Source organism: Alcaligenes aquatilis, assembly GCF_003076515.1.
Lineage (GTDB): Bacteria > Pseudomonadota > Gammaproteobacteria > Burkholderiales > Burkholderiaceae_B > Alcaligenes > Alcaligenes aquatilis.
Genome location: NZ_CP022390.1, coordinates 2,873,369 through 2,931,039, shown reverse-complemented (window position 1 = coordinate 2,931,039; position 57,671 = coordinate 2,873,369). Strand labels below are relative to the sequence as shown.

Genomic DNA, 57,671 nt, shown 5'->3' with positions numbered 1-57,671 from the left:
GCCGATGGTGCCCACAAAGGATACAGCCAGCGCGGCCAGCAAGCTGATGCGCAGCAGGGACACCAGACGCAGGCGCGAGACGTTGATACCAAAGCTGGTGGCGCGGTCTTCACCCAGACGCAAAGCGGTCAGCTTCCAGGTATCACGCAGGGACAGCGGCAGGATCAGCGCAAACACCGCCAGCATGATACCGACCTTGCCCCAGGACGAGCGTGACAGGCTACCCATGGTCCAGAACACCAGCCCCTGCAGGGCCTCGGCGCTGGCCACAAATTGCACCAGCGAGACCAACGCGTTAAAGGAGAACACCAGTGCAATGCCAAACAGCACCAGGTTGGCGGTGCTCATGGCGCCCCAGCGGGCCACTGCATCGAGCAAAAAGGCGGACAGCAAGGCAAAAATAAAGGCGTTGGCGGCAATGGTCCAGGCTTGCGGAATGCCAGGAATCGACAAGTCCAGCACAATGGCCAAGGACGCGCCAAAGGCCGCCGCCGAGGAAATCCCCAAGGTAAAGGGGCTGGCCAGCGGGTTATTCAGGATGGTCTGCATTTCCGCGCCGGACAGCCCCAGCGCTAAACCAATGGCCATGGCCATCAGGGCGTAAGGCAGGCGGATTTCCCAGACGATGACGCGGGTGGTTGGGTCGGACTGTTCCGGATAGAACAGAGCGTGGCTTAGCTCACCCAAGCTAAGGCCCGACGGCCCCAACATGAAGTCGGCCACAATCGAGGCCAAAATCACAAGGACCAGCGCACCTACCAGGAGCCAGCGACGTCTGAGGATATGTTGATAGTCGGCCAGGGCAGGGGCCGGAACAGCGGATGTGGACATTAAGAGTCTGAATGATAACCGTTTACATAGAAAGAAAGTATAGTTCATTGGCTAGGGTCTGTTAACACTAAAAGCAGCCCGCTTCGGGCCGGCTGTTTGTGCTTGTAGACCGAAGCCTTTAACGTGCTGACCGCGATTCATTTATGCAGCTTGAACACCTGGATTTTCTTTCCCCATTGGGCCGACAGTATCGTCTGACTTTGGCCTGGCCGGACACGCCAGCGCCTGCGGATGGCTGGCCATTGCTGTGTGTGCTTGATCTACCGCAATTTGATGCGGTGCTGGCCACCTGTGAAAAGCAGGCTCCACAAGCCTGTGCGGTGTTGGGGATCGGTTATGGCGGGCAGGTCTGGCGCGACCAGGACTTCACGCCCGCGCTAAATGGAGAAGCGGGCCACGCGCCGGATTTTCTGGCCATGATGCAAGACGTGTTCTTGCCTTGGGCCTACGCACAAGCGCCCTTGAATGTGCAACGGCGTTTGCTTGGCGGTCATTCTCTGGGAGGCCTGTTTGCTTTGCAACTGCTGTATCAGCAGCCGGAATTGTTCGATGCGCTGGTGGTGTCCAGCCCCTCGGTCTGGTGGGGGGAGGGCTATCTGGCTCGACTGCTTGCTCAACCCTTGCCCAAAGCCGCTTTGACGATGCCTGTGCAGTTCTCCGTTGGCGAGTTCGAGCAAAGCCTGGGCCCGGCAGAGAAAGCCATGCCCGAGGACAAGCGCGAGCTGCGTCGCTTGCGTTTGCAAGCGCGCCGCATGGTCGATGGCACACGCGAACTGGCGCAGGCTTTGGCGCAACAACAAGGTGGTGAACCGCGTTTTCGCATCGTGCCGGGCTGCAATCACAGTCAGTCCGGTTTGGTCGCCTTGCCGCAAGGCTGTCTGGAATGGTTGGCTGATTAGTGGTATCGCTGGCTTTGTTTAGATGTGTCGCTGTTTTGCTACCGCGCTAGGCGATGGGGCCGTCTCTGACGCCTTGGGCGACCTTTTATCCCGACTTGGTTGGACACGCCGCTGCGGTTGCGTCGAGGCTGACCGCGTATGTGATGGGCTCTGAGCCATCCGATGCGGCTTTGGTTTACTTTTTCTGCCTGCGTTGACTCGCTTCCTTCTTGATCGTGTGCTGGGATGGCCCGGTTTCTTTCTGTCCACCAAGACGTTCAGCACGGTGATGGCATGTATCCTCTGACCGTACCGGAGCAGACCCGTATAATGCTGCTCATGCTGGCTTGAACCGGCTTTTCTGCCCTTCTCGTTCTCCTCTTCCCGTATTTTCAGGTCCCCGCCCTATGGCTGCGCGTCGCGCTTCGTCTGTTTCCGATTCCCCCGTCCCCACTCAAGCGGGTTTGCTGCTCCATCCCCAATGGCTGGATTATCCGCGTCTGGAGGGAGTGGCTCGTCAGGTCGCCAAAAAAGCGCGTTATCAGGACCGGGCAGGCATACGACGCCTGTGGCTGAAAGCCTGGCGCTTGCCGCAGGATGCCGCTTTTTTCAATCAGATCATTGCTGCTGAACTGGGTTTGAAGGATGCGGACCAGCGCCTGCAGTCCCAAGGGGTGCCTGAGGTCGTGATTCGTACCCTGCGTCTGCTCTATCAAATGAGTGCAGACAAGCTGGGGGCGGATGTGTATGAAGCCTTGCGCGAGCAACTGCTTGAACAGCGCGGGCAATTGGCCGGAGCGATTGCTTCCCAGTCTTTGCCTTTAAGCGAGAACTGGCCCGACGCCGAACGCGGGCCGCGCTTGCAGGCTTTGGTACAGGCCTGGCAGTCCTTGCCTTTGGCGCAAACCTATTTGTGGCAGTTGCAGGCCGAACAGCGCGATCGCGATCAACGTGCCCAGCGCTGGGAGCAGGCTCAGAAAGAACGTGAGCAAGCCCGTCAAAAAGAACAAAACGACAAGCAGCGCAAGTTCGATCAAGCCCAGGCGCGGTTGACCGCCTGGCTGAAAGAGCAGGGTTGCGAGCCGCAGCGCATCACCCTGGAGGCCTTTGAGGGCCTGCAAGCCGGTGAACCTGCCCACTGGTTCATGACCGTGTATGGCCGCAATGCCAGTGCCGCTGTCTTGACTCAAGAGTTCAAGCTGGATGCCGAGCAGCAGGAGTTTCTGTTGCAGGCCCAAGCACAACGTCAGGAACGTCAGCGCGAGCAACGCCAGCAGCGTTGGGCCTGGGAGCAGGAGTGCATCGGTTCGGAAGAAACCATGGCCTTGCTGGGTATTACCCGTCAGGAATATGAGTTGTGGCTGGCTGATCGCCGCTTGCCCAGCACCAAGCTGGAAGTGCGTGGCGGAGCCGCTGGCGGGCGTGATCGTATTGCCCATCATCCGGATTTGCTGGTGGCCATTGACCAGAACCAGATTGAGCAATGGCGCGATCAGCACGCCAGCACCTTGAGCAATCGTGAACGTGTGCAGTATCAGCGCGCTGCTGACCGTGCTCGCACGCAATGGCGTCAGCAACAAGTGCTGAATCAGATCAAGACGCAAGAGGCATGCGATTACGACATTGATCCGGAAGATCCGCAGCGCCTGTGGTGGCACAAGGATTTGTGGCTGGCCGTGAATGTGTCAGTGGCGGGGGAGCGCCAGCACTGGCGTGCCAATGTGCGTATGCAGGCTGCCGTGCCTTTGCCACGTACCGGCTCGGAGCTGGACAGATTACCCGCCCGTGTCACGGTCTTGTTCAATACGGCGGCTCAAAACCGTCTGTCCCAGCGCTTGGAAGATTCGCTGGAGGCATTTTTGCAAACGCAGCGCCCCTTGATTGATGGCTCGTCCTTCCTGGAGCTGGCCAAAGCCTTGCGCATGGCTCTGGAAGAGGGCATCGAGCAAAAGGAAATTGAAGCTGGAGATTTTGAGAAACGCCTGCTCAATGGCCCGGTGCGTCGCATTCTGGAAAGCGTGGAGCAGCAACGTGCCCAGGATTTGATGCGCCTGGGCGATTTCCCGGAAATGTTCAGCCTGGCCCGTGGCATACGGCGTCATCTTGTGTTCCGTTTGGGGCCGACCAACTCGGGCAAGACGCACGAGGCCTTGGAAGCCCTGATGGAAGCCCGGTCCGGCGTGTATTTGGCGCCGTTGCGACTGCTGGCCATGGAAGTGCGCGACCGCTTGATGAATGCTGGTATCCCCTGCAATCTGGTGACGGGTGAAGAGCGCGTGATGGTGCCCGGTGCCCAGCACACTGCCTGCACGGTCGAGATGATGGACCCCACGATGGAAGTGCGTGTGGCCGTCCTGGACGAGATTCAAATGCTGCAAGACGAGCAGCGTGGCTGGGCCTGGACGGCCGCCTTGGTCGGTGTGCCAGCCCGTACTTTGTTTGTCTGTGGTGACGCATCGGTTTTGCGTCCGTGCGAGCGTCTGGTGCGCTCCATGCAAGAGACCATGGAGCTGGAGTTTACCGAACGCAAAACTCCGCTGGAAGTCATGCCTTATCCGGTAGACCCGCCGCGTGCGACGGGCAAGCAAGGGCGTCAGGAAGCGCCGTGGCGGGGTCGTAAAGACCGTCAACGCGAGGCTCAGGGCGTGTCCAAGGGCGATGCGGTGGTGGCCTTTACCCGTAAGGACGTATTGACGCTAAGCGCCCGTTACCGCGCCCAAGGCTGGAAAGTTGCCACGATTTATGGCGCGCTGGCTCCTGAAGTGCGCCGTACCGAGTCCGAACGCTTTTCCCAAGGCGAGGCCGATGTGCTGGTGGCGACCGATGCGATTGGCATGGGCTTGAACCTGCCGATTCGCCGCGTCTTGTTCTCGACGGTGCACAAGTTCGATGGCCGCTCCATGCGTGCCCTGAACGCAACGGAAGTGCGCCAGATTGCCGGACGGGCAGGCCGCTACGGTCTGTACCCCAAAGGCTATGTGGGGGCGATGGACAAGCAGGACCTGAATCATATTCGCACCCAATTGCAGAGCGAAGCCCCCAGCGTGGATTTGCGCTTGCCTATTGCACCCAGCCCTGAGCACGTGCAGGCGCTGGCGTCTTTATTGGATAACAACAATATTGGCGCAGTGCTCCAATATTTTGCGCAAAAAGTGGCCTCTGACAGCCCCTTGTTCCAGACAGCAGGCTTGAAAGACGCTATTGAACTGGGCTTTTGTGTAGACCGTCTGGCACCCAAGCTGGATCTGCGTGAGAAGTTTACCTTTGCGTGTGCGCCGGTGTCTGTGGATAAAGATACCGAGCTGGATTACTTCAAGCGTTGCCTGTCCGCCTATGTGGCACAACGCCCCATGGCCTTGCCACCGGCTCCGTCCTGGCTGAAATCTGCCAGCCCCTCCCGTCTGGAAGATGCCGAATTGTTGAGCAAGCAGATCAGCCTTTATGCCTGGTTCAGCATGAAGTTCCCGCAAGTGTTTGACCAGGGTCCGTGGTTGCCGGAAGTGCGCTCTCAAGTCAGCCGCTTTATTGAACGCAGCCTGCTGCATCAAAGCGGTTTTGGGCAGACCAGCCGCGAGGCTTATGGGACACCGTCGCCGGGCAGACGCTGAGTTGTCTTAGTCCTTACCGAGCGAGAGCAGAAACAGGCGGGCTTAATCCAGCTTATATCGTTTGATACACTACGCCTTGTGCGGATATGTCCGTACGGTCCGGTTAAGGGGTACCATGCCCCTATCCCTGCGCCAGTTCTGGCGCCCTCCTGTTTTCCAAAGCTATCTATGAATTACCGCAAGCTGACCTTGGTGTTGGCGGCGTTGGCGATGCTGGGGCCTTTTGCTACCGATGCCTATCTGCCGTCATTTCACCGTATCGGTGTTGAATTTTCCGTTGACCAGTCAATGGTTCAGCAGACCTTAAGTCTGTATCTGTTTGGTTTTGCCTTCATGAGCCTGTTCTGGGGCATGTTGTCCGACAGTTTCGGGCGGCGTCCCGTGATTCTGGCCTCCCTGATCCTGTTCTTGATCGGGTCCGTGGGCTCGGCGCTGGCCCCTAGCTTTTCCTGGCTGTTGTTCTTCCGTTTGATCCAGGGCTGTTCGGCTGGTGCGGGGCGGGTCGTCGGTCAGGCCCTGGCGCGCGACTGTGTACAAGGGGTGCAGGCCCAGCGTTTGTTTGCCCACATCACCATGGTGTTCAGTTTGGCGCCCGCTCTTGCTCCGGTAATGGGAGGCTATTTAAGCAGCTATTCGGGCTGGCGTTCCGTGTTCTGGATGCTGACGGTACTGAGCATCGGCCTGATTGCGCTGTGTTGGCGACAACTACCTGAAACCTTGCCTGTGGCATCGCGCCAGCCCTTGAAACTGTGGGTCATTTTGGCCAATTATGCACGCGCCTTGAGCAATGGCCGGTTTGTGCTGGCCATCTCGGCCATTGCATTCGCTTTTGGTGGTTTTGCCTTGTACATTTCGTCAGCGGCCAGCTTTGTGATTGGTGTGCTGGGTCTGACAGAAACCGCCTTTGCCTGGCTGTTCCTGCCCTTTATTGGGGGTATGTTGGGCGGCTCCATTCTGAATGCTCGCTTTGCCGAAAAATTGGCCCCGGCACGCATGATTCGTCTGGGCTTGTCCATCATGCTGGCTGGTGCAACCTTTAACACCGTGTATAACCTGCTGTTCCAGGCTGAAGTGCCTTGGGCGGTGATGCCTATTTTTGTGTACGCCTTTGGCATGTCGATGGCCTTGCCAGGCATGACGGTGGTGACCTTGGGCACCTTCCCCACCATGCGCGGTCTGGCTTCCTCGGTACAAAGTGCCTGGCAAATGCTCTTGTTTGCCACTGTTTCTGGTGTAGTGGCTCCGCTGTTGTTCGACAGCGGCCTGTTGCTGGCCTTGGGCATGTTGTGTGCGGCTGCCTTGTCGGCCGGGTTCTGGTGGGGCAGCCAGTTCCGCTCCAAATCGACCAAGGCTTGCACCTAAGCGGGCTCAAGAGCGGGTGCTGCTTTTAGCGCCTGCACGGTGAGCAAGACTTGGATTGCCTCGCTGAGCGCCACTGTGATCCGCAGTGGCGCTTTCATTTTCAGCCGCTGCAGGCACGGATGGCGTAAACCATTGCACCAAGCCCATGCCAGCCAGAATCAGCAGCACGCCCACGATGCGTCCCATATGGACAGGGCGCGGGGTCAGGCCCATCAAGCCGTAGTGGTCGATCAGCATGGAGCTGAGCATTTGCCCGGCTACCACACAGACAATAAAGCTGGCCGCGCCCATGCGTGGCGTCAGGATCAGGGCGGCGCTGATGTAAATCACCCCGCCAATACCACCTGTCCATACCCACCAGGGGGCATGTGCCAGTTGTGCAGTCAGGGGAGCGGGGGCGCGCATCAGCCAGATTGTTGGCAGCACCAGCGCCGCACTGATACAGAGTGAGACCAGTGTTGCCCATAGCGGATGCCCCAGGACTTTACCCAGAACGGCATTGCTGGCGGCTTGAAACGGCACAGCCGATCCGGCAAAGACAGCCACCAACATACTGAATAAAACGGTACCCGGCATAAGCGCATCTCCCTAAGAATCAAAGCTCTATCTTGCACTATTCGTAATTCTTATTGAAATTAATAGTGTGCACAGTCATTATTCGTTCTATGAATGAGCTACGCCGTATAGACTTGAATTTAATGCTGAGCCTGCATGCCTTGTTGACCGAACAGCATGTGACGCGGGCTGCCAGGCGTTTGCATAAAAGTCAGCCCGCCGTCAGTCATGCTTTGGCGCATCTGCGCCAAGTGTTCAACGATCCTTTGCTGATACGTCGGGGTTCCCGCTTGGAACCAACCGCGCTGGCCTTGCAATTGCAGCGCCCGCTGGAACAGGCTTTAGAGCAATTAAATGGTTTGCTGGATACGGGCGGTTTTGACCCGGCCAGCGAACAACGTGAATTCCGTCTTGCCATGTCGGATTACGGTGCACAAATCGTTTTGCCTCCCTTGATGCGCTGCCTACGGCAAGAAGCGCCGGGGATTCGCTTGGCGGTCAGCCAGGCCAGCCGGGAAGCCATGTTGGCGCAGTTGCACGATGGCGAGATTGATCTGGCCCTGGGGGTGTTTTCGGAAATCCCGGCCAGTCTGCAGGCGCAGACCTTGTTTGAGGAACATCTGATCTGTATTGCGGATCGGGCCAGCCTGGCTGAGGGGCAAGCGCCCGCTTTGGCAGAATGGTTACAGCGCCCGCATGTACTGCTGGCCATGCGTCCGGGAGGGGAAAGTGAAGTCGACAATGTCTTGAATCGATGCGGTCTTAAACGGCAAATCGTGTTGTCTTTGCCGCATTGGAGTGCTGCCGCTCAAGTACTGGCTGGCACGGACCTGATTTTGACAGTGTCCAGCCGCAGTGCCGAGCATCTGCGCGAGCAGGCCGAACTGGTGTTTTTCCAGCCGCCGCTGCCTATTCCCTCGGTATTGTTTCAGCAAGTCTGGCATAGCCGTCGCCATGCCGACCCGGGCCATGCCTGGCTGCGTCGGCAGATGATGCAGTGCTGTTAGCACTGGACTTTACCCTTTATGACTGCCTGTGGCTTGACGGTAGGGCCTGCAGTTTCCGACAATTTACGCTTGCCCTTGAAATTTAATTTTTATCCGTTTAAACGGATAGGCAAAACGTTTTGGATTGCGATTTTCAGTCCTTGTGTCGTGCTTTTTGAATTGATTTGTTGATGAACCCTGCTAATGCCGTGAATCTGGATGAAGACACCTTGCACAAGGAGGCACGAGCCTGGGTCAGCCGCCTGAAAACGTCCTCGCTGACCTCTCGTCAGGCTCGGGAGTTGCGTCGTTGGTGTGGGCGCAGCCCGTCTCATGCGGCCGCTTTCGCCCACGCGCGCGAAATGTGGGATGCCACACCTCAAGACCGTGAACAATGGCTGCGCGAGGCCAAGTTGATGAAAAAACGCGGTCATCAGCCTTTGCGCCGTGCCTTGCTGGGTGGTTTGCTAGTGGGGGGTGGACTGTATTTGCTCGCCAAACCCCCTTTGCAACTGTGGCCCTCCTTGGCCGATTTACGTGCTGACTATCGCACGGGTGCAGGCGAGCAGCGGCGCGTCCAACTGATGGACCATGTTTGGCTGGATATGAATACCCGCAGTCGTTTGAATGTCAGTGACGACCCACATTTGGGCAGGGTTGTGGCCCTGCTGGATGGAGAGGTGGAGGTGCGTCAGTCCGAGCGGTCGGCCTCGGTAGCTACGGTGTTCGCTGGCGCAGGCTCCATTCAGACTTTTAATGGCCGTACCAATATTCGCTATCTGAATGGCCAAACTCAGGTGACCTGTTTGTCCGGCAGTGCGCAGGTGGACGTTGGCGGGCAAGGCTATCGTTTGGGGGCCGGAGAGCAGTTGGTGTATGGACGCCATGCCATCAGTTCGGTGCAGACGGTTGCAGCGGAGAACTTGCCGTCCTGGCGGCAGGGCCGATTGGCTTTTCATGAGCAGCCCTTGTCACAGGTGCTGGCTGAGCTGAACCGCTATTGGGCAGGACATTTGATTTTGCGAGACGCCACGTTGGGCTCTGTATTGGTCAGCTTTGCGGTCAGTCTGGATAACTTGCCCGAGGTGCTGGAGGTCTTGCAGCAGGTATACGGCGTACAGGTGATGTGTTTGCCGGGTGGAATTGCTCTTTTGAGCCGTGCCTGATTGAAAATGGCCCGCTGTGAAGCGGGCCATTTCTTTACTCTTGTGTCTGCGCGGGTGTTTGCAAACGGCTGACGTGTACCGTTGCAATACGACGCTGGCTGACTTCGGTGATCTCAAAGCGCAAGCCTTCGGCCTCAACAACGGTCCTTACCGTAGGTAGGGAATCCAGACGCTCCAGCAAGAAGCCGGCTACGGAGTTGAAGTTGCTGTCTTTCAAGAGCAAATCGTCTGCCTCTACCGCCTGGGCCAGCAAGAGCAAGTCGGTGCTGCCGTCCACCTGCCACAGATTGGGGCCAATTTGCTGAATGGCGGGCTGTTCGTCCTCGTCGGGGAACTCACCGGCAATGGCCTCGAGAATGTCGATAGGGGTCAGCAGACCTTCAATTGCCCCGTACTCGTCAGTGACCAGCACGAACTGGCCATTGGACTGCTTGAGCATGGCAATCGCGCTAAGGACATCCGTGTGCTCGTGCACGATGATGGGTTCGCGCAAGTCTGGCCACACTTTCACCTCGGGGTAGTTGTCCAGATCGGCCAGCAAGTCCTTGGCGCGGGCCACACCCACTACCTGGTCCAGATCGCCCTGACACACCGGCAGGAAGCTGTGCGGAGTCGCGCGCAATTGCTGGCGCAAGGTGTCGGTGGAGTCCTCGATATTGAGCCAGGTAATTTCCTGGCGAGGAGTCATCAAGGAGCGGATCGGGCGTTCTGCCAGACTGAGCACACCGCTGACCATATTGCGTTCTTCGGTGCGGAAAGTCTGCTCATTGAGTTCCAGTTGGCCGTCACTACCGCCGTCGTCCTTGTCTTGATTCTTGCGGTTGCTGAGCATGCGCAGCACGGCTTCAGCCGTACGGTCTCGCAAAGGGCGGCGCGATTGTGAGCGCAGCAGGCTGCGGTGGGCAATCTGGTTGAAGAACTCGATCAGAATAGAAAAACCAATGGCCGCGTACAAATAGCCCTTGGGAATCTTGAAGCCCAGGCCTTCGGCGGTCAGTGTCAGACCAATCATCAGCAAAAAGCTCAGGCACAGTACCACCACGGTGGGATGGTTGTTCACGAAGGTGGTGAGCGGTTTGGAGGCCCAGATCATCAAGGCGATGGAGATGATCACGGCCGTCATCATCACGGGCAGTTCGTCTACCATACCCACGGCGGTAATGACCGCATCCAGGGAGAACACGGCATCCAGGACCACAATTTGCGCCACGACCACACCAAAGCTGGCGTAAGCCTTATTGGTGCTGGCGTGGTGGCTGCCGCCTTCCAGGCGTTCGTGCAGTTCGCTGGTGGCTTTGAACAGCAGGAACAGACCGCCCAGCAGCAAGATCAGGTCCCGGCCTGAAAAGCTGAGTGGTCCGATAGAGAACAGCGGCGTAGTCAGGGTGACCAGCCAGGAGACGATGGTAAGCAGACCCAGGCGCATGATGAGCGCCAGAGACAGACCGATCAGGCGAGCACGGTCGCGCTGATGCGGAGGGAGCTTATCGGCCAGAATTGCGATAAAGATCAGGTTGTCGATGCCGAGAACAATCTCCAGCACCACCAACGTTAATAAGCCGACCCAGATGCTGGGATCGAGTAGCCATTCCATGATGTTGTCCTGTTAGACAGATAAATAAGTGCAAAAAAGCAAAAGAGCAGCGCGCGCAGGCACCTCAGAGATCAGAGGCGCGGTGGGCGATGCTCGGGGGCGAATTCGCAGCAAATAGTGGGTAGGGAATAAGCTGGGCAAGCCGTCGGCCAGGCATGCAGCCAAAAAGACTGAACCGGATAAGGCAAAGGCGTGTCTGCATGATCGGCGTACTGTTGCATGGGCGTATGCGCCAGAATGGCGCTGAGCTGCTGCAAGGGATGATTCCCGGAGGAGACGCGATGTTCCACAGACTCGGCTGCATCGGATTCGTGTTGAACGAATAAAGCCGATTGACCACCTTGCACGGTTGCGTGGTAGTGGGAGCTGTAAGCCTGCAGGGGAAGGATAAGAAGTAAGACGACGACGAACCAGCGTCTCATAGTGTCTAAAGGAAGTCGGTGACGAGTCAGTATATCGTATGCGGGCAGGTTCAAGACAAGTGCCTGATCAAGTTCTGTGTCCCCGAAGGGCGCGTTCAGTCTATCAGGCTCTGGAGAAATCCCGTTATGATTAATCTGGGCTGGCGCACGGTGGTATCACAAGGGTGGGCAGTCCAAATGTGAGCAATTAGTAACCAAATTAACAAACGTAATCGTTCTGAGCGCGCTAGCATGAGCGCACTTTGTTACGTAGAGAGTGGAATGGGGCAGGCTTTTCAGGCCTTGAACGTCTGGCAGGTCATGGGCGTGGGCTTATTGTTTTTCGGCGGCATTTATTTGCTGTTCGCATTGGGCACTTTGGCGCTGACGCGTTGGCTTTGTCCTGCCTTGGGGTGGGGACGTCCCTTGGACACACGTCCTTTGCGCCCTGGGCAACTGCGCCGGGAACTGAAGCAATCCGGTACGGCCATTCTGATCTTCGGCACAGGCATGATTTTTCCCTGGGGCTTCTTGCAACTGGGCTGGGCGCATTTGACGCCCGATGCCAGCGCGACCCGTATTGCCCTGGAAATTCTGGCTCTGGTGATCTGGAACGATGTGCACTTCTGGATCAATCACCGCCTCCTGCATACCCGTTGGTTGCGCCGGTATCATGGCCCGCACCATTCTTCCGTTGTGGTGACGCCGTTCTCTACCTACAGTTTTCACCCGCTGGAGTCGCTCATGCTGGGCAATGTGATCTTGCTGCCCATGGTGGTGCATGACTTCAGTTTTTGGTCGCTCTTGTCCGTGCCTTTGTTCAGCCTGTTTTTCAACAGCATCGGCCACTCCAATTACGACTTTTTCCCCCATGTCTCCAGCCGCAACTGGCTGGCAGCCAGCCGTCGTCACCAGCGCCATCACGCGCAGTACAACGGCAATTATGGCTTTCAATTCAGCTTTATGGACCGCCTTTTTGGCACCCGCTTGCCCGATCGCCCCCAGGAGGCGCGCGGATGAGTGTTGCCTGGCGTTTGCGTCACCCGCGTGATTGGCAAAGCCTGTTGTACCTGATTGCCTACCCTGTGCTGGTGGTCGCGCTGTGGCGGGGCGGTTTCTCCTGGATGCTGTACGGCGTGCTGCTGTTTCTGACGCTGGGCATAGGCGTTATCAACCACAACCATCACCATTTGCGCATGTGGCGCGGCCGTCTCCCCAATCGCTTGACGGATTTCTGGCTGACTCTGGTACAAGGCCACCCCGCTTGCGTGTTCTGGCCTGCGCATGGACGCAACCACCATCGCTACAAGCATGGTGAAAAAGATGTGGCCCGCACCTACCGTTTCTGGCGGGGGGACACCAACGACACGTTGGGCTGGCTGATGCACCCCTTTGAGGCTGTGCCTGCGCTGTACCCCACGATTTTTAGCTGGCTGGGCAGCTTGCGCCGGCATTGGCCGGGCGTCTGGGCCTATTGCATGGCGCAATACGGTGTGTGGCTGGCGAGCTGGACGCTGGCCTTGGCGCTGGATCCGTGGAAAGGTTTTTTGTACGTCATCGTGCCGCAGTTGCATGGTTTGCACTGGCTGCTGACCACCAATTATCTGCAGCATGCCCATGCTGACGGCAGTCATGAGGGTCGACATGGCGAACAGTTGGCCTATGCCCGCAATTTCGAGGGCCTGGTCAACCCCTTGCTCTTTAATATCGGCCTGCATGTGGCCCACCATGAACATCCGCGCACGCACTGGTCCGAGTTGACCGGGCTGCACGACACTGAATACCGAGCCCGCACCCCGGACGTCTTGAACGAAGGGGGACTGGTGCCTTATATGCTGCGTGTTTTTGTGCTGGGCCTGTTTGTGCCTCGCTACCGCAGCCAATCCTTGAACGCCGTGGACCAGACAGAGTGTCGGCGTGATTGCGTGTAATCAGGAGTATTTCTATGCCCGTGGCCTTTGAGCACGTTGTTATCCATCAGGCCCAGTGGTTTATGCCCGGCGAGCCGGTCGATAACACCGCCATGGATAACTTTATTGCCCCCTTGAATCGTATTTCGGGGCGTATCAAGCAGCGCATTCTGGCCGAGAACGGCATTCAACAGCGCTACTACGCCATTGGTGAAGATGGCAGTACGCGTTGGAGCAATACGGCTATGGCCGCTAATGCCATTCGCCGTTGCCTGGAGCAGGCGGGTTTGAGCATGAGCGACATTGGCCTGCTGGCCAGCGGCTCATCAGGGGGGGATTTGCTGATGCCCGGTTTTGCTAATGCGATTCAAGGGGAACTGGCGGCCCCCCCGCTGGAAGTGCATTCCGTACACGGGATTTGCGCCGCAGGAGTCACGGCTTTGCAGACGGTTGCCCAAGGTATCGAGTTGGGGGCGCATCGCCATGGCATGGCGGTGGCCAGCGAAATGCCTTCGCGCCTGTTTCGCCGCTCGCGTTTTGCATCACAAGATTATCAGGCAGACTTCGACGCGCATTTTTTGCGCTGGATGCTGTCCGATGGCGCCGGTGCGGCTTTGCTTAGCCACCAGGATCAGGTGCTGCCTACCACCCAGCCCGGCGTGCGTTTGCGTCTGCGCTGGATTCATCAAAAATCCTTCTCGGGTGATTACCCCGTTTGCATGCAGCTAGGTGCCGCCCGCGACTCCACGCGTAGCCATCTGGATTACGACTCCTGGGCCGACGCTGAGCAGGCCGGTGCCTTGTCCCTGCGCCAGGACATTCGACTGCTGCCGCACTTGTTTGACATCGGCATTCACGAGTACGTGAAGCTGGTGCGCGATGGCTGGGTCGACCCCGAGCGCATCAGCCACTTCCTGTGCCATTACTCGTCCGAAAAATTCATGCCTGTAGTGGCCGATTTGCTGGAGCAGGCTGGCCTGGGTATCCCGGCCGAACGTTGGTACAGCAATCTGCGCTGGCGCGGCAATACAGGAGCCGCATCCATTCTGATCATGCTGGCCGAGTTCATGCGTGATCGGACCTTGACGCCCGGCGAGCAAATCCTGTGTTACGTGCCCGAGTCGGGCCGCTTCATGACGGCCTACATGCTGCTGGAAGTGGAAGCCTGCGATGCGCCGGCCCCAACCGTGTCCTACCCGTCTGCCAAGCAAGCGGTAGCTGCGTCCTGCGAGCAGGTGGATATTGCTCCCCCGCACGATCCGGCCACGGCCCCGCAAGGCTTGCGCGATTTGCTGACGCAATTGGCCCCCATCTGGCATGACTATCGTTCCCAAGTGTGGCGTACGCCTTTGCTGCGCAGCCTGCATGATGGCTCGATTCGCATGCAGGACTATCAAAAGTGGATGGCAGACTGGATTCCCCAAGTGCGTGAAGGGGCCAAGTGGATGCGCGAAGCCTGCGACTCCTTGTCGCCCACTTACGCACCGCTGGCCGAGCTGATTCGTCTGCACGCAGGCGAAGAGCAGGACGACTTCAAGATTCTGTTCGAGGATTATCAATATGCGGGTGGCACCGCGACCGAGATCGAGCAACTGACTCGTAATCCCGGTGGTCAGGCTCTGAATTCTTACCTGCATGCCTTGGCGGCCAGTCAGGACCCGATTGGTTTGCTGGGGGCGATTTATATTATTGAAGGCACAGGCCAACGCATTGTGCCCGCTTTGTTGCCCCTGCTGAAATCCTCGCTGTCGCTGGAACCGAATATGTACCGTTTCCTGCACTATCACGGCATGAACGACGAGCATCACCTGGCCCGTTGGCTGGTGGCGGTGGAATTGGCTCTGGATTGCGATGAAACAGGCCGCGCCGAGCAGATTATTATTGAAACCGCACGTCGCACTGCCGCCCTGTACCTGATGCAGTTCCAATACGCGAAAGAGTGTTAAGTCATGGATCAAATCCCGGATTTTTTAAGCAAACCGCATGACCCGCAGGATCCCAATCCCTGGCGGGCCCTATATCTGGATCGCAGCACGCCCCTGCCTGACGAGGTCAAGCAGGCCTGGCTGACCGACTCCAGTTCCTCATCGCGTCAGTATCTGCTGCCGTTCTTGCGGCCATTGGCACGCCTGATGATTGTGCTGATTCAAGTCGTTAAAACCTTTTTGCCACGCAAATGGTCGCACTCGGGCCTGCTGCACCGCATTCTGGTGTGGGGCCTGAAGCGTTTTGTCTCGCCACAGGCCAACTGGCTGATTCTGCGCCACTTCCATCTGGGTTCACAGGTGCTAGCCTTTATCGCCGCCAACTCGCCCACCCAGGTGCCGACTTCGCCGCTCACGCCCATGAACATCGACGAATTGCGTGATCACACTTTTGTGAAGCACGATTTGAATCTGTTCAATTTCGTGATCCGGCTCAATCAGTCCTTGCGGGACAATAATCAGGAAATCGGCCCGCCGGAGCGGGTGGATTTTTCCATGATTCAGCCCGTGCCCCTGGCGCTGGACGATATGCCGCGAGGCCCGCTGAACAAGATGGACCTGCAAAGTGCCATCGAACTGTTCACGCCCTTGTATCAGTTGCTGCTGACCGATAACGACTTCTGGCGTGCGGCCAATTCCTTGCAGTTGGACGAGACGATCGGGATTTATGCTGCCAAGATCCTGCAGGCGCCCGAGCACCTGATTCTGCTCAACAATGGCCATCCTTTGGTGCCTATGTCGACCTTGCGAGCAGGCTACCGCTTGGTGCTGCACGGCTTGTCGACCGAGATGCTGCATAGCCTGCTCAATCAGATGAAGCAGGCACAAGCGCAAGCAGAAGGGGACCAAGCGCCGGATTTGGGGCAGGGCGATAGCCCGGTTTCTCCCGTCGTATAAAAATAAAAACGGCTCAATAATGAGCCGTTTTTCATTGGGCGCACTGCCTATTTTTCAGTAATGTAGGTGGCCGCTTGGCTACCTCTTGAGACTTAGTTGCGCTCGGTATAAGCCATGTACAGCTCGCGAGCACGGGTCTCAACCGGGCCGTGCGCATAGTGGCGATCGTCAATGCGATTGCAGTGCAGGACCTTGCCGTAATTGCCGGTACTGAATATCTCGTCCGCATCCAGCACGTCTTGCGGTGTCAGGCTGACTTCACGTACGTCAAGGCCATCGTCGCGCAGCAGTTGCATGACACGTCGGCGGGTAATGCCGTTCAGGAATGTGCCGTTTAGTTCGGGCGTCAGCACGACGCCGTCACGCACAATCCACAAGTTGGCGACGGCAAACTCGGCTACCTTGCCTTTGGAGTCCAGCACGATGGCGTTGTCAAAACCCCGTGCGCTGGCATCGCGCAAGATACGTTGGGTGTTGGGGTACAGGCAGGACGCCTTGGCATCGGTGGGAGCCATGGAGGGGTCTGGGCGCAGGAATTCGCTGAACGTGGCGCTAAAGCCGCTGTCTTCCGGCATGGGGGATTCAAAAATATGAATGGCCAATTGGCTGGTGGCTGGATCGGGCTGGATGAAACCGCCGGGCGCGAAATATAGCAGCTTGATGTAGTAATCCGTGGAGTGGGATAGTTTTTTCAGGCCCTCATGCACCAGGTCCACGGTTTGCTGGGGCGTCATCACGGGTTCCATACCCAGGGTGATGGCCGAGCGGTTCAGGCGCTCACAGTGCAGATCCAGATCCGGAGTATGGCCGTGGATGGAACGGGCACCGTCAAATACGGTCGTGGCCATCCAGAAAGCATGATCTGTGGCGCCAATCAAAGGCGCGCTGGTGTCGCTCCATTGGCCATTGGACCAAGTGATTTCATTGTTACTCATGGGACATCACTCCTGATTTTATTGTGGCGTAGTGGCAATTCATTTTTGCCGTCCTCGTATTTCCAGTACACATAATAGAGAGCAAAAAACGATTTGGGGTGGTGTCAGCGTGCTATCTGATTTTTTGGGCACCGTAGGTGATGCGTCGTAGCACCGCTTCCAGCGGGCCGCGCCCCCAGTGCTGGGCAATCAGGCCCGTCAAAATCATGGCCAGCAGAGCCAGTGCAATGGCGATTGGCAATAGTGCGGCATTGCCAAAAACATCAAACAGATTCAGGCCATAGCTGCTAAAAATCAGCCCGGCCAAAATGCCTTGGGTCACATAGGCGCTCAGCGAATTGCGGCCTGCTTCAATCAAGACATTGGGCAGTCTGAACCATTGCCCGCAGCGCAGCAATAGATAGAGATACACGGCTGACAGCATGGGGGCACCTATCGCAATGCTGAGCAGGCCAATCAGTCCCATCAGGTTGGTTTCGTAGGCCACCAGGGCGCTAAAACAATTGATGGCCAAAGCCAGCGGCAAGAGCCAGGGCAGGGCGCGTCCCAGCTTGTGTTGTCCTGCACTACGATGTGTAAAGAAATTGCTTTTGGCTGCAGCCAGTCCCAGCAACATGGCTCCGAACGCCAAAGGGCCTTGATACAGGAACATGAAAGCGAAGGCATTCGGCCATTCTTTCAGGCGCGCCAGCGTGGCTTCGGAGAAGGCTCCACCCAGGGAGTAAACCGGGGCCATGTCCTCTGTACTGGAGAGCAGGTAAACGATCAGTCCAATACTGATAATTTCTATCAGCACCATCAGCAAGGCGACCTTGACCAGCCCACGCGCAGAGAGCGTGCGCAGCGGCCAGATCAGCACACCCAACACCGAGTAAAGCAGCAGGATATCGCCAGTAAATACCAGGGTTGCGTGCAAGCAACCCAGCACGGCCAGGCCGAGCATGCGACGAAAATAACGGCGGCTCAGGGGAACGCCAGCACGTTCGGCAGAGCGTGCCTGGATTTCGATGCCCCAGCCAAAAATCAGCGAGAACAATAGGAAAAATTTGCCCTGAAACAGGAATTCGATCAGGAAGGCAGCGGTATGGTCATAGGTGGTGGAGATGTTTATCGGGTCACTGTCGCTCAGTGCCAGATAGGGCAGGTTCACGACACAAATGCCAATCAGGGCAGCGGTGCGAATCAGGTCGATGGAGGAGTTGCGAGAGGCCGAAGACATAGGTGTTTATTGTTTGAGCGCTTGTTCAATGTCATAATATTGAGCGATTGCTCAATGTGTCAATAGGGGACAGGTGATGAGTGAAAAAGAAGACAGTGCCACGCGAATTCGACAGGCCGCTGTCCAGATTTTGATGGAAGTGGGGGTACGTGCTGCGACCACCCGCATGGTGACCGAGCGGGCGGGGGTTGGCCGTGGGCTGTTAAACCATTACTTTCGTTGGTCCGAATTACGGGCTGATGCCTGGGGTGAGATTTTTGACCAGTTGCTGGATCAGGAGGCGCAAGCCTCGCAAGAACCGCAGGCCTTGATGGAAAGTTACCTGAACAGTGCCTTTGAACAGAACAATCGCATTTACTGGTTCTTGTGGCTGGAGGCTGCCGACCTGGCCAAAACCGATGCGGCACTGGCGGTGGTGATGACACGGGTACAACGCCGGATGCTGGAACAGTTGGCCTCCTACCTGAGACTCGGGACCGAACAAGGACTGTGGCAAGCGCCCGATCCTGAAGGTACCGCGTTGCGGCTGTCCGCCTTGTATGACGGCCTAGCCAATATGTTGCTGACCCAGTCCACGCAACTGAGCCCGGAACAAGCCGAGCAGCATTTGCGGCGTCTGTTTTTTCTGGAAACCCGGCCGATTTCGGTGAGCAGCGCAGGCCAGGCAGAGCCAGTGCGTGGTTGTTAGGCGTGATCCCCCTGCTGTGAAAACCAGATGGACCCGAAAAGGGAAAGATGATGAATATTCGCCATTCGCGCCCGGAGGACGGGCAACGTGCTGTTGAAATCTGGCGCAAGGCCGTTGATGCTACACACGACTTTTTATCCGCTCAGGATCGTCAGGACATTGATGAACTGGTCTGTGGTTTTCTGCCCCAGGCCAGCTTGTGGTTGGCGGTGGACGAGGCCGACTACCCGCTGGCTTTCATGCTGATTGACGAAGGCCATATGCAGGCCTTGTTTGTGGACCCGGACAGCCGGGGAACGGGTATTGGCAAGGCTTTGGTGCTGCACGGCTTGAGCCTGCATCCCACCATGACCACCGATGTGAATGAACAGAATGGGCAAGCCGTGGGCTTTTACGAAAAAATGGGCTTCAAGCGTACTGGTCGCTCGCCTGTGGACGATCAGGGCAGGCCTTATCCGCTGATTCATCTGCAATATCAGGCTTGATGTGTATCGCATGGTCTGATGCTTGGGTCTTTGTCTCCCAAGGCCCGTCACTATTGGCAAATCGGCTTTGCACGCGGCATTCCCTGCAACAGCAGTGCAGGGCTTGTGCTGCCTGATGAGAGGCTCTGTCAGGCAAAGCCAGCGCCGTTTTGGACGCTGGCTTTGTGCTTTTATGCACAGATAAAGTCCAGCTCACCGATCCCGTGAATGGCGGCCTGAATCCGGTCGCCGGGAGCGGCATACAGCATGGGCAGGCACGTGCCCGTAATGATGACCTGACCCTTTTGCAGCCCGCCAAGATGGTGGCTGCCCTGATTGGCCAGCCAGATCAGCAGCCGTGTCAGCTCGCCGGCCGGATTCTGGTTCGGGCCTTGCAGCGCGGGCTGTTGGCCCACTTGCAGGCGCGCCCATTCAGGTTGCAGCAGTGTCATATCCTGCGCGGCGATCCCTTGCGCCTGATGGACCAGCGCACCGTGGCTGGCCAGGTCGGCCAGGGTGGATAGACGACCCACGGTGTCACGCTGCACAAAACGGGATTCGACAATCTCGACTGCCACACAAACCTGGCTGATCGCCTGCCAGATTTGCTCTAAGGAATAGGGTGTCTGGCCGGGTGGCAAGTCCTGGCCCAGAATCAGGCCGATTTCCACTTCTATGCCTCGCAAAGACAGGCTTTCAGCGGCAGGTGCATTGGGGCTGGCGTAACGAAAGCGTTGGGGCAGGGGGGCGCAGGTAGGCGGGGCTACGCTATTGGCCGCGCCGACTTTCCAGCCACCTAGGGGGCCCAAGGCGTCCATTTGCATGGCTTGAACGCGATAAGCCTGATCAAAAGACACAGGGCGCAGCGCCTCGGGCCAGTCCTCGATAGGGCGATTCTCGTATCGTGCCTGAAGCAGCCGCTGCGCGGTTGCCAGACAGCCGGATTGCAGAGGGGCGTTCATCAAGGTTTACCAGCCTAACAAGCAACGGCCCAAGGCAGCCGCAACAGTGGCCTGCGTAGGCTCCACGACAGCAATGCCCAAAGCCTGTTCCAACGCCTCGCGCTGATTGGCCATACCAGCACAACCCAGCACCACAACGTCGGCGCCGTGCTCATCACGCAGGCGTTGGCCCACTTCCGTCAGGCATTGCAGGGTTTTTTTCTCATCAGCCAGTTCCGACACGCCCATATTGATAGCCAGATCGGCTGCCAAACGGTCCGTCACACCCATCGCGCCAAAGTAACGCAGGTGACGCGGGATGGAGGTCTGCAAAATGGACAGCACGCCAAAGCGTTGGCCCAGCGACAAGGCGGTCAGCACGCCGGTTTCGGCAATGCCCAATACAGGCACATTCACCGTTTCGCGCAAGGTGTACAGGCCGGGGTCGCTAAAGCAGGCCACCACATAGGCAGCGGCGTCTTCTTTGACGCTCAGGGCCTGGGCGCGCAGGTGGGGAATCAATGTGTCGATATCGGTTTGGCTTTGTACACCTGCCGGGCCTTGAGGCAGGCGCAGGCAGGAGATGGCCGGGCCATCAGACAGACGCAAAGGCTGGACAGCACGGTCCAGGCCGTCCGTTACGATCTGGCTGGAATTGGGGTTCAGAACGTAGATATGAGGGCGACGGTTCATGATGTTGTTATGTTTGGGTGGGCGGTGGCCCGTTTGGGTGGCTTAATTTTTCTGACTGAAAGCGGCCCTGCAGGCCGACATACCAGTCAGAACCATGCAGGCGCCCGATCGGGTCGTACGCGTCTATATCAATGCGCCCTTCAGGCGTCAGGATGGTGTTATCGCAGTGCATATGCAGAATTTCGCCAATGACGATATGGCGTAGCGGGCCCAGGTCCAGCGCGGTGTGCAAACGGCACTCAAACTGCACTGGGCATTGGGCGATACGGGGCGGCTGCACCTGCACGCTGGGGGCCAGATCCAGGCCCGCTTGCAGATGCTCGGCCTGCCCGGTCGGGTAGGCAATGCCGCAGATATTCATGGCGTGTGCCAGCTTGGCACTGATCAGGTTCACCACAAACTGGCCGGTGGCCAGAATATTGCGGGTGGTGTCCTTCAGGCCATCGGCAGAGTGCGCATCGTTTTCCAGGCCCAGTGCCAGCACGGCAGGCGCTGAACCCATCACATTGAAAAAGCTGAAAGGGGCCGTGTTCACGCGCCCCTGCTGGTCACAGGTCGTGACCAGGGCAATGGGGCGCGGCAACACGGTGTTGACCAACAAGCGGTAGCGTTCGCGTTCGCTGAGCTGATCACAGGACCAGTCCATGTCAGTTCCTCTGGTCCAACATGACAACGGTCTGATACAGAACCCGCGTACCGTCCAAAAGCTGCTCGGAAGTAATGGATTCTTCGGGGCAATGGCTGCGGCCATTCAGGCAAGGAATGAAGATCATGCCCATGGGGCCGCTGGGTGCCATGTACACCGCATCGTGACCGGCTCCGCTAGGCATGACCATGCTCTGGTATCCCAACGCACTGGCGGCCTGCTCGATAATGTTCATCACATCCGGCGTGCAGTCTGTGGGCTTGGCCAGGCTGACTTGCGCCGCGTCCAGACCCAGGCTCATGGCCTCGATTTCCGGGCGCAGCTGGGCCAGCAGTTCTTCGGTAAAGTTCTGCATCAGCTCCTGACGGTCGCTGCGTACTTCCACCATCATTTCTACGCGTCCGGGAACGGCATTGGAGGCGTTGGGCGTCAGGTTCAGGTTGCCAATGGTAGCGACCAGATAGTCTGGCCCACCCAGCGCACGGCGAGCCTTGCGGTCCACTGCATTGATGATCAGGCTGGCACCGACCAGGGCATCACGGCGGATGTCCATGGGTGTGGTGCCAGCATGGTCTGGACGACCCGTGATGATGATGCGGTGGCGGCAAATGCCCACGATATTGCTGACCACACCAATGGGCAGATTGCGTGATTCCAGCACCGGCCCTTGTTCGATATGCAACTCGACAAAAGCGGCAGTATCACCGGGTGCACGACGGGCCTGGGCCAGTTCCTGGGGGCGGCCACCGATACGGGCAATGCCTTGTGCCAGTGTTTCGCCCTGTGGATTGCGTTCGGCCAGCATGGCCTCGGACAGAACTCCGCCCATGGCGCGGCTGCCTACGCAGGACACGCCATAGTCGCTAGGTTCCTCAGACAGAAAATCCACCACTTCAAAAGGGTGGTCTAGCTGGATGTTCTGCTCGTTCAGGCAACGGGCGACTTCCAGCCCGGCCAGCACGCCGATAATGCCGTCGTAGCGCCCGCCATACATCACGGTGTCGCAGTGCGAGCCGGTCGTAATCGGTGCCAGACCGGGCTTGCGTCCTTCGCGGCGACCGATCAGATTGCCGGCGGCATCCACGCGTACTGTCAGGCCCGCTTCCTCGAACTGTTTCAGCAGCCACTGACGCGATTGCAGAAACAGATCGGAGAAGGCGCGACGGGTCCAGGGCTGGTCGGGTAGCGTGAACGCGGCCAGCTCCTGAGTGCTGCGCCATAGACGCTCCTGGTTCAGCAAGGGCATGGCCAGACTCATGACAGTTCGCCTGCTTTGTGCGGACGGATGAACTGACCGTCGCCCGCCGCGTTACGCACGGTTTTGCCGTCCCAGGCCAGTTGGCCGCGCACATAGGTGGCTTCCACACGTACTTGGAACTCGCGGTCCTCGAAGGAGCTCCAGGTCACGGCGGACAGGCTGTTGGACGGGTCAAAGCGGTAAGTTTCGGGTTTGACGATCACGATGTCGGCATCTGCACCTACATTCAGCGAGCCCTTGCGGTGTTCCAGCAGAAAGTGTTGAGCAGGGCCCCAGCACAACTGTTTGACGACCATGGTGGGAGAAATGCCGTGCTCGGCGCAGCCTGTCCAGAAGGCGGGCAGCAGGGTTTCCAGACCAGGACCACCGGAGGAGTTCTGGAACACATTGTCAAACTGCTTGCGCTCCAGGCCCCAGCTCACGTGGTCGGAGGACACGAAGGTACATTCGTCGTTGGCAATGTGGGTCCAGAGCAGATCCATTTCCGCCTTGGGGCGAATCGGTGGGTAGTGCTTGGTCTTGGCACCGAAGCGGCGGGTGTGCTCTTCGTGGTTCAGCATCAGGTACTGCACGCAGGTTTCAATCGAGGCCTTGTGGCCTGCCTGACGGTACATATTGCAGATTTCAAAACCGCGCGACAGGGACACGTGCACGGCGTGGGCACGGGCACCGGTCTGGGCACCGATTTCGTAAATAGCGCTGGTGGCCAGGTTTTCGATCAACGGTGTGTGGGCGCGCAAGAATGCGTCCCAGCCCGTATCACCAGCTTCGACCATGCGCTTGATGTTCTTGCGAGTCAGTTCCTGGTCCTGGTTGTGCACACCGCAAGCCAGGCCGGAGGGGGCGATCAGGCGGAAGGCTTCCATCAGGATGTCTTCTTCCACGCGCGGGAAGCGGTTGGGGCTGGCTTCAAAGGTAGAGAATTTGAAGCCGCACACGCCGCCTTCAATTAGGCCTGCCGCCGCTTCCAGACCATGCTGGTCGTTCAGGGTGCCGTAGCAGGCCACGTCCACGTGGCAGTCACTTTCAATGCGGGCAATCTTGTCTTCCAGCTGCGGGCGGGAAGCAACAGGTTCAGGATCGTCGTAAGGCATTTCCACCATGGTGGTCACGCCACCGGCGGCGGCCGCACGCGAGGCCCAGCCCAGACCTTCCTGATTGGCTTGGCTGCCGGAGTGCACCTGACCGTCCAGCACGCCGGGCATTACCCACATGCCACGCGCATCCACATGCTCACGGGCCGAAGGAGCCGCGCCAACGCCACGGGCCGCTACTCGGCCTTCACGCACGGCCAACCAGCCGTCAGTGATGATGCGGTCGCGCTCAACAATATTTCCTCGTACTACCAGATCGAAGTCGCTCATTATCTTCCTCCTTGGATGGCTCGGACCCGCGTATGTCGCGTGTCCGTAATCGTGTTCGTTTCTATGATTGAAGCAAATTCAATCATGAATGTCGTATGCCTATTTATCGGTAAAACATAACGTCACGTTAAGTCTTGCTTGGAGTGCGCCCAGCGCTGTACGTGATAGCGGTCATGGCCCAGGCACAGGCAGAAAGAGCCCACCGCCTTGGCCAGTTTTTCCGTGATGTGACGCTTGTCATAGGTGTTGCGCGTGATGCGTTCCTGGGCCTGCTCCACTTGCTGGCGCAGGTGCGGCATATTCACTTGGGTTAACTGTCGGTCGCGCACGGCAAACTGGCCGTCGACCATCACATGGCGCAGCGCCAGGCCGTCTTCCAGATGCACTAATTGGTTGACCGTGTTGTTACGCGGAATCCAGTTGATATGGCCCAGATCCAGAAACACGATGTCGGCCTTGCGGCCCGGTTCCAGACGCCCCAACTGCTCGCCCATGCCCAGACAGCGGGCACTGCCCTCCGTCGCTGCATACAGCGCTTGTTCGGTTGTGACCCAGCGTTCCGTATCCGGGCCGCGCACCTTGGACGAGAAAGAGGCCAGACGCATGGCTTCGTACATGTTCTGGTTATCGCCACTGTTTGAGCCGTCCGTGCCCAGGCCCACGGTAATACCGCGTTCCAGCATGGCGTTTACATCGGCAATCCCATTACCTAAACGCATATTGCTGCCGGGGTTGTGGGCCACCATGGCGCCGCGCGAGGCCAGAATGTCCAGATCGCGTTCGTCCAGCCAGATGGCGTGCGCCAGGGTGAAGCGGGGCGAGATCAGGCCCAGCGTGTCCAGATGCTGAACAATAGTGGTGCCATAACGCTTCATGCCGGTCAGGGCTTGCACATAGGACTCGCCAACGTGGCTGTGCAGGCCGATAGTGCGTTCTGCGCTGATTTCACCGCAGGTTTGCAGGAACTCGTCCGAGCACAGCATGGGAATGGTTGGCGCCAAAGCCACGCGAATGCGCTCGGGGTTGCGCTGCTGGTCCAGAAAGTCTGTCAGACCCGATAGCGTGGCCCGAAACGACTGGGGTGCCAGTTGGGCCACAAACTTCTGCAGTTCTTCCGGCAGGGCGTCGATCAGGCCGGGCACGGATTGGTAAAAAGACAGGTCCGCCATCATGGGGGCGACGGTGGCCCGCATACCGGCATCCATATAGGCCTGGGCGACGGCATTCATGCCTTCCGCCGTGGGGACGGGGACCTCAGAATACAGGTCGTAGCTGGCGGTACAGCCTTTGAGCAGCATTTCTGCCGCGTTTAGCTGCGTGCTCAGGTACTTGTCTTCCAGATGACGGTCGCCATTGATCCAGGGGCCTGCTGTCAACAACAGTTCCAGTGACCAGCGATCCCCCATGGCCTTGGCATAGGTGCCGTGGCCGTGGGTGTGGGCGTTGATCAGGCCGGGATGCAGCAGTTGGTCATCCGCTTGCACTACCGTGGTGTCAAAGGGGGCGGGCAGGCCGGGCGGTCCCATGGCTTCGATCACGCCATTCTTGATCAGAATGTCCAAAAGCTCGGCTTTGGCGTGAGCGTGAGCCAGCACCAGGCCCCCACGGATGACCGTATAAGGGGATGTCATGATCCGCTCCGATTGTCTTTGATTGCCCAAGGGAACAGGATGCGTTCGGCGGCAGAGATCACCTGGAAGAACACAATACCCAGCACCGACAAGATGGCCATGGCGCCAAAGGCCACTGGCGTCTTGAAGAAGGCGGTGGAGGTGGTGATCAGGTAGCCCAGGCCTTGGTCGGCCGCTACAAACTCACCCACCACCGCGCCGACGACGGACAAGGTGATGGCGACCTTCAGGCCCGAGAAAATAAAGGGCACGGCAAAGGGCAGACGGATACGGAAGAACTCTTGCATACGGGTGGCACGGCAGGCACGGACCAGCTCGATCAGCTCGGGCGGGGCGGCCAGCAGGCCAGCGGTCATGGAGATCACCAGCGGGAAAAACGCGACCAAAAAAGTCACCACGACACGCGGCAGCTCAGTAGGTCCAAAGATAATCACCAGAATCGGGGCCAGGGCCACCTTGGGGATGGACTGAGTCAGAATCAGCAGCGGGTAAATCGCCTGCTCGAAAAAACGCGAGTAGGTAATCAGCACGGCCAGCGGGAAGCTCACCACAATGGACAGCAAAAAGCCCAGCATGATGGTGCGCGTGGACACCAGCGTGTGCATCAGCATGGCCTCTTTCATTTGCATGGAATCGGCCCAGATGCGCGAGGGGGCAGGCACCAGGTATTCAGGGATATCAAACAGGCGGCTGGCCAGTTCCCACAGAATGACCACGGCAATCAGGGTGATGGCCGGGACGGTAATTTCATTGAAATCGCGCAGGCGCAGTCGTCGCTTGCGCACGGGCGCGGCGACCAGGGTTTGAGTTTGCTCGCTCATCAAGCCACCTCGTGTTGGAAAATAAGTTCACGCACGGCGGCGGCACAGCGTGTGAATTCCAGCGTGCCCACCAGGGAAAAGTCGCGTTCGCGGGGCAGGTTCACATCCAGAATTTCGCTAATCTGGCCGGGGCGTGGCGACATCACCACAATACGGTGGCCCAGCATGACGGCTTCGGAAATCGAGTGCGTCACAAACACAATGGTTTTGGGGTCTTCGTACCAAAGGCGCAGCAGTTCCAGTGTCATGGTTTCGCGGGTCAGCGCGTCCAGTGCGCCGAAAGGCTCATCCATCAGCACCACTTTGGGGTTGTGGACCAGCGCGCGACAAATGGCCACGCGTTGTTGCATGCCGCCGGACAATTGCTTGGGGTGATGGTGCAGAAAATTGCCCAGACCGGCGGTGGTCAGCAGGCGTGTGGCGCGGCTGCGAGCCTGATCATCCAGCCGCCCCATGATGCTGGAGGGCAAGAGCGTGTTGTTCAGAATATTGGCCCAAGGCACCAGGGTGGGAGCCTGGAACACAATGCCGGTGTCCTGACGAGGGTGGGCAACGATTTCATCATCGATGCTGACGGTGCCGCTGGTGGGCATCAACAAGCCTGCAATCAGGCGCAACAGCGTGGATTTGCCACAGCCCGAGGCGCCGACGATGGCAATGATTTCGTTGTCCTGGATGTCCAGATTGATTTGTTTCAGTGCCTGAGTCTCGCGCTCGGTATGACGACCGTAGATCAGGTTCACGTCTTGAATGCGTATCACAATGCGCTCCTAGGCGCGCGCTGACCCGCCTGGGCCAAGCCAGTGCGCGCGCAAAAATCAGCTCAGGGCTTGGCTGTGCCGTTGGCTTTGACGATGAACTGCGGGTCGTAGGCTTGGTGGTAGTCCCAGGCAGGGTCCAGGCTCTGAGCTTCAACAACGGCCTCGTAGGTGGTTTTCATGCGGCCTTCTTCCAGACTGCCTACCCCGTGCTGGGCACTGAAATCGGTGTAGATATAGCCCAGCACGGCGTTCAGGTTGCCCATGCAATCATCCAGATCAATTTCTGGATTGGCCTTGACGTGGGCCTGGCAGGCGGCGTCCGGATCCTTGCGGGCGGCTTCCCAGGCTTCGATGGTGGCGTTCAGGAAGTTCTGCACCATTTGTGGGCGTTCAGCCAAGGTCTTGTCGGTGGTGAAAACGGACAGGGCGTAGATGTTGAAACCCTGCTCGCTAAAGGGCAGCACCACGATTTCCTTGCCAAAACGCTTGGCCTGCTTGTTCTGGTAGTAGTAGTTGGTGGCCAGGAAGGGAGCGGCGTCCACTTTGCCGTTGATCAGCAAGGGGGCCATAGAGGAGCCGTCTACCGTCACCCATTGGATCTTGTCGGGGTCGGTATTGGCTTTGCGTGCCACCATGGGAAAGTAAAGCTTGTGGCTGTTGCCGGGCGAGACGGCAATTTTCTTGCCCTCCAGGCCGGAGAAGTTGGTGATGCCCGAGTCCTTGAGCACAAACAGGGAGTGGGCCGAGTGCGAGAAGGTGGACGCAATGGCCTTGACGGGAGTCTGGCTGTTCTGGCGCGAGGTCAGAATGGCAGAAATATCGGCCAGGCCAATATCGGCAGCGCCACCGGCTACTTTCAGAACGGTATCGCCCGAACCGGTGCCTCGGGTGATCTTCAGGTCTATGCCGTGTTTGTCGTAAATCCCATTGGCAATGCCCGAATAGTAGGGGGCATAGTCGCCGGTGGGGATGAAGTCCAGCATCAGATGGACGTTGTCAGCGGCGTGGGCGGTGGGCGCAGCGGCGGCCAGTCCCAAGCCCAGCACCGCAAGGGTGCGCGCAAGCAGGGTTTGCATGATTTTGTCTCCGTGTCGTAGTTATGAAGCCGCTCTTTGGGCCCGTTGCGATCAAGGTGCAGCGGGATGGCAGCTTGAAAAAATTGAAACATAGGCAAATCAAAATGTCTTATGCTTATTTGTGCTCGAAACATAAGGCTACGTTAAGGGATGCTGCTCAATCTTCGTCAAATCGAGGTCTTTCGCGCCATCATGCTGACCGGTTCTATCAGCAAGGCGGCACAGTTGCTCAACGTATCGCAACCGGCCATCAGTCGCCTGCTTTCCTATACGGAATCACGCATTGGTCTGGTGCTGTTCGAGCGCATCAAGGGACGTCTGTACCCCACGCCGGAGGCGCGTCGGCTCTATCAGGAAGTGGAGCAAGTCCATAACAGTGTGCAGCGGGTTAACGAGGTGGCGACCGACCTGATCGAAAAGCGCCACGGCAGCTTGCACATTGCTGTCAGCCCCAGTCTAGGGCAAACCTTGATCCCCATGGCGGTGACGCGTTTTCGCAAAGCATTCCCGGATGTGAAGGTGTATGTGCGCACCCTGATCTCCAGTGATCTGGTGCAGGCTTTGGTCACCCAACAGGCCGAAGTGGGCGTGGCCATTGTGCCGCTGACCCATCCCAGCCTGCATGCCCAATCCATCTACGAAAACCATCTGGTGGCGGTGTTGCCCGCCAGTCATCCCTTGGCTGACAAGCAGGAGCTGGACGCCAGCGATCTGGAAGGGCTGGACTTGATTGGTTATGGCAATGACACGCCTTATGGGCAGATGGTGCAGCAGCTATTTGGTAACCGTCCGGGTGTGCCGCAACTGTCTGTAGAAGTGCGTTTGACGCATATTGCCTGTGCCATGGTGCAGGCCGGAGCCGGGATTGCGATTGTGGACGAACTGGCCGTGGCAGGCCGAGTCTGGCCGGATGTGGTGGTACGCCCCATCAATCCGCGCACCACCATGCCCTTGCACATGCTGCATTCCAATGTCGTGCCGGTTTCGCAATTGGCGCACGACTTCATGGACGTGGTGATTTCCACGGCCTCCCGAGGGATGCGGGCAGGCTGGGCCTGAGTGACTCAACAATACCGCCCCCCGCGCTGTCCCGTCGTTTGACTGCCTCTTCAAAGGGGGGACTTACCCTTAGGGCGGGCCGGCGGGAAAACACGCTGTGTTCGTGGAGTCCGCCGTGTACAGGGGACACGGAAATTCGCTTAACGCTGTGTTATGAAGAGTTAATAAAAAAGCATATGACATCAAGGTTTTGCCACCCCTAGAATTAAAGCACTACAAACAGAAAATGATGGCAAGGAGACCTTATGCAAGGCGTAAACACTATCGCCGCGATGGTTGCGGCTGTTTCTCGCAAACACAATATGTTCCGATTGGGACGTGCCCGTTTGGGACGCAAGGCTGGCTTGATGCTGGCTGCCGTGGCCGCTGGCCTGGCCTTGAGCCTGCCAGCACATGCAGACAATCCCAATCAGGGCAAGAAGTTCAAAGTCGCGGCTGACGTGGGCCTGGTGCCGTTCTTCATGCGTGGCACCGACGGCAAGATGGATGGTTTTTCCAACGACCTGACCCAGGAAGTGGCCCAGCGCATGGGTTATGACGGTGTCGAGGTCATCGATACGCCGTTTTCCGCTATTTTTGCAGGCTTGTTTTCCAGCCGCTATGACATGGTGGCCGCCCCCACCAACACCACGCGGGAACGTGCCGAGCAAATGCTGTTTGCCGAACCGTATATGGCAGGCGGCCTGAGCTTTCTGGCTAAAAAAGGTGCCACCGTCAATGCGCTGGAAGAGCTGAAAGGCAAGACCATTGCCGTCAATAACGGCAGTTTCTCGGACCGCTGGTTGCAAGAGAACCAGGAAAAGTACGGCTACAAGATTCAGCGCTTTAACAAGAACACGGATGCGGTGCAGGCTGTGGCCATTGGTCGTGCTTTTGCCAATATGTCCGAAACTCCTTTGGCCCGCTACATCGCTACAAAAACCCCCGCTCTGGCCCCGGTCTACGACATGACCACCGAGGCCAACTATGCCTTTGCCTTTCGCAAAGACGACACCGCCTTGCGTAACCGTGTAGATGAAGTGCTGGAATGCATGAAGCAGGATGGCTCGCTATCGAAGCTGCATGTGAAATGGTTTGGTACGGAACCCAATGCCGGTACCGCCATGACAGTCGTTTTTCCCGGTTATGGCGCGCCTGACTACCCTGGTTACGAGCCCACCGAGCACACCCCCGACTGCTCCCGTCCTTAATAGCGCCATCGCGCTGTTTCTCTAGCTATACGGCCCCGCAGGGGCCGGTTCCCGCCTGCCCGTCGGGCAGGCGGTCAAGGAGCGACCATGAGTGAAATTGTCCGCATCCAGGGCTTGCGCAAGTCGTTTGGGCAAGCCGAAATTCTTAAAGGCATAGACCTGAGCGTCAGCACCGGCGAAGTCGTGGTGATGATTGGCGGTTCGGGCTCGGGCAAAAGTACCTGCTTGCGCTGCATCAACCGTCTGGAGACCCCTACCAGTGGCACGATTGTGGTGGCAGACAGTGATGTGACTTGTCCGCGCACCGACCTGAATCAGGTGCGTCAGAACATAGGCATGGTGTTTCAAGGCATACACCTGTACCCGCACATGACGGCGCTGGGCAATGTGATGCTCGCGCTGCGCAAGGTGAAAAAAGTACCCAAGGCGCAGGCCGAAGAGCAGGCCCGCCACCATCTGGAACAAGTGGGCCTGGCCGAACGTATCGAGCACTATCCCAGCCAGTTGTCCGGTGGCCAGCAGCAGCGTGTGGGCATTGCCCGCGCCCTGGCGCTGGAACCCAAAGTCATGCTGTTTGACGAGCCTACCTCGGGCCTGGACCCCGAGCTGGTCGGTGAAGTGTTGAACGTCATGAAACGTACCCGCGATGCGGGCATGACCATGGTGATTGTCACGCACGAGATGCAGTTTGCCCGCGAAGTGGGGGACCGTATTGTGTTCATGGACCAGGGCGTGATCCTGGACCAGGGCAGCCCCGATGAAATTCTGTGTAAACCGCGTCACAAGCGGATTCAGGATTTTCTGAGCCGCATGAACTGAGGTCGGCCATGGATCAGATTGTTTATTACTTCTTTAACTGGACGCTGATCAGCCCCCATTTGCCCGAGATCATGCAGGGCTTTTGGGTCACGCTGCAAATGGCTGTGATGACCGTGATTCTGGGCACCGTTCTGGGCCTGGGTCTGGCCGTGCTGCGCTGCTATGGCTGGCGTCCCGTCAATATTCTGATGACGCTGTATGTGGATGTATTTCGTGCGATTCCGCAGTTGGTCATTATTGTGCTGGTGTTCTTTGCCTTGCCCTCAGTAGGCATTGTGATTGAACCGATCCCGGCCACCGTGCTGGCCTTGAGCCTGGTGCTGTCTGCCTTTGCCGAAGAAATCTTCTGGTCCGGCATTGCGGCGGTGCCGACAGGGCAATGGGAGGCGGGCCGCTCTACCGGCATGGGTTTCAGCCAGACGCTGTTTGCCATCATCTTGCCGCAGGCTGTGCGCCTGGCGATTCCGCCGCTGACCAATCGTGCCATCGGGATTACCAAAGGCACCACGCTGGGTTCAGTCATCGCCGTGCCCGAGCTGCTGAATGTGTCCAGCAACATCCAGTCCAACATCGCCAACCCCACCGCCTTTACGGCCGGGGCCATTTTGTTCTGCCTGATTTTCTTCCCCTTCGTTCATCTGACGAGGGTGCTGGAACGGCGCTATGCGATCAAGTCGTAGGAGTGATGCGCTATGGAACTGATCGATACGTTTCTGAATCCGACCATTCTTGCCGCCAGTTGGCCGTTGCTGATGCAGGGCCTGTGGCTGACGGTCAAGCTCGCCGTCATTATTGTGCCGCTGGCCGCGTTGCTGGGCCTGATCATTGCCTGCCTGCACTATCAGCGGCATCGCTGGCTGAACCGATTGATCTTGCTGTATGTGGATTTCTTTCGTGCTTTCCCGCCTTTGGTGTTGCTGATCTTCATTTACTACGGCCTGCCGTTCCTGGGCCTGCCCTTGAATGAATTTTCCGCCACGGTGCTGGCGCTGGTGCTTAACAGCAGTGGCTATTTTGCGGAGATTTTCCGCGCTGGGCTGGAGTCGGTCTCGCCCGGCCAGAACGAGGCGGCACGCTCGACTGGCCTGAATGCCCGTCAGGCCATGGCCTATGTGGTCGTGCCCCAGGGTGTGCGCAATGTGATTCCGGATCTGGCCAGCAACACGTTGGAAGCCATCAAGCAGACCTCGATTGCCTCGGCCGTGGCCTTGCCCGAGCTGTTGCGTTCTGCCCAGATCATGCAGGGCGAGACCTACAGCCAGACACCGCTGATAGCTGCTGCGCTGATTTACTTCCTTCTTCTGTGGCCCTTGGTACGCATGATTTCGCGTATGCAAAAGCCGTTTGTTATTCCACGTTGAGCCTAAGCGTAACTATGAAAAATAAAGGTGTCTTTTCCATTTGCCCCACCCCCTTCAAACCGGGTGGCGAGCTGGATTTGCAAAGCCTGGTCAGTCTGGTGAATTTCCAGCTTGAAGCCGGTATTCACGGACTGGCGATTTTGGGGGTAATGGGTGAACTGCACAAGCTCAGCACCTTCGAGCGCCGGCGTGTCATTGAAACCGTGGTGGCTGCGGTGCGTGGTGCGGTGCCGGTATGGGTGGGCGTACGCGCCTTGGGGACCGCCGCCGCTGTCGAGCAGGCTCGCAGTGCTGAGGATCTGGGCGCGGATGCGATCTTTGTGGCCCCCTTGGCCGGGGCCGACGAGGACATGCAGGTGGCCTATTACCGCCAGATCGTGCAGGTGATCCGTATTCCGGTGGTGATTCATGACTTCCCGGAACTGTTTGCCGCCCGTATCAGCCCCGCCTTGGCCGTGCGCCTGAAAGGCGAGGCGGGGGTGTCCATGTTGAACTCTGAGGATCCGCCGGTTGGCCAGAAAATTACCGCCGTGCGGGGCTTATCGGGCGATGCCTTGCCGATCTTGAGTGGCCTGGGTGGTATGCACTTTCTGGAAGAGCTGCAACGGGGGGCTGATGGCGTGGTCACGGGCTTTTCCTTCCCGGAAATTCTGTTGAAAGTGTATGAGCTGCATCGCCAGGGCGATCAAGAAGAAGCCGCCCGTGTCTTTGACCGTTATTGCTCGCTGATTCGCTACGAATTCCAGCCCTTGGTGGCGCTGGCGTTGCGCAAATATTCCTATATGCGCCGTGGCATCATCGCCTGCGACGCTACCCGCGATCCGGCCACGGCGCTGGATCACATCAGCCGTGACGAGTTCGAGGCCGTGGTACGCCGCGTGGGCCTGGATTTGTCCGTCAAGGGCGTGCAAACCGTTTAAACCTTGCTGTTCTTGAGTAATTGCTGCATTTGTTGGATTTGCCGGGTAAGTAGCGTCTGGGGGGCCCGGCGTTGTTTACCCGGTTTTTTTTGCTTCTTCTTCTTCTTCTTCTTCTTCTTCTTCTTCTTCTTCTTCTTTGGCCCTTGTAGAGCGGAGCTGTGTCCGGAGCAGGAGATTTGCGAGAAAAGGGGACAAGGAGTGCGAAGAGGCTGCATGTTTAGATAGTGCCTCGTGAAAACGCCGGTCTGGGCCGGGGGGCCGTCCTCCGGGCTTGGCTTCTTGCCGGTGCTGCGCACCGGTGCCCTGGTCAGGTTTGCTATTCGGGCGCGCCCTGAACTCGCGAAAGTGCCTTGTCCGCAGGACAAAGCACAAGCATTTCGCTCAAACAGCAGGGCGCTTGTACCCCGAATAGCAAGCCCGCCTGCGGCAAGAAGCCTGAATCGCCCAGAGGACGGCCCCCCGGCCCAGACCGGCTCACAATGATTATCAATATGAGCCCTTCCTCCTTCTGGGGTCTGGCGGTGCGGCTCTTTGGGCTGCTGTCGCGGCGTGAGGGACTTGAGGGGGGCGAGGTTTGCGTGTGGGTCGTCGCTTTCAACCGTTAGCGGTGGGTGTGGGGAGAGACAAAAGCAGGAGCGAATTACTAGCTATTGAGTGTCTGATGCTTTGTGGGAGCATAAACCTTGCTCGGAATATCCCGCTCAACAAGCTGTCGTGCGTAATCTGGAGTTTGTCGTTTGTCTTTGACGCTAGAGCCAAAGCTGTCTGGGTGTTGCCAGGGTTTTTGAAGTGGCTAGAGTCGCGCAGTATGATCAAGCATTCTGCCCTTGGATCGGGATTGCCATGTTTGCTTATGTCGGGCTGCGTACTGCCTGCTTTGATACGCCTTTAGGGGTGATGCGTTTGCTGGTCGATGCTCAAGGTGCTTTGCTGCGCCTGGACTTCGAGGAAGAGACTGTGCATGGCCTGACGCCCGAGCAACTGGCCGGCTTGATCCCTGAACCGGCGTTGGCCGAACCTGTGCAGGAACAGTTGGACGCGTATTTTGCCGGCAAGCGGCAGCAGTTTGATCTGCCCTTCAGCCTGCAAGGCACCGAGTTTCAGCAACAGGTCTGGCAGGCCTTGCTGACGATTCCCTACGGCCAAACCTGGACTTACGGGCAAATGGCCGAACATCTGGACCGCCCCAAAGCGGTGCGTGCCGTAGGCCAGGCTTGCGGCCTGAACCCCATCAGTATCATCGTGCCTTGCCATCGTGTGCAGGGTGCCAATGGCATGTTGACCGGCTTTAGCTCCGGCCTGCACCGCAAAGCCAGCTTGCTGGACTTTGAGCGCCGCGTGTATTTGACCGGTGAGGCAGACTTTCAACTGAGCATGCCCGCCCAGTTGGATTTGTTCTAGCGCAGGCCAGGGTCCACTCCGTACCCAAATCAACAAGCCCCCGTGCACAGAATCACAAGTCCGGGCTTGTCCTCGTCCCTATACTGGATTCGTTAAGAATCAACTATTCCGTGTGGAGACAGACTATGGGGCAAGACGTACAACCCGAGCGCAACGCGATTCGCGAACACATGATTATTGACGGCAAGCCCGTCAGTGATTCTCAAGGACCCACCATTCCCGTCTACGATCCCGCAACGGGACAGGTGATTGCGCACCAGCCCGAGGCCGGTACTCAAGGCGTAGATCTTGCCGTTCGTGCCGCCCGCCAGGCTTTGGAACAGGGCGAATGGGGCAAGATGCTGCCCGCCCAACGCGAGCGCCTGCTGTTGCGTTTGGCCGATCTGGTCGAAGCCAACGCCGACGAGCTGGCTCGTCTGGAAACCCTGAACAACGGCAAACTGCTGTTCTTCTCCTACGGTCTGGAAGTGGCCGCCAGCGCGCAATGGCTGCGTTACATGGCTGGCTGGGCAACCAAGATCAGCGGTGAACTGCTGTCGCCCTCTATCGCTTTTCCTCCCGGCATCAATTACCACGCTTACACCCGTCAAGAGCCTGTGGGTGTGGTGGGCGCCATCGTGCCCTGGAACTTCCCGCTGCTGATGGCCGTGTGGAAAATCGCCCCTGCCATGGCAGCGGGTTGCACCGTGGTTCTGAAGCCTGCTGAAGAGACTCCGCTGACCGCCATTCGTCTGGCCGAACTGGCTCTGGAAGCCGGTTTCCCCGCCGGTGTGATCAACGTGATCACGGGCCGTGGCGAAAGCACGGGTGCGGCGTTGACGGCTCACCCCGACGTGAACAAGATTTCCTTTACTGGCTCCACGGAAGTGGGCAAGTTGATTGGCCATCAAGCCATCAACGATATGAAGCGCATGTCTCTGGAGCTGGGCGGCAAGTCCCCCGTGGTCATCATGGACGATTGCGATGTGGACATGGCCATTCAAGGTGCAGCCAACGCCATCTTCTTTAACCAGGGTCAGGTGTGTACCGCCGGTTCGCGTCTGTTTGTCCAAAAAGGCATTTACGAGCGCGTGGTGCAGGGCGTAGCCGATCTGGCTTCTTCCATGACTCTGGGCTCGGGCTTTGAGCAGTCCACCCAGATTGCTCCGTTGATTTCCGCCCGTCATCAGCAGCGTGTGCAGAACTACATTGAGGCGGGTCGCCAGCAAGGCGGGCGCATGTTGGCAGGCGAGGGCGTACGCCCCGAGCAGGGCTACTTCGTACGTCCCACCGTGTTTGCCGACGTGGCACCCGATGCCCGCATCATGCGTGAAGAAATCTTTGGCCCTGTGGTGGTGGCGACCCCGTTTGACACCGAGGCGCAGGCATTGGCATTGGCCAACGATACAGACTTTGGCCTGGGTGCCAGCGTCTGGAGTCAGGACCTGGCCCGGGTGCAACGTCTGACCGCTGGTATCAAGGCGGGCACGGTGTGGGTCAACACCCACAACATGCTGGACCCCAGCATGCCCTTTGGTGGCTACAAGCAGTCTGGCCTGGGTCGGGAACACGGGCGTGCGGCGGTAGAGGCTTACCTGGAGACCAAATCGGTCTGCATGGCCTATCCGGCAGCCTAGTAAGAACCTGATCAAGGACTTGATCAGGTTCAGTACAAGGGCGCGAACACAATAACGATACCGTTCGCGCCTCTTTGAGGAGACAACAATAATGTATGCAATTTTGCAGCGAACCGCGCTGGCCTTGGCTTTGAGCGGCGTCAGTGCCGGACTGGCCCATGCGGGCGACCCCAGTGCCCGGGATTGGATACCTGCTCCGGTGGGCACCAATATCGTGGCCGTCTACATGATGGGCCTGAAGTCGCATGGTTTTTATGATCAGGGTTCACGCATTGGCGATAGCCCCAAGCTGAATGTGCAAGGCATGGTTTACCGCCAGATGCACTTTCGTGAGCTGGCCGGAAAAACGGTGCAGTACGAACTGATCGTGCCCGGCTTTCGCACCACGCTGGATGTTCCAGGGCAAGACCGTGATCGCATGACAGGGATGGGTGATGTGACTGCCGGTGCTGCCGTGTGGTTGCACAACGATCCGGAAAACCGTTTCTGGTTTGCCTGGGAGCCTTTCATCACTGCACCGACGGGTCGCTACCACGGCTCGCACGCGGATGTGTCTGCTGGCAAGAACCGCTGGAGCACGATTCAGGACTTCGCGATTGTGAAAGGCTTTGGCGAGTCCTCTTTTGTGGAAGGTGTGGCGGAGTTCGAGTTCTTTGGCAATAACAAGAACTACTACGGTCAGACCCTGAAAAAAGACACGGCAATTCGTCTGATGGCCCTGGTGTCCACCAACCTGACTGAAAAGACGTATGTAGGTATGCGCTATCGCTACGAAACGGGCGGGCGCGAGCGGGTCAATGGTCAAACCACGGTGACGCGGGCGCGTAACCATCAATTGGCCGCCGAAATTACCCATCAACTGACCGATGCTCACCAGGTGCAATTGCAGTACATCCATGATTTGAAAGTCGAAAATGGCCCGCGCATGCGCGGCCTGCAATTCCGTTATGCCTATGCGTTCTGACCGCGTGGACGCCCATGAGGAGAGACATCCAATGAAGTCTAAATTTACATTAACGACCGCCGCCGCCATGTTGGGGCTGATGGTGCTGGCCGGTGGAGCACAAGCCCAGGATAAACCGCGCGAGGTCCTGACTGGCGGGCACAGCGTGTCTGCCCCCCAGGAAAACCGCATCTATGTCATGGACTCGGTGTTCAACCACCTGACCGAAAGCCGTGTACACGTTTATGACTACACCAACGGCAAGTTCCTGGGCATGGTGCCCACGGCCTTTAACGGCCACGTGCAGTTGTCTAACGACGGCAAGAAAATCTACACCATGACCACCTACCACGAGCGCATTACGCGTGGAAAGCGCTCGGACGTGGTGGAAGTGTGGGATGCCGACAAGCTGACCTTTGAAAAAGAAATTTCCTTGCCACCCAAGCGTGTTCAAGGTCTGAACTACGATGGCTTGTTCCGTCAGACCACGGACGGCAAGTTCATCGTGCTGCAAAACGCCTCGCCAGCGACCTCGATCGGGATTGTGGACGTGGCCAAGGGCGATTATGTGGAAGACGTCACCGCCGCAGCCGGTTGCTGGAGCGTGATCCCTCAGCCCAACCGTCCACGCAGCTTCATGACCATTTGTGGTGATGGTGGCCTGTTGACGATCAATCTGGGCGAAGACGGCAAGGTGGCCAGCCAGTCGCGCAGCAAGCAGATGTTCTCTGTGAAGGACGACCCGATTTTTATCGCGCCCGCTCTGGATAAGGACAAGGCGTACTTCGTGTCCTACTACGGCAATGTCTACAGTGCGGATTTCAGCGGTGACGAGGTCAAGGTGGATGGTCCCTGGTCCATGTTAAATGACGAGGACAAGGCCAAGAACTGGGTGCCCGGTGGCTACAACCTGGTGGGTCTGCATCGTGCCAGTGGCCGCATGTACGTGTTCATGCACCCGGATGGTAAAGAGGGCACGCACAAGTTCCCTGCGGCCGAAATCTGGGTCATGGATACCAAGACGAAGAAACGCCTAGCCCGTATCCCCGGACGTGATGCCTTGTCCATGACCATTGATCAGCAACGCAATCTGCTGCTGACGCTGGACGGTGGCAATGTGAACGTCTACGACATCAGCCAGCCTGAACCCAAGTTGCTGCGCACGATCGAAGGTGCGGCAGAAGCGTCCTTGCAAGTTCAGTTTCACCCAGTTGGGGGTGTCTGATATGGACCCGGTCCTGACTTATGCCAGCCTGGCTTGCTTGGCCGTGCTGATGGGGCTGGGGGCGCTGGATAAATTGCGTCACTTCAGCCTGTTCGAGGCAGCCGTTGGCGGTTATCGATTGCTGCCGGAAATGGTGTTACGACCATTCAGTGTGCTGTTTGTCGCTGCCGAGGCCTTGAGTGCGCCTTTGCTGCTGTGGCCAGCCAGCCGTTCGCTAGGGGCGATTCTGGCCCTGTTCGTCCTGTTGGTCGCCACCAGTGGCATTGTGATGAACCTGCTGCGTGGCCGCCGCGATGTCGATTGCGGTTGCTCGGGGTTGGGTGAGTCCTCCGGTGGTTTGTCCTGGTGGCTGGTGGCTCGCAATGCTTTGCTGGCTGCGTTGGCCGTGGCCAGCGGTGACTGGGCTATCAGCAGTGCCCGCGAACTGGTCTGGGTGGATGGTTTGACCTTTTTTGGTGCCACCTTGGCCTTGCTGGGCCTGTACTACGCGGCTAACCAACTGATCGAATCCCATCTGAAATTCCAGAAAATGCAGAATTCTTAGGAGACCTCAATGACCGCTTTACTGATTTCCAACGTCATTTTATGGGTAATCGTACTGGCCCTGGTGGTGCTGGTACTTGCCCTGTCGCGCCAGATTGGCGTGTTGTACGAACGGGTTGCCCCCATGGGTGCCCTGACCATGGACAAAGGCCCGCAAGTGGGTGATGCCGCACCCGTCATGGAACTACAAGACCTGCGTGGTCGTGCCCTTACCGTAGGGGTGGCTGGCCCGCGTAGCCAGTTGATTTTCTTCATGTCGCCTACCTGCCCGGTGTGCAAGAAGCTTTTGCCTATTTTGAAGTCTATTCAGGGCGCGGAAGGTCAGTGGGTCGATATTGTGCTGGCCAGTGATGGCGAGATGCCCGAGCATCTGGCTTTCTACCAGAAAGCACAACTGGACAGCTTCCCCTACGTCCTGTCCACGCAATTGGGCATGGGCTTTCAGATCAGCAAACTGCCTTATGCCGTGTTGATCGACGAGAACGGCATCGTGCGCGGCAAGGGTCTGGTCAATTCGCGTGAACAGCTCGAAAGCCTGTTTACCGCTAAAGACCTGGGTGTTGCGTCGGCGCAGGAATACTTGGCCGGTGACTCGGGCATGAAGCAAGTGCAGGTATCACGAAAGGAGAACGTCAATGCGTTGGCTGGATAAATTTGGGGAGAGCCTCTCCCGTTCTGTGGCCCACAAGACTTCGCGTCGCAGCGTGCTGCGCTCGGTGGGTAAATTAATGGTCGGTTCGGCCTTTGTGCTGCCCGTATTGCCCGTGGCTCGCGCTGCCGGTGGTGGTGGCAGCAGTAGCAGTGGTGCCGATCACATCAGTCTGAATCCCGATCTGGCCAGTGAAGACGAGGTGAACTCCTGCGACTACTGGCGTCACTGCGCGGTGGACGGCTTCTTGTGCTCTTGCTGCGGCGGCACTACCACGACGTGCCCTCCGGGCTCGACGCCGTCGCCCATCTCGTGGATTGGCACTTGCCATAACCCGCATGATGGCAAGGACTACTTGATCAGCTATCACGACTGCTGCGGCAAGACCGCTTGCGGCCGCTGCCAGTGCAATACGCAGACTCGTGAGCGTCCTGGTTACGAGTTCTTCCTGCACAATGATGTGAACTGGTGCATGGCGAACGAGAACAGTACCTTCCACTGCACGACGTCGGTATTGGTGGGTTTGGCTAAAAACTAAAAACGGCTCGCAAGGCTGTCAGGGTTGCGGGAAGAACGGCCCGTTGGATGTCAGTTCTCTTCCTTCTTGGCAGACCTCAGGGTTGGAATAAGGTGCCGGGCGGCCAGGATGGCGTCCGGTCACTTAAGGAGGCATCACTGTGTGGACATCTTTGCGCCTGGCCTGTTTGGGCGTCGTACTGCTGGCGTTGACGCCTTGGGCCCATGCCCAGGAAGAGATGACCGGAACGGGCGACTACTTGCAAAGCTCCCAGGCTTTTAAAGACTATATGCTGCAATGTGCTGGCTGCCATCGCTACGATGGTCAGGGCCTGACGCAGCGTGGAATCCCCGACTTCAACCAGTCCATTGGTTTGTTTACCCGCTTGCCGGCGGGACGGGACTATATGATTCGGGTTCCCGGTGCTGCGCAGTCGCAACTGGATAATGCGGATCTGGCTCGTGTGCTGAACTGGATTGTGGCCAAATTCAGCCCCGAAGAAATGACACCCGATTACCGGCCCTTTACCTCGGCTGAGGTAGGGGCGGCACGTCATCACCGTTTTGATGATGTGCTCAAGGCGCGTACAGCGTTAACCGTCAAGATGAACAGCATGGGTTTGGAGCCCGCTCCTTATCTGTATGGCTCCATGGAGCGCTGAGATAGCGGGTTAACGACCGTAGACGCTTGAATTTTTTAGGGCTATAAGAAAAGGGGCATATCCTGCTCCTTACCCCGATCAATAGCGTTGGCCGCAAGGGCCCCTCAGGCAATGTCTATGTTATTGCGCACTCCCTCTGCTTCTTTCAAGAGCCTGGCTGCTTGGCAGGAAGTGGTGTGTGCGTACTTCGTGCCCTTGGAAGTCCAGCCGGACTCGCGCCGTGGCTTCTCTAACCGGGCAGCAACCGACCGCATGGGTTCGGTCGATGTGATGGAGCTGTGTACCAGCGCGCAGCGTGTGCGCCGCACCCAGGCCCTGGCCAACCGTTCCGAGCAGGCGCTGTACAAGGTCACCTTGCAAATCAGTGGCAGTAGCCAGATTGAGCAGAACAATCGCAGCAGCATTTTGCAGGCTGGGCAGTGGGGCATTTATGACACCACCCGCCCTTACGAAGTAGCCGTGCAGGATCAATCCCATTTTCTGGTCTTGCAGTTCGAGGAAGAGCGCCTGCTGCCTTGGCTGCCTTGGTTAAGCGATGCCGTAGCCCGGTCGTTCTCGGCCACCACCGGTCCGGCCCGGATTGCCATGGACATGCTGCGTCTGGGCTTGCAGGAACGCGGGCACTTGTCGCCCTCGGCCTTGAGCGAACTGTCCCAAACCGTCATTCGCATGATGGCGTTGAGTCTGGCCGATGGCCGTCCGGTGACGACCGAGTCGGCCCTGGACGAAGTGCGGCGTGGGCAACTGCTGCAAATTCAGCAATACGTACAGGATCATCTGGGTGATACCGGTTTGAATGCACAGTCCCTGGCATTGCAGTTTCGTATTTCACGCCGCTATCTCTATAAGCTGTTCGAGCTGTGCGGACAAGCCCCCGCCGACTACATCATGGCCGCCCGCCTGGAGCGCGCCTGTCAATTGCTGGTCGATGGCAAACCTGGCCGGCAGATCAGTGAATTGGCCTGGCAAATGGGGTTTTCCGATGCGGCCGTGTTCAGCCACGCCTTTCGCCGACGCTATGGCGTATCACCCAGTGAATGGCGTCGCAGCCGCCTTTTGGGCGATTAAGTACAGCTACGTAGACGCAAATCCGACTTATCGCAAACCGCTCGGATTCCTATCCTAGAAGCTCATGATTCTGGGGCGGCCGGTGTGGCCCGCCTAGCTTCTCAAGGATAGTCTTATGCGTCTCCACCTCGATTGCGCTTTGCTGCATGCCCAGCCAACATGGGCCCAGAACGTGCTGGCCATCATCCCGCCGTGCGAGCGTTTGCAACTGCACGCCTTGCAGGCTCCGCCGCCTGCCCATGCCGATCAGGACTATTTGTTTTTGCGCCGTTCGGCTGCCTTGCTGCTGCGGTTTGACGCCTGTCTGATTCCCGTTGAGGCCTCTACCCTGATTCAGGTGCGTCGTGCACTGTCGGCGGCCCAGGGCCATTTGCCGGTGCCGGTCTTTGGTCTGGTACGTGCCGCCATCAAAGCCGCCGCCCTGACAGACCTTCTGGAACTGGGGCTGGCCGACTATGTCCGTGAGCCTTTGTGCCTGGACGATTTGCGTGCCCGCATCAATCGGCATCGTTTGCAGACGGCCTCCCACGCTTTGAATGAACCGGGGCTGTCCGGTCGGATACACTATAGGGTGCAGGAAAACCAGGATCTGGTCCTGCATCCCGGCCCAACGGAGCAGCGCCTGTCGCAAACGATCTTGCAACAGGAGGGGACAACGCTGGAAGCCTATGCCGCTGCGGTAGCCTCGCGCTACGCCAGCAGCCAGGAATCTTTCAAAGTTGCCAAGGGACGGATTGTGGCCCGCTTCGAGCAGGCTTATATCCATGCCGCCCTTGATCGCCATAGCGGCAATATCGCCATGGCGGCCCGCTCCGCACAAAAGCACCGGCGTGCTTTCTGGGCACTGATGCGCAAACACCATATCGATGCAGCGCGCTTTCGATCCGCGTCAAACCCAGACGACGAACACGATGGTTAAAATTAACAGGCATTTTTCAATAGGGATTGCCGTGTCTTTACCTCAATTAAAAAACGATGTTTTCCTGCGTTCGCTGTTGCGCGAACCGGTGCCTTACACCCCCATCTGGCTGATGCGTCAGGCCGGGCGTTATTTGCCTGAATACAATGCCACTCGAGCCCAGGCTGGCTCTTTCATGCAACTGGCTCAGAATCCCGAATTTGCGTGTGAAGTCACCTTACAGCCCCTGCGTCGTTTCGATCTGGATGCGGCTATTCTGTTCTCGGACATCCTGACCGTACCGCATGCCATGGGCCTGGGTCTGGATTTCGTGGCGGGTGAAGGCCCGCGTTTTGCCCGTCCTGTACGCAACGAGGCCGATGTCATGGCGCTGCAAGCGCCGGACATGTCCAAGCTGCAATACGTGTTCGACGCTGTCTCGCTGATCCGCAAGGAACTGGACGGCAAAGTGCCGCTGATCGGCTTTGCCGGCAGCCCCTGGACCATCGCCTGCTATATGGTCGAAGGTCAAGGTTCGGATGACTACCGCTTGGTGAAAAGCATGATGTATCAGCGTCCAGACCTGATGCACCGTATGCTGGAAATCAATGCCCAAACCACCTGCGAATACCTGAACAACCAGATTCGTGCCGGTGCACAGGCGGTCATGTTGTTCGATAGCTGGGGTGGTGTACTGTCCGATTCCCTGTTCCAGGAATTCTCCCTGGCCTACACCCGTAAAGTGGTTGATGGCCTGATTCGCGAGCATGACGGCAAGCGTGTCCCTGTCATTGTCTTTACCAAGGGTGGCGGCATGTGGCTGGAAGATATCGCGGGCTGTGGTGCTGATGCCATGGGTGTGGACTGGACGGTAAACCTGTCCCGTGCACGCACGCGTATCGGTGACAAGCTGGCCCTGCAAGGCAATCTGGACCCCATGACCATGTTTGGTGGCGAAGAGGCCATCCGTCGTGAAGCCCGCCGCGTTATCGACGACTTTGGCCCCGTGGGTCAGGGCGGTCACGTGTTCAACTTCGGTCACGGTATTTCGCGTTTCACTGATCCGGAAGCCGTAGGCATTCTGGTCGATGAAGTGCATTCCTACAGCCGTCGTCACCACAGCGTTTGATTGTCTTTGCGCACGGGCTATGGCAGCTTGTGCGCAAAGTTATGCACACAGATGGGTAGAAGTTTGTGGTCTTTATATTTAAGGCTTAATTTCAATAGCCGGTTTTAATTATTTGATTTCTCTGAGTTTTATTCTTGTTTCAGAGGCATTGAAAATTAAATTGTATCTGTGCTTGCTTCTTTGTGTTTTTTGTTCATGTCATTTTCCCCAAAGTTATCCACAGGCCGCTAAGCTCTTGACTTATCAGGCTTTCAGCCAGGCCAGCCCTTTTGCGAATCGCCATCCATGACCGCCACTCCTGACGCTATTTCTGCATCGGCAAGCACCGGACCTTTCTGGCTGCATGTGGCTTTGGACGTCCCCCTGGATGGGGTGTTTGATTATCAGCACCACGAACCTGTTCTGGTCGGGCAGCGGGTCATTGTGCATTTTGGGCGGCGGCAGATGATAGGGGTGGTGGTGGCCTTGCCGGAACAACCTTCCTACCCGCCCGAGCAGGTCAAGTCGATTGATCAACTGCTGGATGACTTGCCGCCATTTCCCACCGATTGGCTACGTATGGCGCGTTTTGCGTCTGGCTACTATCACCGTCCGCTGGGCGAAGTCATGATGCCCTCCTTGCCGGGGCCGCTGCGCAAACCCTCTGCCTATCTGGGCAAGCGTTCCGCGGGTGGCCCGGTGCTGCGTATGGCCAAGCGCAAGGAAAAGCAGGTAGACCCGGTAGATAGCGATGTTCTGCCCGTTCTGAACGCTGAGCAACAGGCGGCGGTGGACGGCATTGTGGCCGCCAAGCCGGGCAGTTGTATGCTGCTGCACGGGGTCACGGGCAGTGGGAAAACTGAAGTTTATATGCGGGTGCTGGAACAGGTGCTGGCAGAGGGGCGCCAGGTCTTGCTCATGGTGCCGGAAATCAATCTGACGCCTCAGTTCGAGCAGGTTCTGCGTGCGCGTCTGGCCCGTGTCTTGCCGGGCGATGTCCTGGCTGTCTTGCATAGCGGCCTGTCCGAAGGCGAACGGCTGCGCTCCTGGTTGCGCGTCAATAGTGGTCAGGCCCGCATTCTGTTGGGAACGCGACTGTCCATTTTCACGCCCATGCCAGAGCTGGGCCTGATTATTGTGGACGAGGAGCACGACGCTTCTTACAAGCAGCAGGACGGTTTGCGCTACTCCGCCCGAGACCTGGCAGTCTGGCGCGGTCATGATCTGAAAGTGCCGGTGGTGCTGGGCTCCGCCACACCTTCGCTGGAAAGCTGGAATCATGCCCGGCAAGGGCGCTATAGCCTGCTGAGCCTGCCCAAACGTGCCCGCGAGGTCTCTTTGCCGCGAGTGCGCCTGGTCGACACCCGTCATTTGCGGCTGGATTCGGGTTTTTCTCCTCAACTGCTGGATGCGCTGGAAGCGTGTCTGGATCGGGGCGAGCAGTCGCTGGTTTTTATTAACCGACGTGGCTACGCGCCTGTGCTGCATTGTGCCTCTTGCGGCTGGCTGTCCCAATGTCCGCGCTGCACGGTTTACACCGTGCTGCATAGGCAAAATGGCTTCAAGCATAATTTGCAGTGTCATCACTGCGGTTATCAAGCGCCTGTGCCGCGTGCTTGCCCGGATTGTGGCGATCAGGACCTGCAGCCCATGGGCCGGGGTACGCAGCGGATTGAAGAGTTTTTGGGTGAGCGGTTTCCGAATGCTCGCCTGGTGCGTATTGATGCGGACAGCACCCGCTTGAAGGGCAGTGCGCAGCAATTGTTCGAGCAGGTTCATGCAGGTGAAGTGGATATCATGGTGGGCACCCAGATGGTGGCCAAAGGCCATGACTTTACGCGCTTGAGCGTTGTCGGCGTGTTGAATGCAGATGCCACCTTGTTTGCCCATGATTTCCGTGCGCCCGAGCGCTTGTTTGCGCAACTGATGCAGGTGGCAGGCCGAGCAGGCCGTCATACTGAAGGGGCGGATGTCATCATCCAGACGGGCTACCCGGAGCAGGCTGTTTATCAAAGTCTGATCAAACACGATTACATTGGCTTTGCCCAAAGCGCCTTGAACGAGCGCGAGTCGGTGGGTTTGCCGCCTTTTGCTTATCAAGTGCTGCTGTCGGCCGAAGCGCCGCAATTGGCCGATGCCATTCGCTTGCTGACGCAGGCACGACGCTTGCCCGAAGACTATCCGAACGAATTTCCAGGCGCGGATCAGGTTTTCCTGTACGATCCTGTGCCTTTACGCGTGTTGCGCGTTGCCAAAGTCGAGCGCGCTCAACTGTTGTTGGAAAGCGCTCATCGCCCGGCCCTGCAGGCCTTTGTACGATACTGGGGGCCGCAGGTCGCGCAGTTGGCCAAGCAGCATAAAGTGCGTATTACGATCGAGGTCGACCCCCTCGAGATCTAAAATTCCACAGGCTCATGTGCGTGCAGAGGCGGTAGGAGTAGCTTGGGTACCGCAGGGTGTATCCTTGTGCGCTATGCAGCTATGCAGCTATGCAGCTATGCAGCGATGAGCCAAGAGGCAGGAAGCGATGAGGCTGTGGCGCGATGTTGTTGCCCTGCCGCTGTCATGCTCTTGTACCTCGTTTCCGCTGTATCTCTGTGTTGGCCTTTCGCTTGTCATCAAACCATACTCGGCTTGGCCGGGATGTCACGTTTAGTTCTGCTGGTTGTTTGGCGTTGAACCTCGTTTTCTTGCCTAGTATTCACTGATTTCACCATGTCCACCTCCGTCACTACACCAGGCCATACCGTCCCCACTGACCTGAACGCCATGCAGCGTCAGGCTGTGTTGTATATGGACGGCCCCTGTCTGGTATTGGCCGGAGCGGGCAGTGGCAAGACACGCGTGATCACGCAGAAAATCGCCTATTTGCTGCGCGAATGCGGATACACGGGGCGGCAAGTGGTCGCGCTGACCTTCACCAATAAAGCTGCGCGTGAAATGAACGAGCGGATTCGCGCCTTAGTGGACCCCAAGCTGCTGCGAGGGCTGACCGTCAGCACCTTCCACTCTCTGGGCTTGCGCATGTTGCGCGAGGAAGCTCAGCACGTGGGTTTGAAGCCGCGCTTTTCCATTTTGGACTCCAACGATGCGTTGGCAATCATTCAGGAGTTGCTGGCCACCACGGATAAGGGGCGCCTGAGATCCGTGCAGCAAGAGATTTCCTTGTGGAAAAATGCCCTGATGGGGCCGGATGAGGCCGAGCGTGCTGCGAACTCGCCCAGCCAGATTGAAGCCGCGCGTATTTACCGTGATTATGCGGCGACCCTGGTTGCCTATCAGTCGGTGGACTTTGACGACTTGATTCGTTTGCCGGCGCAATTGATGCAGGACAATCAGGACGTGCGCGAGCGCTGGCAGCGCCGGGTGCAGTATCTGTTGGTGGACGAGTATCAGGACACCAATCTTTGTCAGTATCAGTTGGTGCGTTCTTTGACCGGTCAGCGCAATATGTTCACGGTGGTGGGGGATGATGATCAGGCGATCTATGCTTGGCGAGGTGCCACCGTGGAGAATCTGGCGCAGTTGCCTAAAGATTATCCCGACCTGAAAGTCGTCAAGCTGGAGCAGAACTATCGCTCGGTGCAGCGCATCTTGCAGGCCGCCAATAACGTTATTGGCAATAACCCCGTCGTGTTCGGTAAAAAGCTCTGGTCTGATCTGGGTTTTGGTGAGCCCATTCAGGTTCATGTGACGGACGATGAGCAAAACGAGGCAGACTCGGTTGCCATGCGCATATCGGCAGAACGCTTTGAGCGTCAGGCCGAGTGGCGTGACTTTGCTGTTTTGTACCGGGGCAACCATCAGGCCCGTATTTTTGAGCAGGCCCTGCGTAATCTTCGCATTCCCTACACCATCTCGGGTGGGCAGAGTTTTTTTGACAAGGCCGAGATTCGCGACATCCTGTCTTACTTGCGTGTCGTTGCGAACGATGATGATGATCCGGCATTTATTCGTGCTGCCACCACGCCAAGGCGTGGTATTGGGCAGGCTACCTTGCAGGTGTTGGGGCAGTTTGCAGCAGAACAGAAGCTGTCCCTGTTCTCGGCTGTGCCCCAAATTGCACTGACGGATCGCCTGCCCGAGCGTCAGTTGGAGCCTTTACGTGTTTTTGCGCAGTTTATAGGGCGTATCCAGCAACGGGCGGATCGGGTAGAAAGCGATCAGGAAGGGCATGAAACGGCTGTCAGCGAATTGCTGGATGAGCTGTTGCGGGCGATTGATTACGAGCGCTATCTCTACGATATGTTCGATGAACGCCCCGCGCAGACCCGTTGGGAAAACGTGCTGGAGCTGATTACCTGGCTGAAATCCAAAGCGGCGGACGATGAGCTTAGTTTGAATGATCTGGTGCAGCGAGTCGCCCTGATCACCATGCTGGAGCGTGGCGAGGACGAAGACCCGGATGCAGTCAAATTGTCCACACTTCATGCCTCTAAGGGTCTGGAGTATCCGCATGTGTTCTTGGTGGGGGTGGAAGAGGGGCTGCTGCCTCACATAGGGCGTGATGACGAAGATATCGATCCGGATAAAGAGGCCGATATTCTGGCTCAGCGCATTCAGGAAGAACGACGTTTGATGTACGTGGGTATTACCCGTGCTCAACGTAGCTTGCGCTTGAGCTGGTGCAAGAAGCGCCGGCGCGCACGCGAAAACCTGGTGCGAGAGCGGTCGCGCTTTATTGATGAGATGAAGATCGAAGACCCTGGTGCTCAAGAGGATCCGGCGCAGGCGGCCTTAAGTCCCAAGCAGCGGCTGGATATGCTGAAGAACTTGTTGAACAAGTCTTGAGCGGTTTTCATTGCTCGCAGATGATTGGGGGCTCTGTTCATGTTCTTAAGCCGCGCAAGCCTGCAGGCCAGCTTTTGCTGGCCTTTTCTATGTCTGCATGCTTAAGAGATGATGAACATCTATTTCACAGACCCGTCTTGATCTTGGGGAGAGGGGGGATAGGTTTTGAGGTGCTTATGCCTGGTAGGTTCAGGCTGTAGTTTGAGTAGCAACGTGCATAGTCGACAACACTGGCAAACGCAGAAAAAACAAAAGCCTGCTGATTTAGCAGGCTTTTCAACATCAAGCGGTGTTTTGCTTGAGCGTTACGACGGTGATGCGTGGCTTACCAGTAGCTGGCCGACATGCGCGAATCGCGGATGCGGGCTTCGTTCAAGGCCTGGGTCAGTGCGACCATGTAGTTGAACACCACGTTTGCGGCTTTGGAAACTTGTTTGGCCGCTGCTTTGGTCAGTCTAGTTAAAGACACGGATTCACCATTTTCCAGGGCATGCTGCATTACCCCACGCTCAACAGCATCACTCCAGTGGATGTAGTGCGAGTAAGTGGTCATGGTAGACATTTGCTGTCCCTTTAAGGTGAAGGTCTAAGTTACGAATCCTCATTATAGGGTTTTCCCTAGTTTAAAAACAAGGGAAAACCCTAGGGCATGGGGTGGTTTGTAGCTTTTAAGGGAAAACCCTATAATTTTGGGAAATGTTTTTTGGAATCAGTTGGTTAGGTGAGTGGGTTTTAGGGTGAGGGGCTTTCTTGCGGCAGCCCTTGCCGGCGGGGGCGGGGCCGGAGCGGAAGCTTGCCGGCGCTGCGCACCGATACCCTTGTCTGAGCCCGTCGTAGGGCGTACCTTGAACTCGTTCGGTGATTGGTCCGCCGGACCAATCACAAGCGCCGAACTCAAACAGCAAGGTGCTTGCATCCCTACGACCGCCCCAGACGGCGGCAAGCTCCCTGAATGCTCCAACCCCGCCCCCCGCCAGCAAGGGCTTCAGAATGGTGGAAGCCAGTAGCCAGTAGCCAGTAGCCAGTAGCCAGTAGCCAGTAGCCAACAGCCAATCGTTCTGGTTGTTTGTTGGCTGTGTCTCAGTATTGGAAAAAAGGCTGGTGCTTGTGGAGGGACCGCCCGTAGGCTAGTTGCAGACAGCAGACAGCAGACAGCAGACAGCAGACAGCAGACAGCAGACAGCAGACAGCAGACAGCAGACAGCAGACAGCAGACAGCAGACAGCAGACAGCAGACAGCAGACAGCAGACAGCAGACAGCAGTGATCAATAGCGAATAAGAGCTTGTAAAGGCACCCAGGGTCATGAGTGGCTTTGTTCACCCAAAGACAAACAGCCAGCCGTTTATCGCGGCTGGCTGTTTGCTTACCGGTACTGCCAAGAGGACTTAACGGGGCAGTGTCGAACTCCCCATCAAGAACTCGTCTACGGAACGGGCACACTGGCGGCCTTCGCGGATGGCCCAGACGATCAGGGACTGGCCGCGTCGCATGTCTCCGGCCGCAAAGACTTTGGCCCGGCTGGTTTGGTAGTCGTCTGTGTTGGCGGCGACGTTGCCGCGTTGATCGGCGTCTACGGCAAAGGCTTCCAGAACTTGGCGAACGGGGGCGGTGAAGCCCATGGCCAGTAGAACCAGATCGGCAGGGAAGGTCATTTCGGAGCCAGCAATGGGTGTCATGCTCATGCGGCCTGTTGCTGGATCGGTTTTCCATTCCACGCGCACGGCGCGCAGTTCTTTGACCTGTCCGTTCTTGCCTTCCAGCTCTACCGTGTTGATCGCCCAGTCGCGTTCGCAGCCTTCTTCGTGCGAGGACGAGGTGCGCAGTTTCATGGGCCAGTAGGGCCAGGTCAGCTCCGTGTTTTCCTGCTCAGGCGGGCGGGGCATCAGTTCAAACTGGGTCACTGATTTTGCGCCTTGGCGTGTGCTGGTGCCCACGCAGTCCGAGCCGGTATCGCCACCGCCAATCACCACGACATGTTTGCCTTGGGCGCTGATGGCGGGGGTGCCTCGTGAACCGGCAACTTGCTGATTCTGGATGCGCAGAAAGTCCATGGCAGGGTGTACGCCTTGCAACTGGCTGCCGGGGGTATCGAGCAGGCGGGGGGTTTCAGAGCCGCCTGCCAGGACGATGGCGTCGAATTGTAGTTCCAGTTCGTCAGGTGATAACACGCTTAGCCCGGGTTCCTGCGCGGCCTGGTCTTGTGCCTGGCCAATATAGGTAGAGGGGCAAAACTGCACGCCCTCGGCCTGCATTTGTGCGATACGGCGATCCAACAGATGTTTTTCCAGCTTGAAGTCGGGGATGCCGTAGCGCATCAAGCCACCAATGCGGTCGCTTTTCTCGTACACGGTGACGTCGTGTCCGACGCGTGCCAATTGCTGGGCACAGGCCAAGCCGGCAGGGCCGGAGCCGATCACGGCCACGCGTTTGCCGGTTTTGTGGGTGGGCACTTGAGGTACTACCCAGCCTTCTGCCCAGCCCTTATCGATAATTGCGTGCTCGATGGACTTGATGCCCACGGGTACGCGGTCGATGTTCAACGTACAGGCTGCCTCGCATGGTGCGGGGCAGATGCGGCCGGTAATTTCCGGAAAGTTGTTGGTGGAGTGCAGCACGTCCAGGGCTTCTTTCCACTGTTGGCGGTAAACCAGATCATTCCAGTCGGGGATGATGTTGTTGACCGGGCAACCGTTATGGCAGAAAGGGATGCCGCAGTCCATGCAGCGGGCGGCCTGTTGGCCGGCCTGCTCGTCATTTAATACCTGGACAAACTCTTTCCAGTGCTTGACCCGCTTTAAAGGAGCTTCTACGGCCTCTTGCAGACGTTGAAACTCAAGAAATCCAGTCGTCTTTCCCATGATGTGTCGTTTCCTGATGGTGATGGGAAGGGTTCAGGCCGAAGCCGAACGGCGGGTTTTACTGCTTTTGGGTGCGGCCTTGCCTGCCTGTGGACCTTGCCACAATTCGCTCAGTGCACGGCGGTACTCGCGTGGAATGACTTTGACGAATTGCGCGCGGGCGCTGTCCCAGTCTTTCAGGAGCTCGCGGGCCTGGAAGCTGCCCGTGGCCTTGAAGTGCTCCTGAACCAGGGTGTGCAAGATGGCTTCGTCGGTCTGGCGTTCGCCTCCGGCAGTACGGCTGTGCCATTGCGCCATGCTGCTGTTCATCTCTTGCTCGGCCTTGCTCAGTACAGGCTCCAGATCCACCATGCCAGGGTTGCAGCGCAGTTGCAGGCGACGTTGGGGATCCCACACATAGGCCACGCCACCGGACATGCCAGCGGCAAAGTTGCGGCCAATTTCACCCAGCACCACGACGGTGCCGCCGGTCATGTATTCGCAACCGTGGTCGCCTACGCCTTCCACGACTGCACTGGCTCCGGAGTTCCGTACGGCAAAACGTTCACCGGCCACGCCGTTGAAATAGGCGGAACCTGCCAAGGCACCATAAAGTACGGTATTGCCCACGATGATGTGGTCCGGGCCGTAGCCACGGAAGTCGTTGGGTGAGCGCACGATAATGCGGCCACCGGACAAACCTTTACCCACGTAATCATTGGCTTCGCCCACTAGGTCCAGGGTGATGCCCTGAGCCAGGAAAGCGCCAAAGCTTTGGCCTGCCGTGCCTTTGCATTGAATGTGCAGGCTGTCGTCAGGCAGACCTTGATGACCGTATTTTTTGGTGAATACGCCCGAGAGCATGGCGCCGATGCTGCGGTTTCGATTGCGTACGGGGGTAATGAAAGACAGCGGGGTGCCTTGGTTCAGAGTGACGGCGCTGCGCTCGATCAGTTGACGATCCAGTGTGTGATCCAGGTCATGATCCTGGGTAGCGATCTGACGTGGCGACTCGTCGTTATCAACTTTGTGCAGCAGGCGTGAAAAATCCAGACCCTGGGCTTTCCAGTGCTCAATGCCACTGCGCATATCCAGCCAGTCGCTGCGACCGATCAGATCGTCAAAATGACGCACGCCCAGCTTGGCCATCAGCTCACGCACCTCTTCGGCAACGAAGAAGAAGTAGTTCACTACGTGCTCGGGCTTGCCCTTGAACTTGCGGCGCAGCACGGGATCCTGGGTGGCAACGCCAACGGGACAGGTGTTCAGATGGCATTTGCGCATCATGATGCAGCCTTCCACGACCAGCGGGGCGGTAGCAAAGCCAAACTCATCTGCGCCCAGCAAGGCACCGATCACAACATCGCGGCCGGTTTTCATCTGGCCGTCGGCCTGTACGCGGATGCGGCTGCGCAAGCGGTTCAGCAACAGGGTCTGCTGGGTTTCAGCCAGGCCCAGTTCCCATGGGGTGCCGGCATGCTTGATGGAGGACAGGGGCGAGGCACCGGTGCCGCCGTCGTGACCAGCAATCACAATGTGATCGGCCTTGGCTTTGGCCACACCGGCAGCCACGGTGCCCACACCGACTTTGGACACCAGCTTGACGGAGATATCCGCCTGCGGGTTCACGTTCTTCAGGTCGTGAATCAACTGGGCCAAATCTTCGATGGAGTAAATGTCGTGGTGGGGTGGGGGCGAAATCAGGCCCACACCGGGCACGGAGTAACGCAGCTTGGCGATGTACTCGGACACTTTGTGGCCGGGCAACTGGCCGCCTTCGCCGGGCTTGGCTCCTTGTGCCATTTTGATCTGGATTTGATCAGCACTGCACAGGTATTGGGCCGACACGCCAAAGCGGCCGGACGCAACCTGCTTGATACGGGAGCGCAGCGAGTCATTCTCTTGCAGGTCGATGTTGGCAAACACGCGATCCTGGCCCAGGACGCTGGCCAAGGTGTCACCCTTGCGGATGGCGCTTTTACCGTGCTTCATTTCATGCTGATAGCGCAACTCGTCCTCGCCGCCTTCGCCGGTATTGGACTTGCCGCCAATCCGGTTCATGGCCACGGCCAGTACGGCATGGGCCTCAGTCGAAATCGAACCCAGTGACATGGCGCCCGTTGCAAAGCGTTTGACGATTTCGCTGGCGGGTTCCACTTCGTCCAGGGGGATGGCCTGGGCCGGGTCCAGACGCAGCTCGAACAAGCCACGCAGGGTCATGTGACGGCGGCTTTGCTCGTTGATGAGCTGAGCGTATTCCTTGTAGGTGCTGTAGTTTTGGCTACGGGTGGCGTGTTGCAGCTTGGCAATGGAGTCGGCTGTCCACATATGGTCTTCGCCACGCACACGCACTGCGTATTCGCCACCAGCTTCCAGATGGTTCTCCAGAACGGGATCTTTGCTGTAGGCGGCGCGATGCTGGCGCAGTGCCTCTTCGGCCACGGTGAAGATATCAATCCCTTCCACCGGACAGGCGGTGCCCACAAAGTACTTGTCCACCAGCGAGCGTGACAGGCCGATGGTCTCGAAAATCTGTGCGCCGGTGTAGGACATGTAGGTGGAGATGCCCATTTTGGACATGACCTTGTACAAGCCCTTGTTGATGGCCTTGATGTAGTGGCTCTCGGCTAGGGATGCATCAATCTGGTTGATGGGGTCCTGGGCCAGGTGTTGCAGGCTCTCAAAAGCCAGCCAGGGGTGCATGGCTTCGGCACCGTATGCACCCAGCAGCGCAAAGTGATGCACTTCGCGGGCCGAGCCGGTTTCCACGACCAGACCAGTGCGGGTACGCAGACCATTGCGGATCAGATGTTGGTGAATGGCCGAGGTCGCCAGCAGGGCGGGAATGGCCACATGCTCGGCATCGCAACGGCGATCGGTCAGGATCAGGATGTTGTAGCCATCTCGTACGGCATCCGCCGCACGGGCGCACAGGGCGGCCACGCTGGCCTCAATGCCTTCCGGTCCCCAGGCGCTGGGGTAGACGATGTCCAGTTCCTGGCTGCGGAACTTGTCATTGCTGGCGGCATCAATGCGGCGGATCTGGCTCATGTCAGCCGGGCTTAACACAGGCTGGGACACTTCCAGACGCAGCGGTGGGTTGACGTTGTTGATGTCCAGCAAATTGGGTTTGGGGCCAATAAAGGACACCAGCGACATCACCATCTGCTCGCGAATCGGGTCGATCGGCGGGTTGGTGACCTGGGCAAACAGCTGGCGAAAGTAGTTGTAGAAGGGCTTGGATTTGTCGGACAGCACGGCCAAAGGCGCATCGTTGCCCATGGAGCCGGTTGCCTCTTCACCCTTGCTGGCCATGGGCTGCAGCACGACTTTGATGTCTTCCTGAGTCCAGCCAAAGGCTTGTTGCTGATCCAGCAGGTCACGGGTCGCCAATTGGGGGCGTACGCCTGGCACGCTGGGCAGGGAGTCCAGGCGCAAGCGCAGGCGTTCAATCCACTGCTTGTAAGGGTGGGTATTGGCCAGTTGGGACTTGATCTCGGCATCGTCAATGATGCGGCCTTGCTCCAGGTCGATCAGCAGCATCTTGCCGGGCTGCAGACGCCATTTCTTGACAATGCGGTGCTCGGGAATAGGAAGCGTACCGGCCTCGGAGGCCAGCACAATCATATCGTCGTCCGTGATGACATAGCGGGCTGGACGCAGGCCGTTACGGTCCAGCAGAGCACCGATTTGAATGCCATCGGTAAAGGCGATGGCAGCCGGGCCATCCCAGGGTTCCATCTGGGCTGCGTAGTACTCGTAGAAGGCGCGACGGCTCTCGTCCATCTCGGCGTGCTGTTCCCAGGCCTCGGGCATCATGATCATCATGGCGTGAGGCAGGGAGTAGCCGGCCATCACCAGCAATTCCAGACAGTTGTCGAAGGTGGCCGTATCGGACTGGCCTTCGTACACGATAGGGTAGAGTTTTTGCAGATCCGAGCCCAGCACGGCCGATTCCATGGCACCTTCACGGGCGCGCAGCCAGTTGAAGTTCCCCTGTACGGTGTTGATCTCGCCGTTGTGGGCGATCAGACGGTAAGGGTGGGCCAGAGGCCAGGCGGGGAAGGTGTTGGTGGAAAAGCGCTGGTGCACCAGGGCCAGGGCGGAACAGGCACGCGGGTCGGCCAGATCGCGGTAGTAGCGGCCTACCTGGTCCGCCAGTAGCAGACCTTTGTAGACGATGGTCCGCACGGAGGCCGAAGTCACAAAGTATTCCTGTCCGTGGGCCAGATCCATGCGGTAGATAGCGTGGCTGGCGGTCTTGCGGATCACGTACAGCTTGCGTTCCAGCGCGTCGGGCACCATCACATCCGGGCCACGACCAATGAACAACTGGCGAATGACCGGCTCGTTGGCCTTGACGGTGGGGGACATGGGCATGGTGCTGTCTACGGGCACATCGCGCCAGCCCAGCATGTGCTGGCCTTCGGCTCGTACGGCACGCTCCAGCTCCTGTTCACAGGCCAGGCGGGAAGCTGTTTCCTTGGGCAGAAACACCATGGCCACGCCGTACTCGCCGGGGGGAGGCAGGGTCACGCCCTGGGCGGCCATTTCTTCGCGGTAAAGCTGGTCGGGGATCTGGATCAGAATGCCCGCACCGTCACCCATCAAGGGGTCTGCGCCTACAGCGCCGCGGTGATCGAGGTTTTCCAGAATTTTGAGGCCTTGGGTAATGATGGCGTGGCTCGCCTGGCCTTTGATGTGTGCGATAAATCCGACGCCGCAGGCGTCGTGTTCATTAGCGGGAAGGTACAAGCCTTGCGCTTGGGGGGGACAGGAGTGTGTCATGGGCGTATCCGCAAAGAACGTGTTAAAGCGGTGCATTTGTTGCAGCGCAAAAAATAAAATACAGCGATTTTTTTTTTATACGCAAGAATTTTTTGCGAATACGGCAAAAAAAAATTAGGGACCTGCTCTCACAGGCCCCTTATAACCCGTCTGAACCGGGTGCAGTGTGGCAAGATCGCTGCACATGTAGGTTTGCGTAGAAATCAGGCCACTAGAGCGGCTATTTGTCGCTGCGGTTCTGGCTCATTTGTCCCAGAATTTGCAGGGCTTCGTCGCCTTCCAGCAGTTTGGAAAACAGTTTGCGTTCGCGCTCCAGGACTTCCAGCAAAACCTCGCGCTGGGGTTCACGGAGCAAACGCTTGCTGGTACGCAAGGCAATGGGAGGCTGCTCGGACAGCGCATGAGCGCAGGCACGGGCCGCTTCCAGACTATTGCCGTGGTCGGTCAGTTCGGTGAGCAGGCCGTCCTGCATGGCTTGCTCGGCACTGAACGCCTGCGAGAGCAGCAGCCATTCGTTGGCACGGCGTGGCCCCACATACTGGGCCAGCAGATGGCTGGAGGCACCTTCCGGGCACAGGCCCAGTGCCGTGAAGGGCATGCGTAAA

At 58.0% G+C, this 57,671-nt stretch carries 49 protein-coding genes (2 of these 49 running past the window's edge); 30 read left to right on the top strand and 19 right to left on the bottom strand.

Translation table 11 applies throughout. The annotated features are described in order from the left end of the window. Nucleotides 1–831 carry the 5' portion of a FecCD family ABC transporter permease gene (locus tag CA948_RS13420; RefSeq protein ID WP_094195385.1) on the bottom strand. It extends 222 nt beyond the left edge of the window, so only the first 831 of its 1,053 coding nucleotides appear in the window; it begins with the start codon at nt 829–831; its stop codon lies beyond the left edge, outside the window. Between the two features lie 143 nt (nt 832–974). Between CA948_RS13420 and CA948_RS13415 the strand changes: the two genes are divergently transcribed. From CA948_RS13415 to CA948_RS13405, 3 genes are all read left to right on the top strand, one after another. Further along, nucleotides 975–1,730, top strand: a complete 756-nt coding sequence (locus tag CA948_RS13415; RefSeq protein ID WP_108728267.1) for an alpha/beta hydrolase — start codon at nt 975–977, stop codon at nt 1,728–1,730. A gap of 386 nt (nt 1,731–2,116) precedes the next feature. Continuing rightward, entirely contained in the window at nt 2,117–5,317 is a 3,201-nt protein-coding gene (locus CA948_RS17795) for an SUV3 family DEAD/DEAH box RNA helicase (protein WP_238988593.1), read from the top strand. A gap of 168 nt (nt 5,318–5,485) precedes the next feature. Then, nucleotides 5,486–6,679: a multidrug effflux MFS transporter gene (locus CA948_RS13405; RefSeq protein ID WP_094195387.1), complete on the top strand. Its 1,194-nt coding sequence runs from the start codon at nt 5,486–5,488 to the stop codon at nt 6,677–6,679. Between the two features lie 6 nt (nt 6,680–6,685). On the opposite strand, the gene CA948_RS13400 is transcribed toward CA948_RS13405, so the two are convergent. Continuing rightward, complete coding sequence (locus CA948_RS13400) at nt 6,686–7,255, bottom strand: DMT family transporter (protein WP_094195388.1); 570 nt, start codon at nt 7,253–7,255, stop codon at nt 6,686–6,688. Between the two features lie 89 nt (nt 7,256–7,344). Between CA948_RS13400 and CA948_RS13395 the strand changes: the two genes are divergently transcribed. Together CA948_RS13395 and CA948_RS13390 are read left to right on the top strand one after the other, a co-directional pair. Further along, nucleotides 7,345–8,241, top strand: a complete 897-nt coding sequence (locus CA948_RS13395; RefSeq protein WP_094195389.1) for a LysR family transcriptional regulator — start codon at nt 7,345–7,347, stop codon at nt 8,239–8,241. 170 nt (nt 8,242–8,411) lie between these two features. Then, nucleotides 8,412–9,386 carry a FecR family protein gene (locus tag CA948_RS13390; RefSeq protein ID WP_108728266.1) on the top strand — a complete coding sequence of 325 codons (975 nt, stop codon included), beginning with the start codon at nt 8,412–8,414 and terminating at the stop codon, nt 9,384–9,386. Between the two features lie 34 nt (nt 9,387–9,420). Here the strand turns inward: CA948_RS13390 and CA948_RS13385 are convergent, their stop codons facing one another. Both CA948_RS13385 and CA948_RS17650 read right to left on the bottom strand, forming a co-directional pair. After that, nucleotides 9,421–10,980, bottom strand: coding sequence for a TerC family protein (locus CA948_RS13385; protein ID WP_094195391.1), 1,560 nt, complete (start codon nt 10,978–10,980; stop codon nt 9,421–9,423). A 71-nt stretch (nt 10,981–11,051) separates the two neighbouring features. Beyond that, nucleotides 11,052–11,402, bottom strand: a complete 351-nt coding sequence (locus tag CA948_RS17650) for a hypothetical protein (RefSeq protein ID WP_159063888.1) — start codon at nt 11,400–11,402, stop codon at nt 11,052–11,054. A 261-nt stretch (nt 11,403–11,663) separates the two neighbouring features. Here CA948_RS17650 and CA948_RS13380 point away from each other — a divergent pair, with 261 nt between their 5' ends. Genes CA948_RS13380 through CA948_RS13365 form a run of 4 tightly spaced genes read left to right on the top strand, consistent with a single transcriptional unit; the run spans nt 11,664 to nt 16,173 of the window. Then, the gene (locus CA948_RS13380; RefSeq protein ID WP_094195392.1) at nt 11,664–12,401 is read left to right on the top strand and encodes a sterol desaturase family protein; all 738 of its coding nucleotides are present in this window, start codon (nt 11,664–11,666) and stop codon (nt 12,399–12,401) included. After that, nucleotides 12,398–13,312 carry a fatty acid desaturase gene (locus CA948_RS13375; protein WP_094195393.1) on the top strand — a complete coding sequence of 305 codons (915 nt, stop codon included), beginning with the start codon at nt 12,398–12,400 and terminating at the stop codon, nt 13,310–13,312. Before CA948_RS13380 ends, CA948_RS13375 begins: the two co-directional genes overlap by 4 nt. Nucleotides 13,313–13,326: 14 nt before the next feature. Continuing rightward, nucleotides 13,327–15,237 (top strand): beta-ketoacyl-ACP synthase III, encoded by a 1,911-nt coding sequence (locus tag CA948_RS13370; protein WP_094195394.1) that lies wholly within the window; start codon nt 13,327–13,329, stop codon nt 15,235–15,237. 3 nt (nt 15,238–15,240) lie between these two features. Then, the gene (locus CA948_RS13365) at nt 15,241–16,173 is read left to right on the top strand and encodes a DUF6999 family protein (protein ID WP_108728265.1); all 933 of its coding nucleotides are present in this window, start codon (nt 15,241–15,243) and stop codon (nt 16,171–16,173) included. Between the two features lie 92 nt (nt 16,174–16,265). On the opposite strand, the gene CA948_RS13360 is transcribed toward CA948_RS13365, so the two are convergent. Then, nucleotides 16,266–17,108 carry a branched-chain amino acid aminotransferase gene (locus CA948_RS13360; RefSeq protein ID WP_108728264.1) on the bottom strand — a complete coding sequence of 281 codons (843 nt, stop codon included), beginning with the start codon at nt 17,106–17,108 and terminating at the stop codon, nt 16,266–16,268. Between the two features lie 112 nt (nt 17,109–17,220). Beyond that, nucleotides 17,221–18,327, bottom strand: coding sequence for a DUF418 domain-containing protein (locus tag CA948_RS13355; RefSeq protein ID WP_108728263.1), 1,107 nt, complete (start codon nt 18,325–18,327; stop codon nt 17,221–17,223). A gap of 76 nt (nt 18,328–18,403) precedes the next feature. Between CA948_RS13355 and CA948_RS13350 the strand changes: the two genes are divergently transcribed. Together CA948_RS13350 and CA948_RS13345 are read left to right on the top strand one after the other, a co-directional pair. Next, nucleotides 18,404–19,015 carry a TetR/AcrR family transcriptional regulator gene (locus CA948_RS13350; protein ID WP_203226721.1) on the top strand — a complete coding sequence of 204 codons (612 nt, stop codon included), beginning with the start codon at nt 18,404–18,406 and terminating at the stop codon, nt 19,013–19,015. 47 nt (nt 19,016–19,062) lie between these two features. Then, nucleotides 19,063–19,500 carry an acetyltransferase gene (locus tag CA948_RS13345; RefSeq protein WP_108728261.1) on the top strand — a complete coding sequence of 146 codons (438 nt, stop codon included), beginning with the start codon at nt 19,063–19,065 and terminating at the stop codon, nt 19,498–19,500. Between the two features lie 170 nt (nt 19,501–19,670). Here CA948_RS13345 and CA948_RS13340 read toward each other — a convergent pair whose 3' ends face one another. The 9 genes from CA948_RS13340 to CA948_RS13300 all read right to left on the bottom strand — a co-directional run bounded on the left by CA948_RS13340 (nt 19,671) and on the right by CA948_RS13300 (nt 28,670). After that, nucleotides 19,671–20,441, bottom strand: coding sequence for a fumarylacetoacetate hydrolase family protein (locus CA948_RS13340; RefSeq protein WP_108728260.1), 771 nt, complete (start codon nt 20,439–20,441; stop codon nt 19,671–19,673). Nucleotides 20,442–20,447: 6 nt separating this feature from the next. After that, nucleotides 20,448–21,113 (bottom strand): aspartate/glutamate racemase family protein, encoded by a 666-nt coding sequence (locus CA948_RS13335; RefSeq protein ID WP_108728259.1) that lies wholly within the window; start codon nt 21,111–21,113, stop codon nt 20,448–20,450. Between the two features lie 7 nt (nt 21,114–21,120). Then, the gene (locus tag CA948_RS13330; RefSeq protein ID WP_108728258.1) at nt 21,121–21,759 is read right to left on the bottom strand and encodes a flavin reductase family protein; all 639 of its coding nucleotides are present in this window, start codon (nt 21,757–21,759) and stop codon (nt 21,121–21,123) included. 1 nt (nt 21,760) lies between these two features. Beyond that, nucleotides 21,761–23,017 carry a Zn-dependent hydrolase gene (locus CA948_RS13325; RefSeq protein ID WP_108728257.1) on the bottom strand — a complete coding sequence of 419 codons (1,257 nt, stop codon included), beginning with the start codon at nt 23,015–23,017 and terminating at the stop codon, nt 21,761–21,763. Continuing rightward, nucleotides 23,014–24,381 (bottom strand): dihydroorotase, encoded by a 1,368-nt coding sequence (locus CA948_RS13320; RefSeq protein ID WP_108728256.1) that lies wholly within the window; start codon nt 24,379–24,381, stop codon nt 23,014–23,016. The genes CA948_RS13325 and CA948_RS13320 overlap by 4 nt, the downstream gene beginning before the upstream one ends. 122 nt (nt 24,382–24,503) lie before the next feature. Continuing rightward, complete coding sequence (locus tag CA948_RS13315; RefSeq protein WP_108728255.1) at nt 24,504–26,012, bottom strand: amidohydrolase family protein; 1,509 nt, start codon at nt 26,010–26,012, stop codon at nt 24,504–24,506. Further along, nucleotides 26,009–26,833 carry an ABC transporter permease gene (locus tag CA948_RS13310; RefSeq protein WP_094195406.1) on the bottom strand — a complete coding sequence of 275 codons (825 nt, stop codon included), beginning with the start codon at nt 26,831–26,833 and terminating at the stop codon, nt 26,009–26,011. The genes CA948_RS13315 and CA948_RS13310 overlap by 4 nt, the downstream gene beginning before the upstream one ends. After that, nucleotides 26,833–27,594 carry an ABC transporter ATP-binding protein gene (locus CA948_RS13305; RefSeq protein ID WP_108728254.1) on the bottom strand — a complete coding sequence of 254 codons (762 nt, stop codon included), beginning with the start codon at nt 27,592–27,594 and terminating at the stop codon, nt 26,833–26,835. Before CA948_RS13305 ends, CA948_RS13310 begins: the two co-directional genes overlap by 1 nt. Nucleotides 27,595–27,656: 62 nt before the next feature. After that, nucleotides 27,657–28,670, bottom strand: a complete 1,014-nt coding sequence (locus CA948_RS13300) for an ABC transporter substrate-binding protein (protein WP_094195408.1) — start codon at nt 28,668–28,670, stop codon at nt 27,657–27,659. 150 nt (nt 28,671–28,820) lie between these two features. Between CA948_RS13300 and CA948_RS13295 the strand changes: the two genes are divergently transcribed. From CA948_RS13295 to CA948_RS13200, 19 genes are all read left to right on the top strand, one after another. Further along, nucleotides 28,821–29,729 (top strand): LysR family transcriptional regulator, encoded by a 909-nt coding sequence (locus tag CA948_RS13295; RefSeq protein ID WP_094195409.1) that lies wholly within the window; start codon nt 28,821–28,823, stop codon nt 29,727–29,729. Between the two features lie 245 nt (nt 29,730–29,974). Further along, on the top strand, nt 29,975–30,919 hold the full coding sequence (locus CA948_RS13290; RefSeq protein ID WP_108728253.1) for a substrate-binding periplasmic protein: 945 nt from the start codon (nt 29,975–29,977) through the stop codon (nt 30,917–30,919). 87 nt (nt 30,920–31,006) lie between these two features. Continuing rightward, on the top strand, nt 31,007–31,738 hold the full coding sequence (locus CA948_RS13285) for an amino acid ABC transporter ATP-binding protein (protein ID WP_108728252.1): 732 nt from the start codon (nt 31,007–31,009) through the stop codon (nt 31,736–31,738). Between the two features lie 8 nt (nt 31,739–31,746). Then, a complete protein-coding gene (locus CA948_RS13280) occupies nt 31,747–32,418 on the top strand; it encodes an amino acid ABC transporter permease (RefSeq protein WP_108728251.1) in 672 nt (223 codons plus the stop codon). A gap of 12 nt (nt 32,419–32,430) precedes the next feature. Beyond that, nucleotides 32,431–33,099 carry an amino acid ABC transporter permease gene (locus CA948_RS13275; protein WP_094195413.1) on the top strand — a complete coding sequence of 223 codons (669 nt, stop codon included), beginning with the start codon at nt 32,431–32,433 and terminating at the stop codon, nt 33,097–33,099. A 14-nt stretch (nt 33,100–33,113) separates the two neighbouring features. Continuing rightward, on the top strand, nt 33,114–34,019 hold the full coding sequence (locus CA948_RS13270) for a dihydrodipicolinate synthase family protein (protein WP_108728250.1): 906 nt from the start codon (nt 33,114–33,116) through the stop codon (nt 34,017–34,019). Nucleotides 34,020–34,862: 843 nt separating this feature from the next. Beyond that, nucleotides 34,863–35,420, top strand: a complete 558-nt coding sequence (locus tag CA948_RS13260; protein WP_108728249.1) for a methylated-DNA--[protein]-cysteine S-methyltransferase — start codon at nt 34,863–34,865, stop codon at nt 35,418–35,420. Nucleotides 35,421–35,545: 125 nt separating this feature from the next. Further along, entirely contained in the window at nt 35,546–37,036 is a 1,491-nt protein-coding gene (locus tag CA948_RS13255; protein WP_108728248.1) for an aldehyde dehydrogenase family protein, read from the top strand. 91 nt (nt 37,037–37,127) lie between these two features. Then, a complete protein-coding gene (locus tag CA948_RS13250; RefSeq protein WP_108728247.1) occupies nt 37,128–38,000 on the top strand; it encodes a transporter in 873 nt (290 codons plus the stop codon). 31 nt (nt 38,001–38,031) lie between these two features. After that, nucleotides 38,032–39,204: an amine dehydrogenase large subunit gene (locus CA948_RS13245; protein ID WP_108728246.1), complete on the top strand. Its 1,173-nt coding sequence runs from the start codon at nt 38,032–38,034 to the stop codon at nt 39,202–39,204. A gap of 1 nt (nt 39,205) precedes the next feature. Then, nucleotides 39,206–39,748 carry a MauE/DoxX family redox-associated membrane protein gene (locus CA948_RS13240; RefSeq protein ID WP_108728245.1) on the top strand — a complete coding sequence of 181 codons (543 nt, stop codon included), beginning with the start codon at nt 39,206–39,208 and terminating at the stop codon, nt 39,746–39,748. 9 nt (nt 39,749–39,757) lie between these two features. Beyond that, nucleotides 39,758–40,399 carry a methylamine dehydrogenase accessory protein MauD gene (mauD, locus tag CA948_RS13235; RefSeq protein WP_094195420.1) on the top strand — a complete coding sequence of 214 codons (642 nt, stop codon included), beginning with the start codon at nt 39,758–39,760 and terminating at the stop codon, nt 40,397–40,399. Then, the gene (locus CA948_RS13230; RefSeq protein ID WP_108728244.1) at nt 40,383–40,934 is read left to right on the top strand and encodes a methylamine dehydrogenase light chain; all 552 of its coding nucleotides are present in this window, start codon (nt 40,383–40,385) and stop codon (nt 40,932–40,934) included. Before mauD ends, CA948_RS13230 begins: the two co-directional genes overlap by 17 nt. A 139-nt stretch (nt 40,935–41,073) precedes the next feature. Further along, on the top strand, nt 41,074–41,574 hold the full coding sequence (locus CA948_RS13225; protein ID WP_108728243.1) for a cytochrome c family protein: 501 nt from the start codon (nt 41,074–41,076) through the stop codon (nt 41,572–41,574). 117 nt (nt 41,575–41,691) lie between these two features. Next, on the top strand, nt 41,692–42,642 hold the full coding sequence (locus CA948_RS13220) for an AraC-like ligand-binding domain-containing protein (RefSeq protein ID WP_108728242.1): 951 nt from the start codon (nt 41,692–41,694) through the stop codon (nt 42,640–42,642). Between the two features lie 115 nt (nt 42,643–42,757). Continuing rightward, complete coding sequence (locus tag CA948_RS13215; protein WP_094195424.1) at nt 42,758–43,561, top strand: hypothetical protein; 804 nt, start codon at nt 42,758–42,760, stop codon at nt 43,559–43,561. A gap of 31 nt (nt 43,562–43,592) precedes the next feature. After that, entirely contained in the window at nt 43,593–44,669 is a 1,077-nt protein-coding gene (gene hemE / locus CA948_RS13210; RefSeq protein WP_094195425.1) for a uroporphyrinogen decarboxylase, read from the top strand. A gap of 285 nt (nt 44,670–44,954) precedes the next feature. Beyond that, complete coding sequence (locus tag CA948_RS13205; protein ID WP_108728241.1) at nt 44,955–47,048, top strand: primosomal protein N'; 2,094 nt, start codon at nt 44,955–44,957, stop codon at nt 47,046–47,048. 315 nt (nt 47,049–47,363) lie between these two features. Further along, nucleotides 47,364–49,439, top strand: coding sequence for a UvrD-helicase domain-containing protein (locus CA948_RS13200; RefSeq protein WP_108728240.1), 2,076 nt, complete (start codon nt 47,364–47,366; stop codon nt 49,437–49,439). Between the two features lie 325 nt (nt 49,440–49,764). On the opposite strand, the gene CA948_RS13195 is transcribed toward CA948_RS13200, so the two are convergent. The 4 genes from CA948_RS13195 to CA948_RS13175 form a co-directional block, all read right to left on the bottom strand. After that, nucleotides 49,765–50,001: a hypothetical protein gene (locus tag CA948_RS13195; protein ID WP_230018900.1), complete on the bottom strand. Its 237-nt coding sequence runs from the start codon at nt 49,999–50,001 to the stop codon at nt 49,765–49,767. Nucleotides 50,002–50,826: 825 nt separating this feature from the next. Next, a complete protein-coding gene (locus CA948_RS13185; protein ID WP_094195430.1) occupies nt 50,827–52,299 on the bottom strand; it encodes a glutamate synthase subunit beta in 1,473 nt (490 codons plus the stop codon). A gap of 33 nt (nt 52,300–52,332) precedes the next feature. After that, complete coding sequence (locus CA948_RS13180) at nt 52,333–57,066, bottom strand: glutamate synthase-related protein (protein WP_108728769.1); 4,734 nt, start codon at nt 57,064–57,066, stop codon at nt 52,333–52,335. 220 nt (nt 57,067–57,286) lie between these two features. Continuing rightward, nucleotides 57,287–57,671, bottom strand: partial view of an enoyl-CoA hydratase/isomerase family protein gene (locus tag CA948_RS13175; RefSeq protein WP_108728238.1) — the 3' portion only. Its footprint extends 359 nt past the window's final position; 385 of the gene's 744 nt are visible here — the last part of the coding sequence; its start codon lies beyond the right edge, outside the window — the gene reads right to left on this strand; it ends in the stop codon at nt 57,287–57,289.

Excerpts from the sequence above, each read along its gene's own strand:
- CA948_RS13415 (WP_108728267.1), top strand. The coding sequence starts at position 975 with ATGCAGCTTGAACACCTGGATTTTCTTTCCCCATTGGGCCGACAGTAT.
- CA948_RS17795 (WP_238988593.1), top strand. The coding sequence starts at position 2,117 with ATGGCTGCGCGTCGCGCTTCGTCTGTTTCCGATTCCCCCGTCCCCACT.
- CA948_RS13405 (WP_094195387.1), top strand. The coding sequence starts at position 5,486 with ATGAATTACCGCAAGCTGACCTTGGTGTTGGCGGCGTTGGCGATGCTG.
- CA948_RS13400 (WP_094195388.1), bottom strand. The coding sequence starts at position 7,255 with ATGCCGGGTACCGTTTTATTCAGTATGTTGGTGGCTGTCTTTGCCGGA.
- CA948_RS13395 (WP_094195389.1), top strand. The coding sequence starts at position 7,345 with ATGAATGAGCTACGCCGTATAGACTTGAATTTAATGCTGAGCCTGCAT.
- CA948_RS13390 (WP_108728266.1), top strand. The coding sequence starts at position 8,412 with ATGAACCCTGCTAATGCCGTGAATCTGGATGAAGACACCTTGCACAAG.
- CA948_RS13385 (WP_094195391.1), bottom strand. The coding sequence starts at position 10,980 with ATGGAATGGCTACTCGATCCCAGCATCTGGGTCGGCTTATTAACGTTG.
- CA948_RS17650 (WP_159063888.1), bottom strand. The coding sequence starts at position 11,402 with ATGAGACGCTGGTTCGTCGTCGTCTTACTTCTTATCCTTCCCCTGCAG.
- CA948_RS13380 (WP_094195392.1), top strand. The coding sequence starts at position 11,664 with ATGGGGCAGGCTTTTCAGGCCTTGAACGTCTGGCAGGTCATGGGCGTG.
- CA948_RS13375 (WP_094195393.1), top strand. The coding sequence starts at position 12,398 with ATGAGTGTTGCCTGGCGTTTGCGTCACCCGCGTGATTGGCAAAGCCTG.
- CA948_RS13370 (WP_094195394.1), top strand. The coding sequence starts at position 13,327 with ATGCCCGTGGCCTTTGAGCACGTTGTTATCCATCAGGCCCAGTGGTTT.
- CA948_RS13365 (WP_108728265.1), top strand. The coding sequence starts at position 15,241 with ATGGATCAAATCCCGGATTTTTTAAGCAAACCGCATGACCCGCAGGAT.
- CA948_RS13360 (WP_108728264.1), bottom strand. The coding sequence starts at position 17,108 with ATGAGTAACAATGAAATCACTTGGTCCAATGGCCAATGGAGCGACACC.
- CA948_RS13355 (WP_108728263.1), bottom strand. The coding sequence starts at position 18,327 with ATGTCTTCGGCCTCTCGCAACTCCTCCATCGACCTGATTCGCACCGCT.
- CA948_RS13350 (WP_203226721.1), top strand. The coding sequence starts at position 18,404 with ATGAGTGAAAAAGAAGACAGTGCCACGCGAATTCGACAGGCCGCTGTC.
- CA948_RS13345 (WP_108728261.1), top strand. The coding sequence starts at position 19,063 with ATGATGAATATTCGCCATTCGCGCCCGGAGGACGGGCAACGTGCTGTT.
- CA948_RS13340 (WP_108728260.1), bottom strand. The coding sequence starts at position 20,441 with ATGAACGCCCCTCTGCAATCCGGCTGTCTGGCAACCGCGCAGCGGCTG.
- CA948_RS13335 (WP_108728259.1), bottom strand. The coding sequence starts at position 21,113 with ATGAACCGTCGCCCTCATATCTACGTTCTGAACCCCAATTCCAGCCAG.
- CA948_RS13330 (WP_108728258.1), bottom strand. The coding sequence starts at position 21,759 with ATGGACTGGTCCTGTGATCAGCTCAGCGAACGCGAACGCTACCGCTTG.
- CA948_RS13325 (WP_108728257.1), bottom strand. The coding sequence starts at position 23,017 with ATGAGTCTGGCCATGCCCTTGCTGAACCAGGAGCGTCTATGGCGCAGC.
- CA948_RS13320 (WP_108728256.1), bottom strand. The coding sequence starts at position 24,381 with ATGAGCGACTTCGATCTGGTAGTACGAGGAAATATTGTTGAGCGCGAC.
- CA948_RS13315 (WP_108728255.1), bottom strand. The coding sequence starts at position 26,012 with ATGACATCCCCTTATACGGTCATCCGTGGGGGCCTGGTGCTGGCTCAC.
- CA948_RS13310 (WP_094195406.1), bottom strand. The coding sequence starts at position 26,833 with ATGAGCGAGCAAACTCAAACCCTGGTCGCCGCGCCCGTGCGCAAGCGA.
- CA948_RS13300 (WP_094195408.1), bottom strand. The coding sequence starts at position 28,670 with ATGCAAACCCTGCTTGCGCGCACCCTTGCGGTGCTGGGCTTGGGACTG.
- CA948_RS13295 (WP_094195409.1), top strand. The coding sequence starts at position 28,821 with ATGCTGCTCAATCTTCGTCAAATCGAGGTCTTTCGCGCCATCATGCTG.
- CA948_RS13290 (WP_108728253.1), top strand. The coding sequence starts at position 29,975 with ATGCAAGGCGTAAACACTATCGCCGCGATGGTTGCGGCTGTTTCTCGC.
- CA948_RS13285 (WP_108728252.1), top strand. The coding sequence starts at position 31,007 with ATGAGTGAAATTGTCCGCATCCAGGGCTTGCGCAAGTCGTTTGGGCAA.
- CA948_RS13280 (WP_108728251.1), top strand. The coding sequence starts at position 31,747 with ATGGATCAGATTGTTTATTACTTCTTTAACTGGACGCTGATCAGCCCC.
- CA948_RS13275 (WP_094195413.1), top strand. The coding sequence starts at position 32,431 with ATGGAACTGATCGATACGTTTCTGAATCCGACCATTCTTGCCGCCAGT.
- CA948_RS13270 (WP_108728250.1), top strand. The coding sequence starts at position 33,114 with ATGAAAAATAAAGGTGTCTTTTCCATTTGCCCCACCCCCTTCAAACCG.
- CA948_RS13260 (WP_108728249.1), top strand. The coding sequence starts at position 34,863 with ATGTTTGCTTATGTCGGGCTGCGTACTGCCTGCTTTGATACGCCTTTA.
- CA948_RS13255 (WP_108728248.1), top strand. The coding sequence starts at position 35,546 with ATGGGGCAAGACGTACAACCCGAGCGCAACGCGATTCGCGAACACATG.
- CA948_RS13250 (WP_108728247.1), top strand. The coding sequence starts at position 37,128 with ATGTATGCAATTTTGCAGCGAACCGCGCTGGCCTTGGCTTTGAGCGGC.
- CA948_RS13245 (WP_108728246.1), top strand. The coding sequence starts at position 38,032 with ATGAAGTCTAAATTTACATTAACGACCGCCGCCGCCATGTTGGGGCTG.
- CA948_RS13240 (WP_108728245.1), top strand. The coding sequence starts at position 39,206 with ATGGACCCGGTCCTGACTTATGCCAGCCTGGCTTGCTTGGCCGTGCTG.
- mauD (WP_094195420.1), top strand. The coding sequence starts at position 39,758 with ATGACCGCTTTACTGATTTCCAACGTCATTTTATGGGTAATCGTACTG.
- CA948_RS13230 (WP_108728244.1), top strand. The coding sequence starts at position 40,383 with ATGCGTTGGCTGGATAAATTTGGGGAGAGCCTCTCCCGTTCTGTGGCC.
- CA948_RS13220 (WP_108728242.1), top strand. The coding sequence starts at position 41,692 with ATGTTATTGCGCACTCCCTCTGCTTCTTTCAAGAGCCTGGCTGCTTGG.
- CA948_RS13215 (WP_094195424.1), top strand. The coding sequence starts at position 42,758 with ATGCGTCTCCACCTCGATTGCGCTTTGCTGCATGCCCAGCCAACATGG.
- CA948_RS13205 (WP_108728241.1), top strand. The coding sequence starts at position 44,955 with ATGACCGCCACTCCTGACGCTATTTCTGCATCGGCAAGCACCGGACCT.
- CA948_RS13200 (WP_108728240.1), top strand. The coding sequence starts at position 47,364 with ATGTCCACCTCCGTCACTACACCAGGCCATACCGTCCCCACTGACCTG.
- CA948_RS13195 (WP_230018900.1), bottom strand. The coding sequence starts at position 50,001 with ATGTCTACCATGACCACTTACTCGCACTACATCCACTGGAGTGATGCT.
- CA948_RS13185 (WP_094195430.1), bottom strand. The coding sequence starts at position 52,299 with ATGGGAAAGACGACTGGATTTCTTGAGTTTCAACGTCTGCAAGAGGCC.
- CA948_RS13180 (WP_108728769.1), bottom strand. The coding sequence starts at position 57,066 with ATGACACACTCCTGTCCCCCCCAAGCGCAAGGCTTGTACCTTCCCGCT.